The sequence below is a fragment of the Kitasatospora sp. NPDC058063 genome (genome assembly GCF_042885395.1).
GTDB classification, from domain to species: Bacteria; Actinomycetota; Actinomycetes; order Streptomycetales; family Streptomycetaceae; genus Kitasatospora; species Kitasatospora lactacystinica.
In genome coordinates this window covers 187,914-237,180 of sequence record NZ_JBHVSD010000014.1, presented here as the reverse complement: position 1 = coordinate 237,180, position 49,267 = coordinate 187,914, and the positions used below count along the sequence as shown (strand labels likewise).

The 49,267-nt window shown below is 71.4% G+C and carries 52 protein-coding genes and 2 pseudogenes (1 of these 54 running past the window's edge); 24 read left to right on the top strand and 30 right to left on the bottom strand.

Going from position 1 to position 49,267, the window contains the following annotated elements; translation table 11 throughout:
* Window positions 1-188 precede the first annotated feature (188 nt).
* Window positions 189-1,736 carry an MFS transporter gene (locus ACFVUY_RS24830; protein ID WP_387733366.1) on the bottom strand — a complete coding sequence of 516 codons (1,548 nt, stop codon included), beginning with the start codon at window positions 1,734-1,736 and terminating at the stop codon, window positions 189-191.
* 205 nt (window positions 1,737-1,941) lie between these two features.
* On the opposite strand from ACFVUY_RS24830, the gene ACFVUY_RS24825 reads away from it, so the two are divergent.
* The gene (locus ACFVUY_RS24825) at window positions 1,942-2,934 is read left to right on the top strand and encodes an Lrp/AsnC family transcriptional regulator (protein ID WP_387733340.1); all 993 of its coding nucleotides are present in this window, start codon (window positions 1,942-1,944) and stop codon (window positions 2,932-2,934) included.
* A 548-nt stretch (window positions 2,935-3,482) separates the two neighbouring features.
* Window positions 3,483-4,037, top strand: a complete 555-nt coding sequence (locus ACFVUY_RS24820) for a hypothetical protein (protein WP_387733337.1) — start codon at window positions 3,483-3,485, stop codon at window positions 4,035-4,037.
* A 162-nt stretch (window positions 4,038-4,199) separates the two neighbouring features.
* On the opposite strand, the gene ACFVUY_RS24815 is transcribed toward ACFVUY_RS24820, so the two are convergent.
* From ACFVUY_RS24815 to ACFVUY_RS24780, 8 genes and pseudogenes are all read right to left on the bottom strand, one after another.
* Window positions 4,200-4,322, bottom strand: a complete 123-nt coding sequence (locus ACFVUY_RS24815; protein WP_387733335.1) for a hypothetical protein — start codon at window positions 4,320-4,322, stop codon at window positions 4,200-4,202.
* Window positions 4,323-4,905: 583 nt separating this feature from the next.
* Window positions 4,906-6,051, bottom strand: a complete 1,146-nt coding sequence (gene tgmC, locus ACFVUY_RS24810; protein ID WP_387733364.1) for an ATP-grasp peptide maturase system methyltransferase — start codon at window positions 6,049-6,051, stop codon at window positions 4,906-4,908.
* A complete protein-coding gene (locus tag ACFVUY_RS24805; RefSeq protein ID WP_387733372.1) occupies window positions 6,048-6,662 on the bottom strand; it encodes a hypothetical protein in 615 nt (204 codons plus the stop codon). The genes tgmC and ACFVUY_RS24805 overlap by 4 nt, the downstream gene beginning before the upstream one ends.
* Window positions 6,663-6,798: 136 nt before the next feature.
* A pseudogene (locus ACFVUY_RS24800) lies at window positions 6,799-7,020 on the bottom strand (hypothetical protein); the annotation flags it as partial.
* A gap of 3 nt (window positions 7,021-7,023) precedes the next feature.
* Window positions 7,024-7,305 (bottom strand): putative ATP-grasp-modified RiPP, encoded by a 282-nt coding sequence (gene tgmA / locus ACFVUY_RS24795; protein WP_387687420.1) that lies wholly within the window; start codon window positions 7,303-7,305, stop codon window positions 7,024-7,026.
* 481 nt (window positions 7,306-7,786) lie between these two features.
* Entirely contained in the window at window positions 7,787-8,362 is a 576-nt protein-coding gene (locus ACFVUY_RS24790) for a hypothetical protein (RefSeq protein WP_387733332.1), read from the bottom strand.
* Window positions 8,363-8,931: 569 nt separating this feature from the next.
* Window positions 8,932-9,462 carry a hypothetical protein gene (locus ACFVUY_RS24785; RefSeq protein ID WP_387733329.1) on the bottom strand — a complete coding sequence of 177 codons (531 nt, stop codon included), beginning with the start codon at window positions 9,460-9,462 and terminating at the stop codon, window positions 8,932-8,934.
* A 189-nt stretch (window positions 9,463-9,651) separates the two neighbouring features.
* On the bottom strand, window positions 9,652-10,338 hold the full coding sequence (locus ACFVUY_RS24780; RefSeq protein ID WP_387733327.1) for a helix-turn-helix domain-containing protein: 687 nt from the start codon (window positions 10,336-10,338) through the stop codon (window positions 9,652-9,654).
* Window positions 10,339-10,401: 63 nt separating this feature from the next.
* Between ACFVUY_RS24780 and ACFVUY_RS24775 the strand changes: the two genes are divergently transcribed.
* A complete protein-coding gene (locus ACFVUY_RS24775) occupies window positions 10,402-11,205 on the top strand; it encodes an NAD(P)H-binding protein (RefSeq protein WP_387733324.1) in 804 nt (267 codons plus the stop codon).
* Window positions 11,206-11,342: 137 nt separating this feature from the next.
* Here the strand turns inward: ACFVUY_RS24775 and ACFVUY_RS24770 are convergent, their stop codons facing one another.
* The gene (locus ACFVUY_RS24770; RefSeq protein WP_387733362.1) at window positions 11,343-11,666 is read right to left on the bottom strand and encodes a transposase; all 324 of its coding nucleotides are present in this window, start codon (window positions 11,664-11,666) and stop codon (window positions 11,343-11,345) included.
* Between ACFVUY_RS24770 and ACFVUY_RS24765 the strand changes: the two genes are divergently transcribed.
* Window positions 11,584-12,414 (top strand): hypothetical protein, encoded by an 831-nt coding sequence (locus ACFVUY_RS24765; protein ID WP_387733321.1) that lies wholly within the window; start codon window positions 11,584-11,586, stop codon window positions 12,412-12,414. The genes ACFVUY_RS24770 and ACFVUY_RS24765 overlap by 83 nt on opposite strands.
* 231 nt (window positions 12,415-12,645) lie before the next feature.
* On the opposite strand, the gene ACFVUY_RS24760 is transcribed toward ACFVUY_RS24765, so the two are convergent.
* Both ACFVUY_RS24760 and ACFVUY_RS24755 read right to left on the bottom strand, forming a co-directional pair.
* On the bottom strand, window positions 12,646-13,623 hold the full coding sequence (locus ACFVUY_RS24760) for a hypothetical protein (RefSeq protein ID WP_387733319.1): 978 nt from the start codon (window positions 13,621-13,623) through the stop codon (window positions 12,646-12,648).
* Between the two features lie 504 nt (window positions 13,624-14,127).
* Window positions 14,128-14,622, bottom strand: a complete 495-nt coding sequence (locus ACFVUY_RS24755) for an Imm1 family immunity protein (RefSeq protein ID WP_387733317.1) — start codon at window positions 14,620-14,622, stop codon at window positions 14,128-14,130.
* Window positions 14,623-15,268: 646 nt separating this feature from the next.
* Between ACFVUY_RS24755 and ACFVUY_RS24750 the strand changes: the two genes are divergently transcribed.
* Both ACFVUY_RS24750 and ACFVUY_RS24745 read left to right on the top strand, forming a co-directional pair.
* On the top strand, window positions 15,269-17,413 hold the full coding sequence (locus ACFVUY_RS24750; protein WP_387733314.1) for an NPCBM/NEW2 domain-containing protein: 2,145 nt from the start codon (window positions 15,269-15,271) through the stop codon (window positions 17,411-17,413).
* 97 nt (window positions 17,414-17,510) lie between these two features.
* Window positions 17,511-17,639 carry a hypothetical protein gene (locus tag ACFVUY_RS24745; RefSeq protein WP_387733312.1) on the top strand — a complete coding sequence of 43 codons (129 nt, stop codon included), beginning with the start codon at window positions 17,511-17,513 and terminating at the stop codon, window positions 17,637-17,639.
* 303 nt (window positions 17,640-17,942) lie between these two features.
* On the opposite strand, the gene ACFVUY_RS24740 is transcribed toward ACFVUY_RS24745, so the two are convergent.
* Entirely contained in the window at window positions 17,943-19,421 is a 1,479-nt protein-coding gene (locus ACFVUY_RS24740) for an RICIN domain-containing protein (protein WP_387733310.1), read from the bottom strand.
* A gap of 891 nt (window positions 19,422-20,312) precedes the next feature.
* Here ACFVUY_RS24740 and ACFVUY_RS24735 point away from each other — a divergent pair.
* Both ACFVUY_RS24735 and ACFVUY_RS24730 read left to right on the top strand, forming a co-directional pair.
* A complete protein-coding gene (locus ACFVUY_RS24735) occupies window positions 20,313-21,374 on the top strand; it encodes a DUF2776 family protein (RefSeq protein WP_387733308.1) in 1,062 nt (353 codons plus the stop codon).
* 606 nt (window positions 21,375-21,980) lie between these two features.
* The gene (locus ACFVUY_RS24730) at window positions 21,981-22,199 is read left to right on the top strand and encodes a helix-turn-helix domain-containing protein (protein ID WP_387733305.1); all 219 of its coding nucleotides are present in this window, start codon (window positions 21,981-21,983) and stop codon (window positions 22,197-22,199) included.
* A gap of 53 nt (window positions 22,200-22,252) precedes the next feature.
* Here the strand turns inward: ACFVUY_RS24730 and ACFVUY_RS24725 are convergent, their stop codons facing one another.
* Window positions 22,253-23,167 carry a transposase family protein gene (locus ACFVUY_RS24725; protein ID WP_387733359.1) on the bottom strand — a complete coding sequence of 305 codons (915 nt, stop codon included), beginning with the start codon at window positions 23,165-23,167 and terminating at the stop codon, window positions 22,253-22,255.
* Here ACFVUY_RS24725 and ACFVUY_RS24720 point away from each other — a divergent pair.
* Both ACFVUY_RS24720 and ACFVUY_RS24715 read left to right on the top strand, forming a co-directional pair.
* Window positions 23,166-23,528: a hypothetical protein gene (locus ACFVUY_RS24720; protein WP_387733303.1), complete on the top strand. Its 363-nt coding sequence runs from the start codon at window positions 23,166-23,168 to the stop codon at window positions 23,526-23,528. The two genes, ACFVUY_RS24725 and ACFVUY_RS24720, sit on opposite strands and share 2 nt — an antisense overlap.
* 448 nt (window positions 23,529-23,976) lie before the next feature.
* Complete coding sequence (locus ACFVUY_RS24715) at window positions 23,977-24,174, top strand: hypothetical protein (RefSeq protein ID WP_387733301.1); 198 nt, start codon at window positions 23,977-23,979, stop codon at window positions 24,172-24,174.
* A 240-nt stretch (window positions 24,175-24,414) separates the two neighbouring features.
* Here ACFVUY_RS24715 and ACFVUY_RS24710 read toward each other — a convergent pair whose 3' ends face one another.
* From ACFVUY_RS24710 to ACFVUY_RS24695, 4 genes are all read right to left on the bottom strand, one after another.
* The gene (locus ACFVUY_RS24710; protein ID WP_387695772.1) at window positions 24,415-25,389 is read right to left on the bottom strand and encodes a hypothetical protein; all 975 of its coding nucleotides are present in this window, start codon (window positions 25,387-25,389) and stop codon (window positions 24,415-24,417) included.
* Window positions 25,386-26,729, bottom strand: a complete 1,344-nt coding sequence (locus tag ACFVUY_RS24705) for an MFS transporter (RefSeq protein ID WP_387733356.1) — start codon at window positions 26,727-26,729, stop codon at window positions 25,386-25,388. The genes ACFVUY_RS24710 and ACFVUY_RS24705 overlap by 4 nt, the downstream gene beginning before the upstream one ends.
* A gap of 2 nt (window positions 26,730-26,731) precedes the next feature.
* Window positions 26,732-28,108: a discoidin domain-containing protein gene (locus tag ACFVUY_RS24700; RefSeq protein ID WP_387733299.1), complete on the bottom strand. Its 1,377-nt coding sequence runs from the start codon at window positions 28,106-28,108 to the stop codon at window positions 26,732-26,734.
* 619 nt (window positions 28,109-28,727) lie between these two features.
* Entirely contained in the window at window positions 28,728-29,933 is a 1,206-nt protein-coding gene (locus ACFVUY_RS24695) for a serine hydrolase domain-containing protein (protein ID WP_387733297.1), read from the bottom strand.
* Window positions 29,934-30,188: 255 nt separating this feature from the next.
* Between ACFVUY_RS24695 and ACFVUY_RS24690 the strand changes: the two genes are divergently transcribed.
* The 4 genes from ACFVUY_RS24690 to ACFVUY_RS24675 all read left to right on the top strand — a co-directional run bounded on the left by ACFVUY_RS24690 (window position 30,189) and on the right by ACFVUY_RS24675 (window position 33,683).
* The gene (locus tag ACFVUY_RS24690) at window positions 30,189-30,908 is read left to right on the top strand and encodes a MarR family transcriptional regulator (protein WP_387733294.1); all 720 of its coding nucleotides are present in this window, start codon (window positions 30,189-30,191) and stop codon (window positions 30,906-30,908) included.
* 144 nt (window positions 30,909-31,052) lie between these two features.
* The gene (locus ACFVUY_RS24685; protein WP_387695767.1) at window positions 31,053-32,315 is read left to right on the top strand and encodes an alpha/beta hydrolase; all 1,263 of its coding nucleotides are present in this window, start codon (window positions 31,053-31,055) and stop codon (window positions 32,313-32,315) included.
* Window positions 32,316-32,592: 277 nt separating this feature from the next.
* Window positions 32,593-33,237, top strand: a complete 645-nt coding sequence (locus ACFVUY_RS24680; protein WP_387733292.1) for a hypothetical protein — start codon at window positions 32,593-32,595, stop codon at window positions 33,235-33,237.
* The gene (locus ACFVUY_RS24675; RefSeq protein WP_387733289.1) at window positions 33,234-33,683 is read left to right on the top strand and encodes a hypothetical protein; all 450 of its coding nucleotides are present in this window, start codon (window positions 33,234-33,236) and stop codon (window positions 33,681-33,683) included. Before ACFVUY_RS24680 ends, ACFVUY_RS24675 begins: the two co-directional genes overlap by 4 nt.
* 371 nt (window positions 33,684-34,054) lie before the next feature.
* Here ACFVUY_RS24675 and ACFVUY_RS24670 read toward each other — a convergent pair whose 3' ends face one another.
* A complete protein-coding gene (locus ACFVUY_RS24670) occupies window positions 34,055-34,477 on the bottom strand; it encodes a DUF3995 domain-containing protein (RefSeq protein ID WP_387733354.1) in 423 nt (140 codons plus the stop codon).
* Here ACFVUY_RS24670 and ACFVUY_RS24665 point away from each other — a divergent pair.
* Both ACFVUY_RS24665 and ACFVUY_RS24660 read left to right on the top strand, forming a co-directional pair.
* Window positions 34,430-34,690 (top strand): NPCBM/NEW2 domain-containing protein, encoded by a 261-nt coding sequence (locus tag ACFVUY_RS24665; RefSeq protein ID WP_387733352.1) that lies wholly within the window; start codon window positions 34,430-34,432, stop codon window positions 34,688-34,690. The two genes, ACFVUY_RS24670 and ACFVUY_RS24665, sit on opposite strands and share 48 nt — an antisense overlap.
* Before the next feature lie 439 nt (window positions 34,691-35,129).
* On the top strand, window positions 35,130-35,330 hold the full coding sequence (locus ACFVUY_RS24660) for a hypothetical protein (RefSeq protein ID WP_387733369.1): 201 nt from the start codon (window positions 35,130-35,132) through the stop codon (window positions 35,328-35,330).
* 49 nt (window positions 35,331-35,379) lie between these two features.
* Here the strand turns inward: ACFVUY_RS24660 and ACFVUY_RS24655 are convergent.
* The 4 genes and pseudogenes from ACFVUY_RS24655 to ACFVUY_RS24640 form a co-directional block, all read right to left on the bottom strand.
* Window positions 35,380-35,463: pseudogene (locus ACFVUY_RS24655) on the bottom strand (hypothetical protein); the annotation flags it as partial.
* Entirely contained in the window at window positions 35,457-35,789 is a 333-nt protein-coding gene (locus ACFVUY_RS24650) for a hypothetical protein (RefSeq protein ID WP_387733286.1), read from the bottom strand. The gene ACFVUY_RS24650 and the pseudogene ACFVUY_RS24655, both read right to left, overlap by 7 nt.
* Complete coding sequence (locus ACFVUY_RS24645) at window positions 35,786-36,058, bottom strand: GTP cyclohydrolase I (protein ID WP_387733284.1); 273 nt, start codon at window positions 36,056-36,058, stop codon at window positions 35,786-35,788. The genes ACFVUY_RS24650 and ACFVUY_RS24645 overlap by 4 nt, the downstream gene beginning before the upstream one ends.
* Before the next feature lie 527 nt (window positions 36,059-36,585).
* Complete coding sequence (locus tag ACFVUY_RS24640; RefSeq protein WP_387694742.1) at window positions 36,586-36,951, bottom strand: hypothetical protein; 366 nt, start codon at window positions 36,949-36,951, stop codon at window positions 36,586-36,588.
* 141 nt (window positions 36,952-37,092) lie between these two features.
* Between ACFVUY_RS24640 and ACFVUY_RS24635 the strand changes: the two genes are divergently transcribed.
* Genes ACFVUY_RS24635 through ACFVUY_RS24625 form a run of 3 tightly spaced genes read left to right on the top strand, consistent with a single transcriptional unit; the run spans window position 37,093 to window position 38,857 of the window.
* The gene (locus tag ACFVUY_RS24635; RefSeq protein WP_387694741.1) at window positions 37,093-37,452 is read left to right on the top strand and encodes a hypothetical protein; all 360 of its coding nucleotides are present in this window, start codon (window positions 37,093-37,095) and stop codon (window positions 37,450-37,452) included.
* Window positions 37,449-38,471, top strand: a complete 1,023-nt coding sequence (locus ACFVUY_RS24630; RefSeq protein WP_387733282.1) for a hypothetical protein — start codon at window positions 37,449-37,451, stop codon at window positions 38,469-38,471. Before ACFVUY_RS24635 ends, ACFVUY_RS24630 begins: the two co-directional genes overlap by 4 nt.
* The gene (locus ACFVUY_RS24625) at window positions 38,468-38,857 is read left to right on the top strand and encodes a roadblock/LC7 domain-containing protein (protein ID WP_371521909.1); all 390 of its coding nucleotides are present in this window, start codon (window positions 38,468-38,470) and stop codon (window positions 38,855-38,857) included. The genes ACFVUY_RS24630 and ACFVUY_RS24625 overlap by 4 nt, the downstream gene beginning before the upstream one ends.
* A 100-nt stretch (window positions 38,858-38,957) precedes the next feature.
* On the opposite strand, the gene ACFVUY_RS24620 is transcribed toward ACFVUY_RS24625, so the two are convergent.
* A complete protein-coding gene (locus ACFVUY_RS24620) occupies window positions 38,958-39,254 on the bottom strand; it encodes a transposase (protein WP_387733280.1) in 297 nt (98 codons plus the stop codon).
* Between the two features lie 175 nt (window positions 39,255-39,429).
* On the opposite strand from ACFVUY_RS24620, the gene ACFVUY_RS24615 reads away from it, so the two are divergent.
* The 4 genes from ACFVUY_RS24615 to ACFVUY_RS24600 all read left to right on the top strand — a co-directional run bounded on the left by ACFVUY_RS24615 (window position 39,430) and on the right by ACFVUY_RS24600 (window position 42,926).
* The gene (locus ACFVUY_RS24615; RefSeq protein ID WP_387733278.1) at window positions 39,430-40,299 is read left to right on the top strand and encodes a nuclease; all 870 of its coding nucleotides are present in this window, start codon (window positions 39,430-39,432) and stop codon (window positions 40,297-40,299) included.
* A gap of 17 nt (window positions 40,300-40,316) precedes the next feature.
* Window positions 40,317-40,724 carry a sugar dehydrogenase complex small subunit gene (locus ACFVUY_RS24610; RefSeq protein WP_387733275.1) on the top strand — a complete coding sequence of 136 codons (408 nt, stop codon included), beginning with the start codon at window positions 40,317-40,319 and terminating at the stop codon, window positions 40,722-40,724.
* A gap of 20 nt (window positions 40,725-40,744) precedes the next feature.
* Window positions 40,745-42,439 carry a GMC oxidoreductase gene (locus ACFVUY_RS24605; RefSeq protein WP_387733273.1) on the top strand — a complete coding sequence of 565 codons (1,695 nt, stop codon included), beginning with the start codon at window positions 40,745-40,747 and terminating at the stop codon, window positions 42,437-42,439.
* A 271-nt stretch (window positions 42,440-42,710) separates the two neighbouring features.
* Entirely contained in the window at window positions 42,711-42,926 is a 216-nt protein-coding gene (locus tag ACFVUY_RS24600; protein WP_387733270.1) for a transposase, read from the top strand.
* A 60-nt stretch (window positions 42,927-42,986) separates the two neighbouring features.
* Here the strand turns inward: ACFVUY_RS24600 and ACFVUY_RS24595 are convergent, their stop codons facing one another.
* The 6 genes from ACFVUY_RS24595 to ACFVUY_RS24570 form a co-directional block, all read right to left on the bottom strand.
* Complete coding sequence (locus ACFVUY_RS24595) at window positions 42,987-43,715, bottom strand: HAD family hydrolase (protein ID WP_387733268.1); 729 nt, start codon at window positions 43,713-43,715, stop codon at window positions 42,987-42,989.
* 92 nt (window positions 43,716-43,807) lie between these two features.
* Entirely contained in the window at window positions 43,808-44,359 is a 552-nt protein-coding gene (locus tag ACFVUY_RS24590) for a hypothetical protein (protein ID WP_387733266.1), read from the bottom strand.
* Between the two features lie 298 nt (window positions 44,360-44,657).
* Window positions 44,658-45,302 carry a hypothetical protein gene (locus tag ACFVUY_RS24585; RefSeq protein ID WP_387733263.1) on the bottom strand — a complete coding sequence of 215 codons (645 nt, stop codon included), beginning with the start codon at window positions 45,300-45,302 and terminating at the stop codon, window positions 44,658-44,660.
* A 217-nt stretch (window positions 45,303-45,519) separates the two neighbouring features.
* Window positions 45,520-46,317, bottom strand: coding sequence for a hypothetical protein (locus ACFVUY_RS24580; RefSeq protein WP_387733261.1), 798 nt, complete (start codon window positions 46,315-46,317; stop codon window positions 45,520-45,522).
* A 417-nt stretch (window positions 46,318-46,734) separates the two neighbouring features.
* Window positions 46,735-47,418: a response regulator gene (locus tag ACFVUY_RS24575; RefSeq protein WP_387733258.1), complete on the bottom strand. Its 684-nt coding sequence runs from the start codon at window positions 47,416-47,418 to the stop codon at window positions 46,735-46,737.
* Window positions 47,415-48,626 (bottom strand): sensor histidine kinase, encoded by a 1,212-nt coding sequence (locus tag ACFVUY_RS24570; protein WP_387733256.1) that lies wholly within the window; start codon window positions 48,624-48,626, stop codon window positions 47,415-47,417. Before ACFVUY_RS24570 ends, ACFVUY_RS24575 begins: the two co-directional genes overlap by 4 nt.
* Before the next feature lie 141 nt (window positions 48,627-48,767).
* On the opposite strand from ACFVUY_RS24570, the gene ACFVUY_RS24565 reads away from it, so the two are divergent.
* A protein-coding gene (locus tag ACFVUY_RS24565) for an ABC transporter ATP-binding protein (RefSeq protein ID WP_387694730.1) crosses the window boundary here: on the top strand, window positions 48,768-49,267 show its 5' portion. 247 nt of this gene lie beyond the right edge of the window; 500 of the gene's 747 nt are visible here — the first part of the coding sequence; it begins with the start codon at window positions 48,768-48,770; the stop codon falls past the right edge of the window.

Genomic DNA, 49,267 nt, shown 5'->3' with positions numbered 1-49,267 from the left:
GGTCGGCTCCGGCGCGTTCATGAAGAACCTGGACGACGCCCGCGAACTCGCCCGCACCATGGTCGGCCTGGGCACCACCGACGTGGTGCAGGCCGTCGCCCATATGCACAACCTCGCCCGAACCGGATGAAACCAGCAGGTCGGGCCGCACAGGTGACCTGCCCGCACCCGGGCTTCCGCAACAAGCTTCAGGCGGACGCGCTGCCCACAGGGACGGGAACGGCGGTGGTCTGCGGAGCCGGGGCCCCGGCGCCAGGACGGCCGGTGGGCACGGCCGGCCGCAGGAGGACGGCGCAGGCGACGGCCGCCAGCAGGGCGAGCGAGGCCGACACGACCAGGCAGAGCTGGAGGCCGTCGAGGAAGGAGCCGCTGAGTGCGCTCAGGGCCGGCTTGGTGGCAGGGCCCAGGTCGAGCCCGGCCACGGCGCCGAGGCCCTGCTCCCGGGCGACGGTGAGGACGTGGCCGCCGGTCTCCGCCGGCACGCCGGCGTCGGCGAGCCGGCCGGGCAGGGCGTCGAGGGCGCGGGTGGTCAGCAGGGCGCCGAGCACGGCGGGGCCGAGGGCACCGCCGAGCTGGCGGAAGGCGTTGTTCCCGGCGGCGGCCATGCCGGCAAGGTGGTGCGGTACGGAGGAGACCGCGGAGGCCGTCATCGGGGTGAGGACGGCGCCGATGCCGATGCCGAGCAGGACCAGGCGCCAGGCGAGCGACCCGTACGAGGTGCCCGCGTCGACGCCGAGCAGCGACAGCAGCGAGCCCGCCATCAGCACCAGGCCGGTGGTGATCATGACCCGAGCGGACACCCGGTGCATCAGCCGTCCGACGGGGACGCCCACGACCAGGGACGTCCCGGACACCAGAACCATCCGCAGCCCGGCCTCCCACGTGCTCAGATGCTGCACCAGACCGAAGTACAGGCTCAGGACGAAGAAGAAGCCGATCAGCCCCAGGAAGCTGATCATGGCGACCAGCGACGTGGCGGCGAAGGCGGGGCTGCGGAACAGGGCCAGGTCGAGCATCGGGCTGCTGCTGCGACGCTCCACGACGACGAACGCGACCGCGCTCACGGCGCCGATCACCAGGGCCGCCACCACGGAGGGCGTACCGAAGCCGTCGGCGCCGCCCTCGATCACGCCGTAGACGACGGCGGTGACCGTGACGGCTGCGCTGATCTGCCCCGGCCAGTCGAGCCGCCGGCCGTGCGGCGCCCGGGAGTCCGGCAGCAGGAAGGCCGCGACGACCAGCACGACCAGCGACACCGGGATGGGCAGGAGGAAGATCCAACGCACCTCGACGTGCTGCTGCAGCAGCCCGGCGATCAGCGGTCCCAGGGCCAGCGAGGCCAGCATGGACATCGCCCACAGGCCGATGAACCTCCCGCGCTCCCGGTGGTCGGGGACGGCGTGGCTGATCAGGGCCAGCGTGGTGGGCAGCAGGGCCGCCGCACCCAGCCCGGAGGCCGCCTGCCCGACCCACAGCCACTGCACCGAGTCCGCGGCCAGTGAGACGACTGCGCCCAGTGCGCAGAACGCCATGCCCGCCTGGAACACCCGCTTGCGGCCGTGGACGTCGCCCCACACCCCGGTGGTCAGGATCAGCGCGGCCATCGGCAGCACGAACGCGTCCGAGACCCAGGACAGTTGGGAGGTCGAGGCGCCCAACGCCCGCTGGAGCGCCGGCAGACTCACCGACACGGTGGTCACGGGAAGATAGGCGACGAAGACGCCCAGACAGGCCATGACGAGCGTGACGCCTCGTCCGGCCACGGGGCGCTGCACCGTTGCGGAGTTCACGGGGTGGTTCCTTCGACTGCGGGATGCCGCGAGGGCACCGGTTGCTGGGGGCACAGGAAAGCTTCGGCCCCACGGGCGAGGAATCCCCAAGCGATCCCGGCCGACGTACCAGAACCTCTATTCCGGTCCACCCGTGTGTCACGATTCCTCTGTGCCTGACGACCTGGACCGCAAAATCATCCACGGGCTCTACTGCTCCCCCCGGGCCTCGTTCCGCCGCCTCGGTGAGGTCGTGGGGGTGTCCGAACAGACCGTGGCCCGCCGCTACAACGCGCTGCGGCGCGGCGGGATCCTGCGCGTCGTCGGGCTGAGGAGCCCGTCAGCCCACGGGCATGCGGAGTGGGTCGCGCGGCTGCGCTGCCGCCCGGAAGCCGTGGGGCCCGTCGCCGACTCCCTCGCCCGCAGGCCCGAGGTCGGCTACGCCAGCATCGCCTCCGGTGGGTCGGAGATCATCTGCACCATCCGCTCGGCCGTCGGCACCGGGCGCGACGACGTCCTGCTGCGGCAGCTCCCGCGCGCCGCCTCGGTCCTCGACATGAGCGTCGACCTCCTCCTCCACACGTTCGGCGCCCCGGACGCGGTCGGCTGGGCCGGCGGGGAACGCTTCCTGACCGACGAACAGGTGCGACGGCTGGCGGCGGAGCGCCCTGCGGCCGCCGGGCCGCCGCTCGCCCCGGCCGACGAGGACCTCCCGCTCTTCGAGGCCCTGGCGGAGGACGGCCGCGTCTCCCACACCCGCCTCGCGGAGATCACCGGCTGGTCCACACCCCGAGTCGCCCGCCGCCTGGAGGCCCTGGAGGCCTCCGGCTCCCTCGCCTACGGCATCGACATCCTGCCCGAACGCCTCGGCTACGAGCTCAACGCCGTCCTCTGGCTCCAGGTCGACCTGCCCGGACTCGACCGGATCGGCGAGGAGCTCGGCCGGCACGACGAATGCGCCTTCGTCGCGGCGACCAGCGGCCGGCACAACCTCATGGCCGTCGTCATCTGCCGGGACACCCCGGACTTCTACCGCTACCTCAGCAGCCGCCTGGCCCGCATCGAGGGCATCAGGGGCTACGAGATCAGCATTCGCGTTCGCCGCCTCAAGCAGTCCGTGTCCCTGATCCACCACGGACGGCTGATCCACCCCCCGCTGGGCTGACGCGAGCGCACCACCGAACGGGCCTGAATGCCCAGCCCGATCAGCACATTCTCGTACTGCTTGAGGCGTGCACGGTCATTGACATGCGGCATTGAAGATCCTCGCCGGCGACAGCCCGGACTGCGCCGCGAAATGAGCCGGTCATGTCGTCCGCTGGTACGGCGAATCGCGAGGAGGTTGGGCATCCCACCCGCCGACTCAAAGGCACACTTCGTCCTGGCGAACGGCCGGCCGTGGACCACCTCCGGGCCCGACACGACGACAGGGGCACCCGCTGCGATCAGCGCTTCGCCACGCCGATGTTCCGAACTCCATTGGCGTGCGGTTCGGAGGCCCGGCGGCGGCCTCATCGAGGGCCGTCGCCGATGGGGCCGCCGGTCACCCGGATCGAGCGGTTCACCGAACTGCCTGAGCACCCCCGGCCCGGCGTGCGGCGGCTGGCGCACGCCCCCTTGAGCTGTGGGTCGTACCGGTTGTCGCGAAGCCTTGACAGTGCGTCACAGGCTGAGAACCCTGGTGCTGTACTCCAGGGACGCGAGGGACACGGCATGCCATGGTTTGAGGAGAGCGGGCGCCACCAGGGTTTCCCGGCGGCGGTGTTGGCGGACGGCAGCGAGCCGGCGCCGTTGCCGGACGGGCGCACCACCTGGTGGCTCTACAACGGTGCGGACGGTCCTCGGGCCGTCGCGGTGCGCAGTGGTTGCAGCTGCGGCTGGCGGGGTGAGCGCATGCACCTGCTGGACTTCGGTGACGACTCGGCAACCGAGGCGGTGGGCGAGGCCACCGGGCCGTTCGCGGACTGGGAGTGGCACGTCGACCTGGTCGAGGGTCTGGTGCCGCGCGAGGTCGAGGAGCTGGTCGCCGCGCTGGTGGACCAGATCTGCGACCTGACGGAGAGCCGACCGTACGCCGCCGCCCGTGCGGCCGCCCGGTTCGAACGCGCCGCCGGTTCGACCGCGCTGCTGGCCGGCCGCAAGGCCCGCAGCAATCTGATGACCTGGGAGTACATCGGGCGTGCCTTCGGCTGCGGGCCGGAGGAGGCGCTGGAGCGGTTCGGCGAGACGCTGAACGACATCGACCGGGGAGACGAGGACGAGCTCTGAGGTGTCAGCGCCCTGGTGGGGTTGGTGCGCCTGGTGCATTCTTGGCCGGTCGTCAGGCTGCTGGCGAGGGCGACTTCGGGTCGCGTGGGGAGCAGCGCGGGGGACAGCCCGCTCGCGACGTACGGCGGACACCGACCCAGCGGTCAACATCGCCGATCACGATCACCGCCACTCCCAGGCCCCGAAGCAGCGCCGCACTTCGGAGAACGGTCCGTCCACCCGCAGCGCGACGGTGACATCCACGGCCCGCGCGTGGCCGACTGCGTCGTCGACGTCAACGCGCACACGGCGGGCACCTGGCCCCAACAGGCTGGTCGTGAACCGGCTCTGGCCCATGGGGTCCCCGATAGCGAGCCGCCCATCAGGAAGCAGGAGCGGCCCGTCAAACACGGCGGCGAACCCAATGGCCGAACCGTCGACGTTTTCGGCTTCGGCGAGGAGGATCCGGACTCTGACCAGAGCGGTCTGTGGCTGTACTCGGACCAGCAGATGGGTCCCGCAGGCTGCGACAGCCCGACCGCCGAGTTGCAGCGATGCGGAGATCCACTCCGAGGATCCCAGCGCGATGACCGGGTGGTAGGCCGAACACCAAGAGGGCGACCAGCGCGCTCGCGAACACGGAGACGTTGAATACCGGAAGCATCGCGTGGGCGGAGCGGACCTCGGTCCGCAGCACAGTCGAGATCCGCCGTCCGGACGCCACCGCGTCGAGTGCGCCCTGCGCTTTATTGGTGAGCTTGCGCGCGGCCGGCCCTCCGGGCGCCGTGGTCGCCAACCGCCACCGGTGTCCCGGCGCTGTCGCACCGAGGCTGCTTCCGTTCCCGACACGTCACTCTCCTCCGGCACGGGCTCCGCGTAGGCAGCACGCTCACACCGGCAGGCGCCAGCCGGGTCCGTCCTCGTCGCCGAGCCAGACCCGTTGTCCGTCGCCGGTGACGGTGATGCCGAAGTGGTCCTGGTGCGGTGCGCCGGCCGCCTGCCAGGTCTCGATGGCGTCCTCGACCTGGTCCCACAGGCGCAGCGGGCCGCGTTGGGTGACGGTCCATCCGCCGTGGCCGTCGCGTTGGGTCCGGGCGTGGGAGCCGGTGGCGTGGTCGATGAGGATCTGCTGGTCGCCGGCGCCGACGCGTTCGGCGGAGGGGGCGGCGAGTTGGGCGACCCAGGTGCCGGTCCAGGTGGTGATGGTGCCGGGGTCGATGCGGGTGGGGCGTTCGTCGCCGGGAAGGAGGGTGGGGTTCTGGCGCGGGGGGCGGTCGTGGGGGCGGGCGATCATGAAGCTCGTCCAGCCGGGCAGGAAGCGGCCGGTCGCCTCGCCGGGTTCGGTGACGGTCAGCAGGGCGAGGCCGTAGCCGAACTGCCAGCCGGAGAAGGTGACGAGGATCTTTCCGCCGGGCCTGACCTGGTGCAGCCAGGGGTAGGGCAGGGTGCGCACCGCGCAGGTCGCGATCAATCGGTCGTACGGTGCGGCGGGCTTGTGGCCGGCGAGGCCGTCGCCGACGACCAGGCGCGGGGCGTAGCCGGCGGTCTTGAGGGAGGTGGCGGCGCGTTCGGCGATGTCCGGGTCGACTTCGACGCTGGTGATGTTCTCCTGGCCGAGGCGGTGGGCGCCGAGCGCGGTGGAGTAGCCGGTGCCGGTGCCGATTTCCAGGATGCGGTGGCCGTCGTGGACGTCGAGTTGTTGCCACATGCGCAGGACCAGGGAGGGCAGGGTGGACGAGGAGGAGGGGGATCCGGCGACCGGTTGGTCGGTGTCGGCGGGGTGGATGCGGCCGTCGAGCTGGGTGATGAGGGTCTGGTTGGTGTAGACGGCCTCCAGCCGGCCGTCGCCGTCTTCTCGGACCGGTTCCCAGGAGGTGGGGAAGGAGCCGGGGACTTCGCGAAAGTAGTCGCCGACGAAGGCCTCGCGCGGTACGGCTGCCGCGGCGGCACGCCAGTGCGGGTCGGTGAGGCCCTCGTCGGCGGCGAGCTGCCGGACGAGGGCTGCGCGCAGGTCCGCGGCGGCGGTGGTGGTCATGCGGCGGGGCCTTTCTGGAGCTGGTCGGCGATCGCCGTGGCGATGGCGTCGGTGGTCGGGGGCGGGAAGAACGCCCACTGCCCGTTGCTGTTGCATTCGAGGAACCACCAGCGGCCGGAAGCGTCGACGGCGAAGTCGAAGGCGCCGTAGACGAGCCGGAAGTGCTCCAGGTAGCGGGCCACGGACCGGCGTACGGACGTGGGCACGTCGATCGGGGTGTGGGTGAGCAGGTCCTGGCGGCGACGCCAGTCCAGGTCCGGGCTGTCGATCCGGACGGCGAAGAGCTCGCGGCCCACCGCGGTCAGCCGCACGTCGTGGTCCTTGGCCAGGCGGGCCTGGAACAGGTGTGGGCAGGCGGCGACGGCGTCGTTGATCTCCTCCGGGGCGACCTCGGCGACCCAGGCCTGTACCGGCCGGCCGTCCTCGTCCGTGCAGGGGGAGTTCCACAGCGGCTTGTAGACCGCGCCGTCCGGCTGCTCGGCGCAAAAGGCGCGCGCCTGCTCGGGGTCGGTGGTGACGATCGTGTCGGGGACGGCGAAGCCGGCCGCGAGCGCGGCGTCGAGCTGGGCGGGCTTGTGCTCGGCGGCCCGGATCCGCCAGGGGTGGTTCACGTAGTGGGCGCCGGGCAGTGCGGCGAGGACGCCCCCGGCGCCCCACTGGGGCCTGGGCGCGGGCGAACTCGGCGTCCTGCCCGTCCATGCCGGCCGGCGCGCTCCAGCCGGAGGGGCGCCGGTACCAGACCGCGCGGACCCGGTCGAGGTCGAGGGTGCGGCTGGCGGTGGTGAGGATGCCGCGCCGGCCGGCCGCGGTGTAGCGGGCGGTCAGTGCGGCGCCCTGGTGGAGGTCGGCCCCGGGGTCCGCGCGTACGACCGGTACCTGCCGCTCGGCCAGGATCCGCAGCACGATGTCGGCCGTCGGATCGTAGGCGCAGGTCAGCACCAGGACCGCCGTCCGCCGGTCACCCGTCATGGTTCAGCTCTGGTCCTGGTCGTTGGAGGTCACGGTGTCGACGTCGGTCGGCTGGGCCTGGCCGCCGCTCTGCCCGTCTCCGCCACCGCCGCCGGTGCTCGTCGGGCCGGTCTGGTCGGTGCTGGTCCCGTGCTTGCCAAGTTCGACGGTGCGGCCCTGCTCGTCGTGGAAGACCGCGACCTGGGTGTCCGGGTCGATGACCGGAGTCAGGGCGGGCCAGGGCGGCGTGTCGGCGAACGGGCGCATTCGGGTGGCACCCCACGGGGCGGTGACGGCGTTCGGCATCCTGATCTCTCCCACACCTGATACGTGACGCTGGCGATGCGAGTGGTGACTATCAGTCATCATGCCGGTCGGCGGGACCTGCTGGGAGGAGTTTCGCCGAACTGCCCGTCGGCGAGGACCTGAGCCCGGCACTGCTGCATGCGGCGCTGCAGATGGACCTCGACCACCCCCACTTCCGGCGATCCGCCCCCCGCGAGTTCCAGACCGAGGACCGGGAGATCCTCAGCGAGGCGGTCGAGGGGCTGACCTTCGAAGACGACTGAGATCAGGTTCCGGACGAAGGCATGAGGGTTGCCGTTCCCCCGCAGCATCAACCGCGGGGGAACGGCAGCTCCAGCGGCTCGTGTTTTCGCCGCGGACGGGAGCCGGTGATGCTCGCTGTGGTCGATCCGCGAGGTCACGTCGGCCTGCATGACGAGCCGGACACCCGGATGCCCGACCGGCTGACCCCCAAGGGGGGCCGGCTCGTCATCTTTGCAGGTCAGGCGCCGATGGCTCCCTTGTACCCGTCGGCCTGTGCGGGCGTCAGGAACTTGGACACGCGGATCAGCGCGGTGCCGCGGACATAGTCGTACTCCACCGCCGCGGGGAGGGACTTGACGATGCCCTGGATGTACTGCGCGCGTGCCTTGGCGTCGGCCTCGGTGGCGAACACCTCCACCGCGCCGCCGCGGGCCACCGAGTCGGCGTCCTCGCCCTCGACGTCGGCCTCCTTGACGCGCGAGTCCGTGAACGTGACCTTCGAGGTGTACTGGCCGGGCCTGCCGAGCAGGTGATTCGGGTCGTCCTCCGCCGTCACGGACCGGCCGAACTTCGCGGTCTGCACGGTCATGGCGACCATGGCGAAAGTCGCCGATGCGCTACCCGCCACCGAGCCCGGCGCCATGTTCGTCGCGACAGCGGGAGAGGTGGCAGGAGTGTCCTTGACGAGCGTGGCGCTGCCCGTCGCGGTCGGGGCGCTGACCGGTGGCTTTTCGCCACCGGACCCAGAGCTGGAACATGCGACGACGGTGGCTGTCAGGCCGACGGCAAGCAGGACGAGGGCGGTGCGGCGCATGGGGTTCCTCTGAGAACGTGGTGCAGGTGATGGGGGTGACCGTACCGATACGCACCGCTCGGCGCAGGCGATGTGACGGTTCCGTGACCGGCCTGGGGTCTCCCCCGCGTCGGCCCGGACAGCCTGACGTCTCCGACCGTGAGCGGTTGAGCCTTCCAGCACCGAACACCTCGAACAGCCCCTCGGAGCGGCGGCAACGCGGAAGCATTCGAATCGACTGCAACTGGTGGGCCTCATCGGCCTGCGCCCACGCCAGGCCTGATGCCACCGCTCCGCTGGGCTACCGATACCGCGGACCGCACCCGCGGCCGTCTACCCCGGGACCATGCCCTCGCCGAGGCCATGGAACCAGTGGGAGCATCGCCGCGGAACCCGCCACGCCACCCCTGGGAGCTCGACGACGGTGCCCGCCCCACAAGCGAGAACTCGGCCCGGACACCGCCATGGGGTCCGGGCCGAGTCGTTTGACCCAAGTCGGCATGATCAGAAGAGAGGGCAGGGACGTCTCCGCTCCCAAGCTGCTGACCAGCAGGAACGGAGAAGCCAAGTCGGAGTGTCGGAGGGCGTGATCACCGTGCTGAGGAGAGGGCGGACGAGCGCGCCTCTTCCAATTCGGCCACGAGCTGCTCGATCCGCTGGTTGGGCGTGTTCCCCGACCCGTGGCCCGCCAGCATCGGGAACTGGTCGATCTTGCCCGAGATCAGGAGCAGTTCCGGGACGGTCGAGGAGAACAGGGTTCCCGAAACGACGGCGGGCCTCACCTCCTGGATCTCGGCCCAGGTGTAGGAGCGCGAGTTGAGCAGGCCGGAGTACTTCAGGCCGGTGTCTCCGAAGGCGACGCCGTACATCGGGGCACGGATCGTCAGCATCACACCCGGAACACCCGTGAGGCAGATCGGGATGAGGTCGTCGACCCTCGTTGTACTGGCCACTCCGGCGACGGCAATCAGCAAACACACGAGCCCGATCGTGAGGTAGGCCAGTGCCCACGGATTACGCCTCTTACGCATTTTCCATTCCACATTTCTGGCGCGCCGGGGCGCCGCTCGGGATACGGACGGCGCCCCGACAGGTTGGTTCAGTGGATCGGAGTCCACCATTGGGTCAATCTAGAAGCTGAACGGCTTGAAGACGATCCCCAACCTCACGGGACAGGACATCAGGAGGTCGCGCAGGCAGGCGCGATGGGGCTCCCCGGGAGATGGAGAGGCACAGGGCCTGGGGATCACGGGGGTTGCGACGGTCTGTGATCGCCGGGAACCCTGCTCCTCTGTGCGGTGTCCTGGAACTCAGCCAGTGCACGAAATCGCGGCGGGGCGCCGGCCAGCGGTGAACGCGGCCGGTGGGACACCCATGAAGTGGCGGAACTCGGCGGTCATGTGGGACTGGTCATAGTAGCCGGCCGTCGCGGCGATGTCCGCCCATCGGCCCGCGTCGGCCGCGAGCACGGTGCGGACGCGGTCGATGCGTGCGAAGTGCTTGGGGGACAGGCCGGTGGCGTCGGTGAACAGGGCATGCAGACGGCGCTCACTGATGTGCAGCCGGGCCGCGGTCGCGGAGACGGTGGTGTCGGCCAGTAGACGCGCCGCCTCCTCGAGCCGCTCCGACGGTTCCGGGCGGTGGGCCATTGCTTCTTCGAGAGCGGCGAGCGGGTCGGCGGCGAGCTGGTCGATGTCCAGGCCCGGTAGTTCGCCAAGCGGCAGGACACCGTCGGCGAGGCCGTTCAGCGAACGTCCGAGCAGGGCTTGGGCACGACCCGGCCGCATACGGACCCGCACGCACGAGCGGCCGGGCACGGCGACGTGGTAGGCGGCCCGGGTGCGGGGGCCCATGACGATCAGTTCGCGCTTGTCCGTGCGCACGAGAAGTGTGGTGGCGTGGTCGGGGACATCGACCGCTGCCGAACCGGTCGCCGTGGCGACATCGATCCCGGCCACCCACCGCAGAAGGGCGGGCGGCACGACGAGAGAACTCACGCGGCCCACGATAGTGCCGAAACTTCCTATCAGGAGCTGTGCGGGCGCTGTCATCGTCGGGACATGATCCTTGTTACCGGTGCCACCGGCACCATCGGTAGTCACGTCGTCCGTCTGCTCACCGAGCGGGGCGTGCCGTTCCGGGCGATGTCCCGCCGCGAGCGGCCCGGCGGGGTGCGGGCCGACTTCGACGACCCGGCGTCGCTGGCGCGCGCAGTGGCCGACGTCGACACGGTCTTCCTCGTAACCGTGCCCCCAATACCCACCGCGGACCACGACATCGCCCTGGTCACGGCCGCGCGGGCGGCAGGCGTCCGTAAGATCGTCAAGCTCTCCGCCATCGGCAGCGGCGAGTGGTTCGACGGGGCGACGGTCGGCGCGTGGCACGTCGCCGCGGAGGAGGCGATCGAGGCCAGCGGGCTCGTGTGGACGATGCTGCGCCCGCCGAGCTTCGCCTCGAACCTCTTGTGGCACCGGACCCTGATCCAGGCCGGAGAACCGATCCCGAACCTGACCGGCGACTCCCGGCAGGCCGTCGTCGACCCGAGGGACGTGGCCGCGGTCGCCGTCGCCGCCATGACCGGCGATGCGCACGACGGGCAGCGGTACGACCTGACCGGGCCGGAGCTGCTGACGTCCGCGGACCAGGCGGCGATCCTGGAGGGCGTGCTGGAACGGCCGGTCAGGGTCACCGACACGAACGCGCTCGACCGGTTGCCGGCCGAGATGGTCACCGGCATCGGCTGGGCACGCGCCGGCGGTGCGGCCTACGTCACCGACCACGTGCCGCGGGTGCTCGGCCGGCCGGCGGGCACGTTCGAGCAGTGGGCGCGCGACCATCGGGAGGCATTCGAGGCAATGCCGTAGCCGACGGCCGCCAGGGCTCCGGTAGCTCAAGGGACACACTCCTCAAGAAGGATCGCCAGGTCCAAGCCGGCCGAGCAGGGCCTGCCCTTCTCGACGTTCGAGAGCGGCGACGAACGAGTACGGCCGGCCCGGGACCATCAGGTGTCGGTCCCGGGCCGGCCGAAGGCGTGGCAGAACGGCCTGTCCGCGCTGCTCTCGGCGTCCGGCCGCAGCCGGTTGCTCACGTCCACGGCCAGGACGAGCCGGTCGTCGGCGGCCTTCGGCCGGGGCAGCGCGGCCGGCGTCTGCCGCAACCGGTCGGCGTCGAAGCGGCCGCGTTGCCGCGTTGCCGCGTGAAATCGGTGGTGGCGGGCTTCTTGTGTCGGCCATCCTGGGCACGTGGCTGACCGCGCGAACTTTGTCGTCGTCCGCGAGAACGGCGAGTACGAGCTGTATCTCTCCCGGTTCGGCGCGGTGGGGATCGACCTCGACCTGCTGGCCGGACCGACGGAAACGCTCTCGATGGTCCGGCGGCTGAGAGTCGACGACTGGTGGCTGGACGACGTGCACTGCCAGGGTGCGGCGCTGATCGACCTCGGTCGCAGGGTACTGCTGGTGTTCGCCCGGGAGGGGCCGAGTGCCGTGATGCGCCACAGGGCTGCGGCCCTGGAGCTGTTGCGAGAGGCCTGGGCGGGTTGGGATGTGCGGTGGTCGTACGACGGTCCCGCGGAGTTGCGGAGCTACCTGGGGCTGGATCCTGAGCTCGTACGCGACCGCGACCACGGTGTTCTCGTCGGAGAGTTACTGGAACCGGATCCGGAGGACCTGGCCGACCCCGAACCGATGGTCGCGGTGGTGACGGTCGGGTCGGACCGCTGCTATGTGGTGGCGAACGTTGCCGACCATCCGATCCGGGAGGGGATTTCGCTTCTCGACCGGCTGGACGGCGGTCCTGAGCAGGCCGTGTGTCGTATGCCGACGGAAGCCGGGGTCCATGTCGATCCGGTTCGGCGCCGGGTGGGCTGGTGGGTGCTCGGGGCGTCGGCCGAGGCCTACGAGATGCCGCAGCGATGGCCGGGCTGGACGGTGGAGTTCTGGCAGGACCGCTGGGAGGAACACGTCCGACGGTCCGGCGGCCGGTTCCGGCCGCCGCCGGTCGACCGCGACCGCGCGCTGGCAGAGATCCGGGCGGCTGTCGCACATCGCGGGGAGCCCCGTACGCGTCCGTAGGCGGGCTGCGTCGAGCGCAATCCCCGCGGGCGCGGGGCCGACAGGAGAACAGGACGGCGATCGCCGACGCACGGTTGATCAAGCGCCCGTAGGTCGGGGCCGGAACTGCCGGGTTCGGCCGGGTTCGGCGGTACGGCGGGCGGCTGCCCGTGCCCGGGGGACCTGGTAGCCGGGTCGCCGCCGGTGCCGGTCGCCCCGATCGGGGCAGGCACCGGCACCGGCGGCTTGGCGTCAGCCCTCGGCGCCCATGTCGACCCAGTTGGTGACGTTGGCGATGGCTCCCTCCTTGACCGGGGCGTGGTGGTCGCTGGTGAGGACGCCGATGCGCTGGCCGTTCAGGACCAGGGCGACGGCGTTGCCGTTCCCCGCCACGTCGAACCAGTTGGTGAAGTTGGCGACGCCGCCCTCCTTGACCGCGGCGTGGTGGTCACGGGTGATGACCCCGATGCGCTGGCCGTTCAGGACCAGGGCGAGAGCGTTGCCGTTCGCCGCGACGTCGACCCACTGGGAGAGGTCGGCGACGGCGCCCTCCTTGACCCAGGCGTGCCCGTCGGTCGTGATGACGCCGATGCGCTGGCCGTTCAGGACCAGGGAGGTGGCGTTGCCGTCGCTGCCCATGTCGGCCCAGTTGGAGAAGTCGGCGACGGCACCCTCCTTGACCCAGGCGTGGTGCTCGCTGGTGAGGACGCCGATGCGGTTGCCGGACAGGGCCAGCGAGAGGGCGTTGCCGTTCACGGCCACGTCGACGTATCCGGCGGAGAGGCTGCCCTCCTTGACCCAGGCGTGGTGGTCGCTGGTGACGACGCCGATGCGGTTGCCGTCCAGGACGATCGAGAGCGCGTTGCCGCCCTCGTCGACCCATCCGGCGAACAGGCTGCCCTCCTTGACGTAGGCGCGGCCGTCCCTGGCGATGACGCCGACGCGGTTGCCGGACAGGGCCAGCGCGGTCGCGCCTTCGTACTGCTGGACCCATCCGCGGGAGTCGACGGTGCCGTCCTTGACGAACACCCGGCCGTCGGTGGTCAGGACGCCGATGCGGCTGCCGTCGACGGCGAGGCCGGCGATCGTTCCGGGCGCCGGGGCCGGGCCGGCGATGCGGGTGCTCTCCACGGCCGCCGCCTGGCCGACGGCCGGTGCCGCGGTCACTGCTGACGCCGCGACGGCCAGGACGGCCAGGGCACGGCGCACGGTCTGGGTGGCGTTACGCATGATCTTTCCCCTCTTCTTCTGGAAGGACGTACTGGCGCGGGACGTCTCCCGGGAGGCCGGCTGGTGCGTCGAAGGGCGGCCCGCCGCCCTGGGCGCGGGTGACAGTCGGGGCGGCGGGCCGAGGCTCTGCCGCACGTCGGAGCATCGGAGCAGCAAGGGCATGGAATTTCATGTACATGACATAAAGCACAACGGGCCGGTCCCGTGGGACGGGTTAGGCCGGATGTGAAGTAACTATGCAGAGCATCCGTCAGATCTGCAAGGCCGGGCTTCCGTGGACACAACCCCCGCCGCCCGGTCGACCGGGAAGTCCTGTGCCTTCGCGCCCCAAAAGTCCCAACCTCCTTCTGGCTATGGGCTGTTCGGGCACGGGACCTCCCGGGAGACTCGAATACCGGAGGTCCACCGGACACGGGCCGACTGGCGCCGTGCGGGTTTCTCGTGGGTCCGGAGGAAGAGACGGCACCTCCCTCCGCATTCGGAGGGGGCCACCACAGCCGGGCGCTATGCGCCGAAGGTCTCAGGCTGCCACTCGATACAGGTGGGACGCTGTCCACCCGAGGCGAGGAACTCCTTCACCGCCTGGCGGACGAGCGGTATCGGGATCTCCGAGTGGTCGGCGAACTGGGTCATGTTCCACACGAAGTGGTACGTGGGCCTGGTCCGGGTCTCAGGCGCTCCTACCGAGGTGAAGTTCCCCTTCTGGTCCATGTACGACACGAGCCCCAGACCGAGGCTCCTGTCCGCACCGACCACGAGCTGGTGGTCGGGGAATCCCGACGGATGCGATTCCCGGTCCTGCGAGTACACCTCGGCCAGGGTGCAGCAGTCGTCCTCCCCGTCCAGGAGGTCATCGACGAGCGCATCGACGCCCTCCAGGGTGGTGATGACGACCGGCGCCGGCGTGACGCGGGGCTGAGAGCGGCGCGGGAACGGACGAGGCGGGCCGGCCCCCGAACGGGAGCAGCGCAGGAGCGGGAGCCGCCTTCGGCGGTGCACGTACTTCCTCACCCACTCGCGCGGCGAAGCCCTCAACGCCGAGCGGATGCTGGGCTCCGAGAAAGCCCTTCCACCAGGTCGGCGACTGCGGCTTCGGCTTCGCCGGTCACCACAGCCCGCCCAACCGGCGCCTCGCGACGGCCTCGTGGGCCGCGAGCGCTGCCGACGACACCGCCGACCAGGGCCACATCCTGCCCTTGCTGCAGTTCTACGGCCCGTTCGGGGCGAAGCTGCCGGACCTCGTGAAGCCGGACGCATCGAACCGATCGCCGTGTGACGGGGCCTTCGCCCTGGTGAGCGTGGTCGCCGAGGGACGAGCGGACCTCGTCCTGCGGCGACCACGTCGCATTGCGGGGCCAACCGTACAGTCAGTGTTCAATTATGATTGAATATGGGGTTTTTGAAGCAGCCATGAGCAGATCCTTGCCTCCGGGGTCTTGACGCCCGCCTGGACGGCAGGCTTTCCTGTGACCCGAACGTTCGATTGCGATGGCTTCTGTTTGTATGTGTTGATACTCGCCCCCTGGGCGGGAAGCACCTCCGACCTGCCGTCAGAAGCCGGTCGACCGGCGGCACTTCACTCCGCCCCACTCTCGGGCCCCCGGCGACCTCGAAATCTCCCGTCCCGTCACAGTGGAGCTCCCCCATGCCCCTTGCCGCACCACACAGGCTTCGACGATCCCTGACCGCGGCGACGACCGCGCTCACCCTCCTCGCCGGCGGAGGCGCGCTCGCCGTCATGGCGGCCGTCGGTCTCGACGTCGCCACCGCGCCCCCGGCGGCCGCGGTGGAGAACACCCTGGCCCGCACCCCGCAGATGGGCTTCAACAACTGGAACTCCACCCACTGCCGGGCCGAGTTCGACGAGTCGATGGTCAAGGGCATCGCCGACCTCTTCGTCTCCCAGGGCCTCAAGGACGCCGGCTACACCTACGTCAATCTGGACGACTGCTGGGCGCTGCCGGCCCGTGACGCTGTCGGCAACCTGGTGCCCGATCCGGTGCGCTTCCCGAACGGCATCAAGGCGGTCGCCGACTACGTCCACTCCAAGGGCCTGAAGTTCGGCCTGTACTCCAGCGCTGGCACCTCGACCTGCGACGTGCCGGGCTTCCCCGGCGGCCTCGGTCACGAGCAGCAGGACGCGAACCAGTGGGCCTCCTGGGGCGTCGACTACCTCAAGTACGACAACTGCAACAACCTGGGCCTGGACGCCAAGCAGCGCTACACGGCGATGGGTGAGGCCCTGAAGGCCACCGGCCGCCCGATCCTGTACAGCATCTGCGAGTGGGGCAGCAACCAGCCCTGGACCTGGGCCGAACCGCTCGGCAACTCCTGGCGCACCACCGGCGACATCTCCGACTCCTGGTCCAGCATGATCGCCATCGCGCACGCCAATCAGGCGCTCGCGCCGTACGCCGGGCCCGGGCACTGGAACGACCCGGACATGCTGGAGGTCGGGAACGGCGGCATGACCGACACCGAGTACCGCACCCACTTCAGCCTCTGGGCCGAGATGTCCGCCCCGCTGCTGATCGGCAGCGACCTGCGCACCGCGAGCCCGGCCACCCTCGCGATCCTGAAGAACACCGACGTCATCGCCGTCGACCAGGACCCGCTCGGCGCCCAGGGAACCGTCATCGCCGACTCCGACGGCCTGGTCGTCATGAGCAAGCCGCTGGCCGACGGAAGCCGCGCGATCACACTGACCAACGAGACCACCACGCCGCGGACCGTCAGCACCACCGCGGCGGCCGCCGGCATCGGCGGCGCGCACTCGTACGCCGTCAAGGACCTCTGGTCAAAGGAGACCACCACCTCCCGCGGTGCGATCAGCGCCTCGGTGCCCTCCCACGGCACCGTGATGTACCGGGTCACCCCGAAGACCCCGACCCCGCTGCCCACCGGCCTCCTCCGACTCGGCGACCTGGCCTGGACCTCGGCCGGCAACGGCTGGGGCCCGGTCGAGCGCGACCACAGCAACGGCGAGGCCGCCGCCGGCGACGGACACCCCCTCACCATCGGCGGCACCACCTACGCCAAGGGCCTCGGCGTGCACGCCGCCTCCGACATTCGATACCACCTCGGCGGCACCTGCCGGAACCTCACCGTGGACGTCGGAGTCGACGACGAGTCCGGCACCAACGGCTCGGCGGTCTTCCGGATCTACCGCGACCGGACCCTGGTCGCCGACAGCGGCGTCCGCCGCGGCACCGACGGGCCGCTGCGCCTGAGCGCGGACCTGACCGGCGGCGGCGACCTGCGCCTGCTGGTCACCGACGCCGGCGACGGCGACACCTTCGACCACGCCGACTGGGCGGACCCCCGCATCGCCTGCGGCACGGGCCCGAGCACCGGCGCCCACGCCCTCAGCGACCTGGCCTGGTCCAGCGCCAGCAACGGCTGGGGCCCGGTCGAGCGCGACCAGAGCAACGGCGAGACGGCCGCCGGCGACGGACACCCCCTCACCATCGGCACCACCACCTACGCCAAGGGCCTCGGCGTGCACGCCCCCTCCGCCGTCAGCTACTACCTCGGCGGCACCTGCACCAACCTGAGCACCGACGTGGGCGTCGACGCCGAGTCGGGAATCCGCGGCTCCGTGGTGTTCCGGATCCTCGCGGACGGCGTCACGGTCGCCGACAGCGGGACGCTGACCGGCACGAAGGCAGCCGTGCACCTCAGTGCCCCGCTCACCGGCGCCAACGAGCTCACCCTCCAGGTCACCGACGCCGGCGACGGCAACACCTCCGACCACGCCGACTGGGCGGCTCCCGTGCTCACCTGCACCTGAGCCGACCCGCCACCAGGCGCATGACGGGCCGCCGCCGCTCCCCGAGGAACGGCGACGGCCCGTCACGCTTCTTCCGTGCGTCGACCGGAGGCAAAAGTTGAGAGTTCAGCCACAGTCGGAGGCAGCCGTACACGGAGAAACCATGGAGCGGTCCGTCATCGACAACACCAAGAAGTCCCGGTTCGAGATCCAGGACGACGGCGAACTCGCCGGCTTCGCCGAGTAGCACCGCTCCGGCAACGAGATCGCCTTCATCCACACCTCGCTGGACTCGGACTCGACCGGCGCTGACCCCATTGCGGTCGCACGCAAGGCTGGCTGGTGCGAAGAGTTGCGGCCACAGGCTTCTTGGATCGCTCGTTGGCGTAGACGCTCTCCGAGTTACCACGGGGCCCTGTTTCCGCGTTCCCGCCGCTCGTGGCCACCCCCTCGGGAGTCCCCCCCCGGGGGGGGTGACACGCTTCGTGATCGGTATGGCGATGGCTTCCCGTACGAGCGGGCTGCGCGTCCTTCGGGCTGTACGGGAAGGTCAGGACACCTTCCAGATCTGGTTGCTGCCGCCGTTGCTGCTCCACAGTGCGAGTGCGGTGCCCTGGGCGGTGGAGTTGTTGGGGACGTCGACGACCAGGCCGGCAGCGAGGTTCTTGAGGGTGAAGGAGTTGTTGGCGGGCGAGGCGTAGTCGCCGACCGCGTTGACTGTCCACTGTTGGGTGGTGGTGCCGGGGGTGCAGGTCTGCTGGACGAGTTGGGTGCCGGGGGTGGTGGCGCCGCCGGCGGTGTCCAGGCACTTTCCGCTGAGGGCGTTGGCGACGGTGTAGGTGTTGCCGGAGACCTGCTGGAGGGTCCACTTCTGGTTGGTGCCGCCGCTGGTGGGCCACTGGATGACGGGGGCGCCGTCGGCGGTGGAGCTGTTGCTGTCGTCCATCAGCAGGGAGCTGTTGGCGCTGGCGAGGGTGCGGGGGCCGGTGGCGGGCAGGGAGGCTTTGGCGGTCCAGGTGCCGGAGGTGGTGTTCAGCGACCAGGAGTTGAACCAGCCGACGTTGGCGGTGGCGCCGGCGAGGGTCAGAGGGAGCCAGACGAGGGGCGAGTTGCCGAGGTCGTCGGTGTTCCAGCGGTCGGCGGCGAAGACGTAGCTGGTGCCCGCGGTGCCGGTGACGGGGATGACGTTGGCGGTCTGCGAGTTGTAGGTCCGGGTGCCGGCGGGGGCGAAGGTGCTGAAGGCGGACCACGGCCCGGCGAGCGAGGTGGCCGTCGCGTACACGTTGTCGTTGGTGCCCCAGCCGGTCAGGTTCGAGCCGAACAGGTAGTACCGGCCGTGGGCCTTCACCAGGGCCGGGGATTCGTAGTCGCCGACCAGTGCCACTGAGGAGGTGACGGACAGGTAGTCGTCGGACAGCCTGTCGATGCGCAGGCCGTTGGCCCGGTCCTCGGTGAGCAGGTAGGCGGAGCCGTCGGTCTCCTGGAAGAGGCCGATGTCGCGGCTCTGGAAGCCGAGCGGCCGGAAGCTGCCCTTGTAGGTGTAGGGGCCGCACGGGGTACTGCTGGTCGCGACGCCGACCTTGGCCTCGGAGTAGGAGGGGTCGTCGATGTGCAGGTACATCACGTAGGTCGCGGTCGCGGCATTGTAGATGACCTTCGGGCGCTCGACGATCCGGTTCGGCCCGAGGTCACCGCCCGTCTGCAGGCTCAGCGCCTGACTCCGGTAGGTCCAGTGCTGCAGGTCGGTGCTGCTGTAGCAGGGGATGTCCTTGAAGCTGGTGTCGGCGGCGGTCTCGCCGGTCTTGTCCTCGCCGAAGCCGTACCAGGTGTCGCCGGTCTTGACGATGCCCAGGCCGTGCAGCTGGAGCTGGTTGCCGTTCTGGTCCCTCCAGGCTGCGGCCGGCGTGAACGAGCCGGGCGGCGCGGCGTGGGCCGTGAAGGTGGGGGTGGCAGCCAGGGCCAGCGCGGTCACGACGCCGACGGCACGCCGCAGGGCTCTGTTCGCGGTGCTGGGGGCGGTGGTGGTCATGGCTGCCTTTCACAATGTGCGGGAGGTGCGAGGGCGGGGTGGGGCGCTGCCGCCAGTCCGGTTGGCGGCGCTTCGCTGAGGCCGCAGCATGGCACCGAATCAAACATTTATCAACGTAAAGCAACAAAATCGCTCGGGCAGGACCAGCGGCAACCGCGAGGGTGCGCGACCCGGGGGCTGACCAACTGCCGGCCGCCGAGGAGAACCCGGCCGTCACCGAGCCGCTGGACACCGTCCCGGCCGGCACCGCCCGGGTCGAGAACCTGGTCCAGCGCGGCCCGTGCACACCCATCCGGCACCCACTCGGAGCCCGGGACGGGCGGGCGTTCCGACGGACGGAGCAGTGGACGGCGGGCCCGGACGTCATCACAGGGTCAATCACTTCGTTCTGCACTGGCAGAACGAACAGGACGCCGCACGGCGAAGAGACAGCCGGCCCCGAGGCACAGCACCGCCAGGACGACGGGACCGGGAGCGCCGACCAGAACGAGGACGGGCCGGGCCCGGACCGCGCGGACAGGCAGTCAACGTCGAGGCGCACCGGCCGCACAGGAATGAACGTCCTCATGTCAGCCACGATCCTGGTGTGCTAGGCACAATCAGCGGGTCATGACAGCAGATTGGTCACCCCGTAGCAGCGGAAATCCACGGCCCTCTTCAAGAAGAAGCCGAGCTCAGCGGCTCCTTCCCCTCGATGAGCACGCTGCTGACCATCCGACTGACACCACCCACTCACAAGGCCACCGCCGGGGTCCCGGACGGCGGGTGTCGCCGTGAGCCGATCGGACGAAATCCGTGGACACCCGCCGCCGGGGTCCCGGCCGGAGACCCGGCGGGCTGAACACTGACTGCCGCGCGGAACCGGCGAGCGCGAGGGAACGAGGAGACCTGGTGAACCACGGAATGAGCGTGCTGCTCCGGGCGATTCCGCTGCTCATGGGCGCGGTGTCGGCCGCGCTCGGCGGCTACGTCCTCGCGCACTCCACCGGGCCGAGCGCCCGGGTCGCGGGCCTGACGCTGGTCTTCCTGGCCGCCGTCTGTCTCTGCCTGTTCGCCGTCGCGGCGACCGTCGTGCGGCAACTGATCGGCCGTTTCGGCGCGTTGGACCGGATCGGCTACCCGGCGTTCGGCTTCGCGGTGGCCGGGGCCGCCGTCGGCTACGGGCTGGGCCTGCTGGCGGAGAGCCACCGGCCGGTGGCCGACTTCGTGGCCGGCAGCGTGGTCCTCGGCATCGGCCTGGTCTGCGTGTGCGTCTCGTCGGTGGCCGCGGTCGCCACCCGCTTCACGCTGATCGGGCAGAACGCCGTCCTGCCGGGGGGTTCCCCGCCGCGCTCGCCCGCGCGGTTCGGCCGGTCCGCGGCCTGGGCGCTGGTGGCGGTCCCGGTCCTTGCGGCCGCCGCCGCCTGGACGTGGGCGATCGTCATGCTGGCCAACGGGGGCGGCGGGGACTCGGACGGGCGCTTCACGGCCGGGCACGTGGTGGTCGACCAGGCGATCGTCTGCACCGCCCTGATCGGGCTGGTGATCACCCTGCTGCGGCAGATCCGGAACACGTACACCCGGCGGGAGCGGGTCTGGTGGCTCGTCCCGGCCGCCGTGCTCGGCGCCATGGACATCACCGGGGGCCTGGTCGTCGTCGCCCTGGACCCCCGGCCCGGTCAACTGGCCACCGGGTACGTGCAGATCGGGCTGGGTCTGCTGTGCTGGACAGTGCTGAGCGCGGTGCTGCTGCTCGCCCTCGGCTGGCGCCGTGCCGCGCCGCCGGCCGGCCGCGCCCCGCTGGTCCCGGTCGGCACCACACTGCTGTGCCTGTTCATGTCGGCGTTCCTGTTCGAGTCGGCCGACCCGGACGTGACGGTCGCGGCCCGGGTCCTGGTCGGCCTCGGCGCCGTCTGCTTCTCGCTGTTCGCCGTGGTCTCCGTCCTGGAGGCCGGCGTCGCCGACCGGAACTGACCGGCCGCCCGGACACTCATCGGGCGTGGGACCGCGGGGCTGTCCCCGGCCGCCGACCACGTCCTGCAGCACCTGGTGGCCCCCGACGAGGCGCCGACGGCGTGCCCGGGCCGCGGGCCGGCCCCACCACGGGGTTGAGACTGGTAGGCGCGCATGTTGAGGTGTCGCGTATCCACCCATAAAGTCAGCGCTGCAACCACGATGAGTGATGGTCTCAGCGAGCAGCAACAGCCAGTTGGTCGGCAACCTTCCCGGCTGCGTGGCGAGAGTCTGCAGCCGGGAAGGTGATGACTACTCCGAGAGCAGCTTGATCAGCCGCTCGGTGATGGCGCGGGAAACGCCGGTGAAGGCTCCACGGACGGCCTGCCCGATGAGCTGCAGGGCAATGCTGGTCCTGGCCTCAGTGGCTGGCGGGCGCGTAGCGTTGGGCATCTGGGTCCCCTCTCGAAGGCTGGATCCTGAGTGGCCCGTCGGTGTTGGTTGGACGCCTTTCCGGCGGGCCGCTTCGATGTCAGCACGCTGGGTAGCGGACTGTTCAAGCCCGGAACCAAGCGCGATCAAGTGGGACTTCCCGGGATTTGGCCCGACGTTCGTTGAGAGGAAGCATTGGCCGAGCTGCGAGTCTTGCTGGCCGACAGGCTGGCCCAGGTTCGACAGACCAAGACGCAGCTTGCGGCGCGCTCTGGTCTGGGGCGAACCACCGTACATGAGGCATTCGCCCGAGGCAGGCCGGCGCCATCTGCGGCGACGGTTGCCGCGCTCGCCCGGGCGCTATCCCTCGATGCAGCCCACCTCCTTGAGTTGCATCGGCAAGCTGTCGGTTAACGACCTGGTGCGTGATAGCGGCGGCGACGTGACGGCCTGAGCGGGGCCGTTGGTCAGACGGCGGCGGTGCGGTCGGAGACGAGGCCGGCGACGGCGAGGTAGGTTGCCGGGAGGGTGTCGCGGCGGTGGGTCCAGCGGGCCAGGCCCTTCCAGCGCTTGTGGTCGGCGAGGGCGTGCTCAACGGGAATGCGCTGAGACGAGTGCTCATGGCGAGCCTGTTCTCGAGCCTCGTGGACTTCAGGCGCGGCAATCTTGTTCGGCTTCTTGGGCGGTGTGACGGCCTTGCCGGGATGGTCCCTTCGGAGGCCCAAGTAGCCGTCGTCGAGAAGCACTTGGACTTTGGGGAACTGGCGGAAGAGATCGTCGATGCCTTCGCCCCTTATCGCGGTGGTGTCGTGCATGCGTCCGGGGCGGAGGTTCCCGGCCCAAAGGGTGCGGCCCTTCGCGTCGGCGACGACGGTGGCCTTCATCGTGTTCTGCTTCTTCTTGCCGGAAACGTAGGCCCGACGCCCACCGCGGTGCGGGGTCGGGCGGCGGACCTGGACCTCGGTGGCGTCCAGTCGCAGCACGACGCCCTCGGCCTGCGCGTAGGCGAAGACGTCCGCGAGAGTCCGCAGCCGCATCCCGGGCCGGTCGGGCACCGCGAAGCCGCGGGCGGCGAGCAGGCCCCTGATCTCGCCGACAGCCCGGCTGATCGTGGAGCGGTCGACACCGAACAGCAGGGCCAGGACGGCATGGGGCAGGTCGTGGCGCAGGTGGATGAGCGTAGCGGTCACCCGGTCGACGAACACGAGCCGGTGCCTGGCACCCGCTCCGGCGGCCCGTCGACGCACTCCACCACGGGCGACATGCCGCCGTCCCTCAACCTCGGCCTGCCAGGGAGACGCGAGCTCGGCGATGAGCTCCGCCAGGTGCCGGCGCGAGATTCCGGTCAGCACCCGGTGGCCGAGGACCGCACGGTTCACCATGATCATCATGTCGTCAGATCATGCCGCCTACAACACTGCTGGTCACATCGCCGCCGCTATCACGCACCAGGTCGTAAGTCCATTGGTGTTCGCCTCAGTTCAGGTGAACCTTCCTGAACATCGGCGTCGTGACTCGAACGCGATCTTCGAGCCTTCGGGAATGGCGGTTGCCTTGTCAGCGCGTGTGGTCTCCGAGCGCGTGTCGGTTCCAAGTTCCGCCGGCTTCAGTGACGAGCCGGGTGGCGGCCTCGACGGCGGGCGGATCGGTCAGCGCCGGGCGTCTTTGGGAGCCAGCAGGCTTGTCACCTCGGAGATGGCCTCCGCCGAGGGCTTGAATGCTGCCTCGCCTGAACGAGCTTGAGCAGGACCTCCTCGACGCCAGCCGCCGCAGCCGCCGGCCCGTCGTCGACCTCGGCCTTCCCCGGCCCCGACCGTCCCTGCCACCGGAGTACTCACTTCCATGAAGCCTGCCATACGAGTCAGCTCTCGTGCGTCCATCCCCCGCTGGAGGCCCGTCCGCCAGCGGCGGGGAGCGGCTGATGTCTCACGGAATCGGCTACGGCTTGGTCAACCGCCGGTGCCACCAGGGGCAGCTCGGCGAGTCCCACCAAGGGCTAGTGGCGGCGATCGCGCTCGGCGCGGTGCGCTGGTCGCGGCGCTCCAGGCGGTGCGGGAGGAGGTGAGGGAGCGGATCCCGAAAGAATTCCGGGTCCACCTGCAACCTCCACGCCCCCCGCACGTCTGATGAGTGAGCGGCCGGAAGCCGGAACCGGCCGCGCATCACTCGGTCACCAAAAGGGGGAATTCGCATGCGCAAGAACAGCCGTGTCCTGAACCGGGCCCGTCGCCTCGCCCCGACGGTCGCGCTCACCGCGGCGCTGGTCGCGGGCGGCGCCGCGACGGCCGCCCCGGCCTTCGCCGACACCGGCTCCCACTCCGTCTCCGGCGTCGGCGTATTCGGCAATGAGGTCGTGTCGGGCAAGGGGGCGCCCACCGCGAACCGGTGAGCAACCCGGGACGGACCGCCGGTCGGCGCCGGTGCCGTGGCCTTCGCCCCGGCCCGGCCCGGCGCCGTCCCCGGCCGACCGCCCTTCCGTTCACGGCCCGTCCGGCGCTCCGGACGGGCCGTGAACGTTCGGCGCCGCCCAAAGAACGGGCAGGGCGAGGTGGTCGCGCAGGGTGGGGCCGGCGGGGGCGGCGCGGCCCACCGTCCCGGGCGGGTGCGGCAGGCGGCGGGCCGGCGGGCGTCAGGCCGGCGGAGGCGGGACGGTGACCGGGGAGGAGGCACCGGGGAGGAGAAGGCGGGGCGTGCCGGTGCCGTCGGCGGGGGTGGCCCAGACGTCGGGGGCCTGGCCCGCCCGGGCCGGGAGGGCGTAGGCGAGGGTGGCGTCGTCGAGCCAGGCTGCCTGGTCGTCGACACTGCGGGTCTCGGCCAGCGGGTGTTCGTGGAGGTCGGCCAGATCGAGGACGTGGAGGCGCCAGGGCGCGGCGGGATCGGCGGAGACCTTCTTCTTGAAGGCGATCCGGGTGCCGTCCGGGGAGAGCGAGGGGCATTCCACGTTCTCCCGCAGGGTGCGGGCCGACCAGGCCTTGAGGTCGCCCTCGACGAGGTGGGTACGGCCGGCGGTGGAGACGGTGGCGTAGAAGCGGTTGTCGTCGGCGGCGAAGTTGACGCCCCAGTAGTTGACGTCGGCGGCGTGGTAGCGGGTGCCGCCGATCGTCAGCGGGATCTCCTCGACGGACTTGATCAGGTAGCCGGTGCGCAGGTCGAGGATCGAGGTGCGGGTGGAGAAGCGGTCCGCCGCGTAGGAGTCGCCGACGGCGAAGGTGGTCCAGGAGAGCACCTGGCCGGAGGGCGAGACCCGGGCCCGGTTGGGGATCCCGGGGACGATCACCGACCGGAGCTCGGTGAACCGCCGGTCGTAGACCACGGCCTGGGTCCGAGCGGGGGTGCCCGGCAGGGCGCGCAGGCACAGGGCGCGGTCCCCCGCGGCGTAGAAGCGGGCGCAGGACGGGCCGCCGGGCTCGCCGCCCGGGCTGCGGGCGACGCGGCCGGTGGCGGTGTCGCGGTAGTAGAGACCGGGCTGGTCGAGCGTGAACGAGACGTCCGCGGCGACGGGTTGCGGTCCGCCGTCCCGTTGGCGGGCGTGCACCACGTAGCCGAGGGAGCCGCCCAGGAGGACGAGGGCGGCGAGGACCAGCAGGAGCGTTCGCGACTTCATCGGCGCGCCTTCCTTCCCGGGAGGATCCGCCAGGCGGCGGTGAGTGCGGCGGCCAGGGCGAGGGCGGCCGCGACGAGGGCCGGGCTCGGCCCCCACCACGTCCAGGCCGCGCCGAACCCGGCCGCGCCGACCAGACGGGCCAGGGCCTGTCCGGTCTGCAGGACGGCGAGGCCGCTCGCCCGGCCGGCGGCCGGGAGCGCGGGCGCGGCCAGCGCCATCAGCACGCCGTCGGTGGCGGCGTAGAAGACGCCGAGGAGGACCAGGACCAGCACGGCGGTCGGCAGGCCCGACGGGACCAGGAGCGTCAGGTAGGCGGCGAGCAGCGCGCCGTGGCCGAGCAGGAACGGGATCCGCCGTCCGGCGCGGTCCGCGATCCGCCCGGCGGGGACGGCCAGCAGCAGGTAGCAGGCCGCCGCGCCGAGCGGCAGCAGGGGGAAGAGCGCGGCCGACAGGTCGAGGCCGCGCTGGAGGAGGAGGTAGAGGAAGGAGTCGCCGACGGTCGCGGCGCCCAGCAGCGCGGCGGCCGCGACCACCCGGCGGAAGGCGGGGTCGGCAGTCGACCGGGCCGCCGTGCCGGCCGGGCCGGGTGCGGCGTTCGGCCCCGCGGCCGGGGCAGCGGGGCCGTCAGCGGTCGGGGCAGCGGACGGGAGCGCGGACGGGAGCGCGGACGGGACCGGGCGGGTCGATGCGGCCCGCGGCGGCGGTGCCGACGGGTCGGCCGGGACGAAGAGGCCCAGCACCACGACACCGAGCAGGCCGGTGGCGAAGCTGACCACGAACACCGCGTCGTACGCGTCCGCGGTCGCCCACAGCACCACGAAGGCGACCAGCGGGCCGAGCAGCGCCCCGGTCGTGTCCATCGCCCGGTGCACGCCGAACGCCCGGCCGAGGGTCTCCGGCGGTGCGCTGAGCGTGATCATCGCGTCCCGGGGTGCGGTGCGCACGCCCTTGCCGAGCCGATCCGCGGCCATCGCGGCGGCGATCCCGCCGGCGGCCCCGCCGGCCATCAGCAGGCCCAGCCGGGAGAGCGCCGACAGCAGGTAGCCCGCCCCCGCGACGGTCCGGTGCCGGCCGGCGCCGCGATCGGCGAGCCGCCCGCCGAGGAGCCGGACCAGTGCCGTGGCTCCGTTGAACAGTCCGTCGAGGAAGCCGAACTGGAGGGGTGAGAGGCCGAGGCCCAGGACCAGGTAGAGCGGCAGCACGGCGGTGACCATCTCCGAGGAGACGTCCGTGACCAGGCTGACCGCGCCGAGCGCGACGACCGTGCCCGGGACGCGCCGCCCCACCCCGGCGGGGCGGGGCGGCGCGTCCGGACGACGGCCCGTGGTGGCCAGGTACATCATCAGTGGCAGCTGTAGGTCGGGCTGGTGTCCTTGGCCTTGCCGTCCGTCCCGACGAAGCTCCAGCCGTACCCGGAGTCGGTGAAGTCCAGCTTCAGCACGCCGTAGTCGCCGCTGATCCGCTTCTGGCTGTTCGGCTGGACCTGCTCGATCGGGTACGGCTCGGCGCCGCCCATCCCGCCGACGATCTCGACGATCCCGTCGGCGGTGGCCTTCCCGTCCGGGTCCTGCGGGGCGAACCGCTCGTAGTGGTGGTCGTGCCCGTTGAGCACCAGGTCCGCCCGGGCGTCGTAGAGGATCCGCCACACCGGCCGGGAGACCGGGTCGTTGCCGTGCCCGCCGGAGGAGTACAGCGGGTGGTGCCAGTAGGCGGCGACGCACTTGCGGGTGTTGGCCGCGAGGTCGGCCTTGAGCCAGTCGATCTGGGCGCTCTGGTCGAAGGCGTTGGAGTCGAGGGCGACGAAGTGCCAGTTCCCCTCGTCGAAGCTGTACCAGCTCTTGCCCTGCGGGTAGGCGATGCTGCCGAAGTACGCCTTGTACCCGGAGAGCGAGCCGGCCGGGTCGTACGTCTCGTGGTTGCCGGGGACGGGGTGGGTCTTCGCCTTGAACGCGCCCCAGCTCTTGTCGTAGTAGGCGCGGAAGTCCGACAACCGGGCGTCGTCGTACTGGTTGTCACCCATCGTCAGATAGAACTTCGGGTCGATCCTCTGGGCGAGGGCGGCGGTCTTCGGGTGCGCGCAGGCGCTGTCCGAGGCGGTGCACTGCGCCGCGATGTCACCGGCCGCGACGACGGTGAACGCCCCGCCCGGGGCGGTCCCGGTCGGCGACGGCGTGGCGGTCGGCGACGGCGTGGCGGTCGGCGAGGGCGTGGTGTCCGTGATCCCGTAGACCTCCATCTCGACCAGCGAGTACCCGTAGGACGTGCCGCGGGCCGTGCCGTACATCCGGACGTACCGGCCCTTGCCGGTCAGCCCGGTCCAGTCGTCCGTGCCGCCGTTGCCGGCCTTCTCCTCGGCGACGGTGGTCCAGGTCGCCCCGTCCGCCGACATCTCCAGCCGGTACGCCTTCGCGTACGCGGCCTCCCAGGAGAGCTTGATCCGCGAGACGGTGGCGTTCGCCCCGAGGTCGACCCGCAGCCACTGCGGGTCCTTCCCCTCCGCGCTCGCCCACCGGGTACCGGTGTTCCCGTCGAACGCCTTGCCAGCCGCGTAGGACGAGCCCTCCGTGGACGAGGCCGTGGCGGCCTTGCCCCGCGAGAGCAGCGGATCGGCCGCCGCTCCCGCCCGCCCGGACCAGCCGAGCAACAGTCCGCCGACCAGCACGAGCACCGCGGCGAACACTCCGATGTGAACAGGCCTTACCGAGACTTGGGGACGCATCCCTGAACTCCCTGACCTAGAACGACGGCGAGAGCTGGACTCCGGCGGGGCCCGCACGCGATCCCCGCCGGTCGAGCGGTGGTTCCCTCACCACCGCGGCGGCCGGGTCAGAGCTCTCGCTGAGCGCGTCACGCCCCGATCGAGGGGGCGCCGCGCCAAGCCGCCGCCGAGAGCCTAGTGAAAAGTAAAGTTTCCTGACAATAGTCCGGGCGTGCCGAAATCCCGTGCGGATCGACGGGCACCGGCCTACGGGCGCCCTGGAGCGGCGACCCGAGGGTCCCGTCCGTGGGGGGTGGCGCCAGGTGCCGAGGCAGAGCCGGCCCGGGATCTGCACTCCCGTGGCCCGCACACCGCGCACCAGGCGCCACGGCTCACGGACGGCCGTGACCTTCTGCACTGCCGGGAGCGGTACCCGCACGGCTGTGGGAGCAGGCGGGCAAGGACGGTTCGGGACGGCGTGGGAGCGGCGCGGTGGGCATGACCGGGATTGAGCAGCGCCAGTGTGGAGGGGCCTGGCGGTTGGCCGGTGCGACCGGAACAGCACCGGTGACGACCAGCGCCACCGGCGGGTACCCGGCACGGTGTGGCCGAGCCAGGTGCGCCGCAGCCGGCCGACGGGTCAGGAGCCCGGGCAGAACTCCGCCTTCAGCTCGGCGGTGAACAGGTCGATCGGCCCGCTGCCGCCGTTCAGCCAGTCCCCGTTGACGTTGGTGGAGAGCAGGTGGCGGCCGTCCCGGCTGCCGTAGGTGTAGGTCCACGAGCCGTTGATGGCGCCGCCCATGCCCCAGACGGTGGTGCAGGGCAGGTTGACGGAGCTGACGCCCAGGCCGTAGGCGGTGTCCTTGATCCACTTGTCCGCCGGCGTCCGGACCATCGTGAACATGTCCTGCTGCTGGGCCGGCGGCAGCAGTCGTCCGCCGAGCAGGGCGGCGAAGAAGGTGTTGAGGTCGCGGGTGGTGGAGATCATGTCGCCGGACGCCCAGCCCCAGGACGGGCTCAGCTCGGTCACGTCGTAGTCCGGAGTTTTCGGGTCGGTGTACCCGAGGTGGGAGTACTCCTGCCCGTGCGGCCCGTGGATGGTGACGTCGTCGGAGGCAGGTTCGTAAGTGCTGGTGAGGCCGAGCGGGGCGGTGATGCGCTGCCGGATCTGCTGGGCCAGGGTGCCGTCGGAGGCCCGTTCGACGATCATCCCGGCGAGGACGTAGTTGGTGTCGGAGTACGTCCAGTCGGTGCCGGGGGCGAAGTCGGGCTGGTGGGCGCGGGCGATGCCGACGAGCCGCTCGGGCGTGAAGTCGTCGAAGCGGTGCTGCAGGAAGGGCTCGTGCCAGAACTCCTTCCCGATCTCGTCGTCCGTGGCGAAGTTGGGGACCCCGCTGGTGTGGTTGAGCAGCTGTCGGACGGTGATCCGGTCGGGCTGGTAGCCGGGGGCGTCGAGGACGCCGGGCAGCCAGTGCTCCACGCTGTCGTCCAGGCTCAGCCGGCCCTCGGCGGCGAGCTGGAGCACGACGGTGGAGACGAAGGTCTTGGTGGTGCTGCCGATCCGGAACCGGTCCTGCTCCTGGCGGGGCCGCCCGGTGGTGATGTCGGCGACGCCCGCCTCGCCGAACCAGCGGTGGTGCCCGTCCCGCACCTCGGCGACGGCGCCGGGAAGTCCACCGGTCCTCACGCCCTGGTCGAGCACAGCCTGCACGCCCGGGCGGCGGTCCCGCTGCCCGGCCTGCCCGGCGGCCTGGTCGGCGAACACCGGCGCGGCGCTGGTGACGGTGGCGGCGAGCACGGCCCCGGTGAGCAGGGCGGTGACGGCGGCGCGGGTGGTGGTCCTCATGGTGTGTTCCCCCTCGGCGGTGCTTCCCGTTGGCGGACAGAACGCTCCCGCGAATTCACGACACCGTCAACATCAACTCCCTGGCTACTTCCGCATCATCGCAGTTCAGTTGGCAAACTTCCTTGCAATGGGGCTGCTTGTGAATGCAACATCTCTGCGCTTCCATTGCAACAACGCGGGCATCGGGCGGATACTCTCCTGACCATCGCCAGGAACCCGCGCAGGGAACCCGAGAGGACGAGGGGACGAGGACGGATGCCCGGAGGTCGACTGACCCAGCAGGACCGCCGCCGGATCGCCACCGGCCTGGCCGAGGGACTCGGCTACGGCGAGATCGCCCGCGGCCTCGGCCGGCCGACCTCGACCGTCACCCGCGAGATCGCCCGCAACGGCGGCCCGTCCGGCTATCAGGCCGAGCGCGCCCAGCGCGCGACCGCCCGGCGCTCCCGCCGCAGCCGTACCGCGCCCGCCCCACGCCCGACCGCCCCGGACCCCGGCGGCGCCGACCGGAATCCGGCCGCCGTCGGCGAATTCGTCGACCAGCTGGCCGAGTTGCTGGTGCACATCGGCATGCCCCGGATGGTGGCCCGGGTGCTCGGCTGCCTCTACGTCACCGACGAGGGCAGCCTGACCTCCGGCGACCTGGTGCGGCGGCTGCAGGTCAGCCCGGCCGCCGTCTCCAAGGCGATCGGCTACCTGGAGGGGCAGGCGTTGGTCCGCCGGGAGCGCGACGACCGGCAGCGCCGCGAGCGGTACGTCATCGACGGCGACATCTGGTACCGCGCGTTGCTGGCCAGCGCCGAACGCAACGCGATGCTCGCCGGAGTCACCCGCCACGGCGCCGAGTTGCTCGGACCCGCCACCCCCGCGGGCGCCCGGATGGACGACGCGTCCGCGCTGCTGGATCGGATCGGCCAGGACATCGTGCGGTCCGTCCGGCAGTGGTACGAGGAGCGCGGCCCGGTCCCGTCCTGATCACTCGACGACCCGAGCCCCTCCCGGCCGCCGATCAGGCCGCCCCCCGGCCCCCGGCCCCGACTCCCAGTCGACGGTCAGCCCGCTCCCAGCCGCCTGTCAGGCTCTCAGCACCCTCTCATCCGCCGCGCCTAGCCTCCGCGCATGAACGTCTCCCTGCTCGACGGCTGGTTCCCCTGGACGGTCCAGGCGGCCGCCCTCGCCCTGTTCCTGACCGCGGTGGGCCGACGGGACCGGACCTGGCAGCGCACGTGGGGTCCGATTGCGCTCGGCACGGCGCTGGCGATCACCGCGGTCGTCGCCGCCGCCGTGCTCTCCCTGTCCGGGATCACCGATCCGATCCCGTTCGGGGTGTGGCTGTGGAGCGGGGTGGCGATCGGGGCGTTCTCGGTGCTCGGCTTCGGCTGGCGCAGCGCCCGGTGGTGGCGGCGGGTGCTGGTGCTGCCGGCCGCGCTGCTGGCCCTGTTCTGCGCCGCGAACAGCGTGAACATGGCCACCGGCTACTACCCGACGGTCGACGACGCGATCGGCGAGCTCGGCGGCCGGCCGCTGCCGGACCAGATCACCGTGGCGGACCTCGCCAAGATCCACGGCAAGACCAGGACCGGACGCATCGTCCAGGTCGACATCCCGGACACCGCGAGCGGCTTCACCCACCGCCAGGAGCTGGTCTACCTGCCGCCCGCCTGGTTCCGCAGCCAGTCCCGGCCCAGACTGCCGGTGCTGGAGATGATCGGCGGCGAGTTCGCCGCGCCCGACAACTGGATCCGCTCCGGCAACGCCGTGAAGACCGCCGACACCTTCGCCGCCCAGCACAACGGCTTCGCCCCGATCCTGGTCTTCGTGGACGCCACCGGCGGCTTCCGGGTGGACACCGAGTGCGTGGACGGCCCCCACGGGAACGCGGAGAGCCACCTGCTCAAGGACGTCCCGCCGTACATCGAGAAGACCTTCAACGCGGCCACCGATCCGCACAAGTGGGGCGTGGCGGGCTGGTCCATGGGCGGCACCTGCGCCGTCGACCTGGTCGTCGAGCACCCCGACCGCTTCACCCACTTCGGAGACTTCTCCGGCGACAAGGGCCCGTACATCGGCGACAAGGACCACACCATCCAGGAGCTGTACGGCGGCGACGCGGCGGCCTGGGCCGCCCACGACCCGCTGACCGTGCTCGGCGCCCACCACGGCAAGTACCAGGGCGTCTCCGGATACTTCGGCCAGGGCGACGAGGAGCACGGCCAGATCGAGTCCGCCAAGGCCCTGGAGGCGGCCGCCAAGAAGGACGGCATCCGCACCACCGACGCGGTCGGCTCCGGCAAGCACTCCTGGCAGACCGGCGCCGCCACCTTCACCCAGGCCCTCCCCTGGCTCGCCGCCCAGCTCGGCGTCCCGGGCAGCCACGTCTAGAGGATCACTGAGAGCCCTTCGGGTTCCGGCCTCACCCGGTCCGGGATGAGGCCGGACTGCCGTGTGTGCAGGGGGGCCGGGCTGGTGGAGTAGCCAGGCCTCGGTCCGGACAGCTCGTCCGCGAGCAGAAGGGCCCGCGGCCCGCCGAGCCCTTCCCCCTCGACCGTCCCTGGGCCGGCCTGTCGACCCGGATCACCGACTGGGAGGAGACGGAGGAGAGGATGATGCTCCTTTCCGGCCGACCGCGCCGGTGACGGGATGCCACGTGGGGGTTGGAATGGACACAGGGGCAGAAGATCGCGAGCGCTGGGTGCTGGACCCGCTGGTGAGCGTGGGCCCTCTGCGGTTCGGCATGTCCCCGGAGCAGCTCCAGGAGACGCTGGGCGAGGACACTACGGGAGGCGTCCGCAGTGGTGGCCTGCTGGTGTGGCGCCGGTACTCCCGGCTCGGGGTGAGCACGATCCACGGGCCGAAGGAGGAACTGGTGGCTGTGGGGGTCGACGCGAACCGGGGGCCGCTGGTGGTGCTGGAGGACGTGGTGCTGGTTGCCCGGGCACCCTCCCAGGCCCGTGCGGACATCAGCCGCCTCGCGCTCCGGCACGGGGCGAAGGTGCTGCTGAACGCGGAAGGGGAGCCGGATGTACCGGCCTGGGGCGTCTCGATCGGCGTGACCCAGCAGTGGGTGCCGGACGCCGAAGGGTTCCCACAGCGCGGGAACGCCATGCTCACCGACCTCCTGGTCGCCGGGCCCCAGTTGGCCGACGACCCGCACAGCAAGCGGAACCTCGCCGGCTGGCGCAGCACCTCCCGCCGCCCCGCCCCGCCCCGGCCCCAGGGCCGTGGACGCTGGTGGCCGAGCGGGACCGGCCGCGCTGGGAGTGCCTGCCACTGGAGGGGGTCGGCCCTCTGCGGTTCGGGATGACGCCGGAGCAGGTGTCGGCCTCCCTGAGCAGGGAGGTTCCGGCCGAGCACCGCACCTACCACCCCTTCCCCGCCGGCACCCCCTGGGAGACCCAGGGCGACCCCACGGAGGAACGCCTGACTGAAGAGCGCTTCGAGGGCGCCGGAGTGCGCACGCACTACCGGGGCTGGGAAGAGGGCAACGGCCCGCTCCTCGCCGCTGTCACCGTCCTCGGACGGACTGGGCCTCAGGTCCTCTTCGGCGGCATTCCGCTGATCGGCCGACAGGTCACGGCCGTCGAAGCGGACATCACCCACTACATCACGGACAACGACCTTGGCCTGCGTTTCGCCTGTCGCGGGGACCTGGAGGTCGACGGGCTCGGCGTGTGGGTCCGTTCTGCGCGCGTCGGAGACACCACCGTCAGCGAAGCCCGGATCGGTGCCGAGCAGTGGGAGGAGGAGTGAGCCCCGGCAGAACTCACACCCGAAACCGGCCCACGCTCAGCCGACCACGGGAGAGGCGACCCCGAGCTTCGGAGAGATCCGGGACAGGGTGGTGCCGATCGCTACGGCGCCAGACGGGCTCGACGGTGCCGGGCGACGTGCTGGCCACCGACAACCGGGTCCCACTGGCCAGAGCCGCCTGAGAGGGATCCGACGACGCCGAACCGGTCACGAAGGGCCGCCTACCAGGGAACGGTCCGTCAGGACCGGCCGTCCCGGCGGCGTCGCCGAAGTGCTCACCGACACGGCGAACGGTGGCTCGGCATACGGTGCGGGCGGAGGGATGCGTGGGTGGGGCCTGGGAGATGTTCGCTCAACGCGCGGCGGACTCCTCAGCGTTTCGTGGCGGACGAACCCCGCCACGCCACCGCGGCCGCCCCGGCGCCCAGGGCCGTGCACAGCGGCGAGTAGTACCGCAGGTTCTGCCGCCGGAACCGCTCCGTACGCTCGCTGACCCGCCCGAACACCACCGGCCCCGCCACACCGCGCGCCAACAGCACTCCGGCCACCGCCAGGACCCCGGCCCGCCGCACCGCCGGCGGCCCGACCCGCGGCAGCACCCGCGCCTCCGCTCCCACCACGTACGACGCCGCCCCCAGCAGCCCCGCCACCGCCAGGCACGCCCCGGCCGGCGGCCGCCGAGCTGCGACGTCGACCTGGCACGCTGTGCGAAGGGCAGGCGTCCGCGCTCGGTCCTGAGCACCGACGTGGGCGTCGACGCCGAGTCGGGAATCCGCGGCTCCGTGGTGTTCCAGATCCTCGCGGACGGCGTCAAGGTCGCCGACAGCGGGACGCTGACCGGCACGAAGGCAGCCGTACGAGGAGGAACCATGGAGCAGTCCGTCACCGACAACACCGAGAAGTCCCGGCTTCGAGATCCAGGACGACGGCGAACTCGCCGGGCACCGATGCTGCTGCTCGGCCGTGGGCATCACAGGTGGGGGCACCGGGCAGGCGGCCGACGATAGGCAGAGCTGTGAATGCCTCGGCGTAGTCGGCACCGCTGCGCCTTCCCCACAGTCGCCCGGCCTGTTCGGCCATGGGGCCGAAGTGGTCGTCGATCGGCTGGGACTGGTGCGTGCGCAGGGCGCGCATCTTGGTGTCGAAGGTGTCGGTGACGTCGACCAGGGCGGTGGGGGCACCGGGGCGCCGAGCAGAGCGGCGCGGCTGCGCGCCACCACGTCTTCCACCGGCACGGGCAGCGCCGCGTCGGCTGCAAGTGCTGCGATCACCCCGCGCACGGGCAGGCCCGCCAGCCGGCGGTAGCGCTCGGTGGGGACGGCGATTCCGTGCGGTGCGAGCGCGGCTTCCAGAGCCATGCGGCGGGCGGCGGTGTTGTCGGCCACGGTGCCGTCCCAGTCCACGATCACCGCCTCAACGCCGACCAGGTGCTGCTCGGAGTCCGGCATGGGTGACCGTCCTACGGTGGAGGACTTGACCGTCGGGGCCAAGGACGGCAACTTCGGCGGGCGGGGGCGGAGCGTCCCAGGGCCACAGCAGTACGCCGAGACCGGGAAGGCGGACCGGCCGGCTGCCGGGCCGGACGGTGACCGGACCCGGGAGATCGCCGGGGAGCAGTACGCCCACCAGGCGTCAGGGCGTTGGTGACGCAGGGGATGCCGAGTTCGCGGGTGATGATCGCGGTGTGGGAGAGCTCGCCGCCCGTGGTGGCCACGACGGCGGCCGGACCGGTGAGCAGCGCCGGAACCGCTTCGGGGCCGAGCGCCTTGCAGATCAGCACGCTGGCGGCGATATCGGCGCCAGCGGATAGGACGGCGGGCCTGGTGGCGGTGCCCCGGGGGCAGCCGCGATTCCGTGCAGCACCTGCTCGTCGGCGAGTTTCGCCTGGGTGGCGGTGGTGATGTCAGTGAGCGGTGCGGTGAGCGGGCGGGCCTGGACGAGGTGGAGCCTGTCGTCGAAGTCGATCGCCCACTCGATGTCGACGCGTTCCGGTCTGAGGGCCTCGGCGGCCCGGGCAGCGGCAACCAGGAGCCGCTCACGCCTCTCGGTGCTCCCGGCGGCGGCGAGGCGGGCGGCCACCCCCTCCAGGGTCACCCAGCCGCTCACCGGGCACCACCCGCCGGCGTCGCGGTGCGGTACAGCCGCTCCTCCAGGCCGGGGTCGGCGTTCAGGGCGGGCGGCAGCAGGTACTCCGTGGCGGTGCACGAGCCGTGGGCGCGCACCCCGCGCCCGGTCATGCACTGGTGCGCGCCGACCGCCCACACGCCCACCGCCGTGCTGCCCGTCAACCGGGCGACCTCCTCGGCGACCTGGGCGCCGGGGCGCACCTGCAGCTGCAGCTGCAGGGCGTGGGCGTACTCCTGGACGATCGTCACCCGCACCCTCCGCCGGGGCCTGCGACACATCCGGCTCCAGTCACCCCTCATCGAGGGATGTCCGGCCGACACCGGCCTGTCACTCGCTCCACCGACTCCGCCCTGAGAATCTCAGCAACTGAACGGCGTTGGCACTGGACGTCGGCGGTACCCATCGGGCTCCCCGCTTCCCCTGCCGTCCGGCGCGGCGGCTCGGCGGCGCGCCTTCGTGCAGCGCGCGGCTTGGTCGAGCCGATTCCGCGGCACCGCCGAAACACCGGCGCTCCGGCGGTTCGACCACGGTATTCCGGCGCTCCGTCGCCGGCCGGAACAGCCGGGGCGAATATGACGCCCAGTCATCGGGAAGTCACGCATTTCCGTGGCCGGCGCACACCCGCGATATCCGGGGCCCGATTCCGACGGACGGATCTCCGTAGTCGATTCGTCACGCCCCGCATTCGCTCCGCCCGGAATTCCACGCACGACACGTGGTCCGCGCGGGACTTCCGGACGGGGTACGGAAACCTGGGTCGCCGACCCGGCCTCGACTAGAGGTCGAGAGCGGCCTCGATGCGCTTGAGACCGTGCCGGGCGAGCGCAAGGTTGGCGCGCGAGCGGTCCACTGCCAGGTAGAGGAAGAGCGAGCCGTGACTGCGGGTCAGCGGGCGGATCAGGTGGTACTGGGTACCGAGGGTGATCAGGATGTCCTCGATGACATCGTCGATCGACAGCGCGGCCAGGGCGCGTATCTTCGCGCGAACGACCTCGGTGTTGGCGGCGGCCGCAATCTCCAGGTCGAGCTGCTGCCCCCCGCCGAGGAACCCGAGTGACATACCGCTCTCGTAGTCGGCCACGGCCACTCCGATGGCCCCCTCGATGGCCATCGCGTCCTTGAGTGCGTCGTCAATGTTCATGCGCTGTTCGTCCTTTACGTGACTTCCGGGCAGAACTCCCGTGTGCGGGAACAAAGTAGCAAGAAGCCACCGGTTGTGGTCGCCTCGTGAAAATGATGGAATAAAGTACGCTGCCGGGGTTCAGAACGTGAAGGGGTACTGGTGCGCGCACTCGAAGCTTCCCTCGCCGATGTGCTCGGCTCCCCCGGAGTGGTCGGTGCCGCGCTCGTCGACGCCGTCACAGGTCTCAGCTACCAGTCCGCCGGGGACCACCGGCTGCTCGGGACCGGGGCCGAACTCGCCGAGCTGACCAACCTGATCGGCGAGCGGCTGTACGAGGCAGGGGCGGAGAGCGAGTTGGAGAGCCTGGTGGTCACCAGCACCCGCCATCACCAGATCGTCCAGGTGGTGTCCCGGAAGGGCGACCCCCTGCTGCTGGCCACCGTGCTGGACCGGGAACGGACCAACCTGGCGCTGGCCGTCCGCCAGACCGCCGACCGCGCGCAGGACTTGCTGGCATGACCGACCCGTCCCACGACACGGCGCCGCCCGCCGTGCCCGCAGCTCCCACGACGCCGGCCCCGCCCACCGCCCGCAACGTGCCCGCGCTGCTGCTCGCGCTGCGCCGGACGGAGTTCACCGGCTCGGTCACCGTCTCCAGCGCACCGGGCGGCACGATCCACCTGGAGCAGGGTCTGGTCGCCGCGATCGAGACCCCCGGGGCCCCGACCGCCGAGACCCTGCTGCTGAAGTCCCGGCGCGTCGGCGAGGAGGAGTGGGCGTCCGCCGAGACGGCCGCGTCCGCCGGCCGGCCGGCCGGCGCTGCCCCGACCTGGGGCGGCGACCTCGGCGCGGCCCTGGTGACTCAGGGGTCGATCGGCGCCGCCGAGCTCGAAGCCGTCTGCGCCGCCGCCGCCTTCGACGGGGCCTTCGCCCTGGCACTGAGCCCGCCCGGCAGCTGGGAGACGGCCGAGGCGGCGCCGCCTGCCAGGATCGCGCTGCGCCCGGGCATCGAGCCGGAGCGGCTCTTCGAGGAGACCGCCCGGCGGACGGCCCTGCTGACCCGCCTCTGGGGACCGCCCGGCGAACTGGCCCGCATCCGGATCCGTCCTGCCGCCCGGGCCGAATCCGGCGCGCTGCGGATCCCGGTCCGCCAGCGGGAGATCCTGGCCGCCGCCACCGGCCGCCGCACCGCGCGCGACCTCGGCTTCGCCCTGGGACGCGGTGTGTTCGCGGTGCTCCTCGACGTCGTACGGATGGACGCCCGGCACCTGCTCCACCGGGAACCGGCGCGCCCGGCTCCCCTGGCACCGAGCGTGGCCCCGCGCATGCCGACGAGCGAACCGCCGCCGACCGACACCGGGCCGCTGCCGCGCCGCGTCCGCAGCGGACGCGGCGCGGGTGGTCCGGGCGGCCCCGGCGGCCTGCCCGCCCGATCCGAGGGAGCGGCGGCCGCTTCCGACGGTCCACCGAACACACACCGCGCCGAGCACACCGCGCGCACCGAGACGACCGAGCAGAGCGAGAAGAGCGCACCATGAGCAGCCAGACACCGACCGCCGTGCTGGTCGACGAGTTGAAGTCCCTCCGCGACCGGGTCATGGGCATCTCGGAGAGTGTCATCTCCACCACCGACGGCCTGTTGGTGGCCGCCGACACGGCCACCGTCCACCCCGAGTCGGCCGCCGCCCTCTCGGCCGCCATGCTCGGCCTCGGCCGGCGCACCGCGGCCGAGGTCGGCGTGGGCGGCCTGCGCGACGTGGTCACCCGCTGCAACAGCGGCTACGTCGTGGTGCTGGCGATCGGGGAGCAGGCGCTGCTGATGATCCTGGGAGACGAGGGCCTCGACGTCGCCGGCCTGCACCGCGAGTCGCCCGCCACGGTCCGCCGCCTGAGCGAGCTGCTCGGGATGGTCCCCGCGGTCTAGGCCCAACGCCGTTCGGTTACTGAGGTTCTCAGGGCGGAGTCGGTGGAGCGAGTGACAGGCCGGTGCCGCCCAGGCATCCCTCGATGAGGGGTGACTGGAGCTAAATGTGTCGCAGGCCCCAGCGGAGGGTGCGGGTGAGGTGGTCAACGTCGGTGAAGGCGGTGTTCGCCATCGAGCCGCGTCGCAGAAGTGACCAGAGGCCTTCGACGGGGTTGAGGTCGGGTCCGTACGAGGGCAGCTGGAAGACCGTCAGCCAGCCGTGCCCGGCCGGGTACTGCTTCATGACTGCGGCCGGGTGCGTGTTCCGGTTGTCCCGCACCAGGACGACCGGGCCGGCGAGTTGGATGTGCGCGCGAACGGCGAGGTCGCGGTAGTCAGTCCGGGCGAAACTCTTCATGCCCGGCCGGTTGAACCTGCCGTCCACCGGTCGGCGCACGGCAGGGGCGGGGCTACCGGCAGCGGGTCCGGTTCGGGCGCGCCGGCCGCCTGCCAACTCGCCGACGGCACACTTCCGTGGTTTGCCGACGAATCACCTCACAATGGGTCGCGACTCGACTACGAGAGGCGACATCATGCCGATGATCCTCATCAAGGGCAGCTACCTGATCAAGGGCTTCGAACCGGACGGCGACACCATCCGCTTCCTCCCCGACGACCCCACCCTCTGGTCCAAGGTCCCCGGCGGGGTCAAGGTGAAGGACGGCGGCGCCAGCTTGCGGCTGGACGGGATCGACGCCCTGGAGACGCACTACCAGGGCGTCGGCCCCGAGTTCGCCCACCAGCCGCTCGACCTCGGCGCCCACGCCGCCCGGGATGTCCTGCTGGCCTGGCTGGGCTTCACCGACGTCCAGCGGGGAGGGGACGAGAAGGTCACCTCCGCCACCCCGGAGACCGTCTCCGGGTACATCCTCGCCAGCGGCGCCGACAAATTCGGCCGCTGCGTCGCATTCGTCGGCAGGGGCACGCCGGACCCGGACACCGCGAGCGGAACGTCGGTCATGGTCACCGTCCCGATGGTGCACCAGACCGCCAACCACGAACTGCTGTCCCGTGGCCTGGTCTACCCGACGTTCTTCTCGAACCTGCCGGAGGAACTGCGCCTCGACATGGCCGCCACCGCCCGACAGGCACGGGCCACGAAGGCGCCCGACAGCGTCTGGGTCAACGACGTCACCCACACCGGCGCCGTGATCGAGGACCTGGGCAGCCTCACCGACCAGCTGGTCATCCTGCCGAAGCTGTTCCGCAGCCTGGCCGACTACCTGCGGCTCTTCGGCCCCTCCCTCGACGGCTTCCACGCCTTCCTGGCCGGCAAGGACGACGAGTACTTCTTCTCCGACCCGAGGTTCACGACCGGGGGCCTGCAGCACGTCGTCGACGTCATCGGCAACACCGTCAAGCTGCGCCCCGCCATCGAGGACATCGTCTTCCTCGAGAAGTGAACGGGAGGACGCCCACCATGCCACCCACTGCCGACTTCCGCGGCCTCTCCGAGCACCTCACCGGTGCGGCCCCGCTCGACGCCCGGCTCTCCGACGCCTTCCAGCAACGCGTCCTCGCCGCCTACCCCGCCGATCTCCCCCGCCTGCTCACCGCCTGGACCACCGCGACGGGCGCGCCGGACCCGGGCAAGGCCCTCCAGGACGACCTGGACGCCGACGCCGCGCTCGCGCTCACCGCGCGCGCCGTGATCACGGTCTGGTACACCGGGCTGTTCCCCCACCCGGACGGGACGCCGGATCCCCCCGGCACCTCCGCGCAGTGGCGCTCCGGCCTGATCTGGAGCGTGATCGAGGCCCACCCGGGCTCCGCCGCACCGCAGCCGCCCCAGCCCAGCGGGTACGGCTACTGGACCCAGCACCCCTGAGCGAGCGAGGAACCGACCCCATGGACTTCGATTTCGACCTGGTCGTGGTGGGCGCGGGCGTCGCCGGGGCGCTCACCGCCTGCACCGTGAAGGCCGCGAAACCCGGCGCCCGCGTCCTGATCCTGGACGCCGGGAACAACGGCCTCGACGCGACGCAGCGGGCCGCGTTCGTCGAGGCCTACCAGCTCTCCCCCGGCAAGGGCGTCCCGACGCCGTACGCCGATCTGCTGAACAACAAGGACGGCTTCGCCCCCTCCCAGGACGGTGTCGGCGATCCGGTCGTGATGAACCAGTACTACGACCAGAGCGGAACCACCGACCTGTTCAAGAGCGGCTTCCAGCGCATGACCGGCGGCAGCACCTGGGCCTGGCGCGGCAACACCCCCCGCTGGCTCGCCAACGACTTCCGGCTGAACACCGTCTACGGTCGCGGAGTGGACTGGCCCTTCGACTACGACGAGTTGGAGCCCTACCTCGTCCGGGCCGAACAGGAGTTGGGCGTCTCGGGCGACGACGCCGAGTGGGCGTCCCTGACCCGGCGCAGCGCCGACTTCCCGATGCCGGCCATCGCCCCGAGCTACGGGGACCTGGTGGTCCGCGAGGCGCTGGCCGGCATGCCGCCGATCGACAACGTCGAGGCGGTCCCGATCACGACCCCGCAGGCCCGCAACTCCCGGGAGTACCAGGGGCGCAGCTCCTGCCAGGGCAACTCCAGCTGCCTGCCGATCTGCCCGTCCGGGGCCAAGTACGACGCCGGGCACCACGTCGGCAAGGCGGTCGCGCTCGGCGTCGACCTCAAACCCGCGTGCGTGGTGACCAAGGTGGTTCCCCAGCAGGACGGCTCCTCCACCGTCGTGTTCAAGGACTGGACCACCGCCGACCTCGCCGAGCAGAGCGTCACCACCCGGCAGCTGGTGCTGGCCCTCAACGCGGTCGAGATCCCCAGGCTCTGGCTGATCTCGGGCCTGCGGAACACCAGCGACCAGGTCGGCCGCAACCTGATGGACCACCCCACCGACGAGGTGGTGGGGCTGCTCGCCGAGCCGGTCTTCCCGTTCCGCGGTCCGCAGAGCACGCTAGGCATCGAGAACTTCCGGGACGGCCCGTTCCGCAAGGACACCGGGGGCTTCCGGATGACGATCGGCAACGACGGCTGGGGCCGTACCCAGTCACCGGAGGCCGCGCTCGACGCCCTCATGTGGGACAAGGCCGCCCGGAAGATCCTGCTGACCGGCGCGGAGCTCCAGGAGGCCGTCAACCACCGGGTCACCCGGATGCTGCGGTTCAGCTACTCCACGGAGCAGCTGCCCAACCCGGACAACCGGGTCACGCTCTCCGACAAGCTCGACGTCCTCGGCCTGCCCCGCCCGAAGATCGCCTATCGGGTCGACGCCTACTCCAAGGCCGCGCTCACCTACGGCCACAGCGTCGCCCACCGGATCTGGCAGTACCTCGAAGGCACCGTCGGCGCCACGGAGATCGCCCCCGCCGCCCCGGCCGGGACGTACAAAGGCTCCGGCCACCTGATGGGCACCATGCGGATGGGGACCGCCGCGGCGGACTCCGTGGTCGACCCGTCCGGTCAGTCCCACGACCACCCGGGCGTCTGGGTCGTCGGCTCCGCCGTGTTCCCCACCGGTGGCACCTCCAACCCCACCCTCCAGCTGGCCGCCGTCACCCTGCGCACCGCCGACGCCCTCGCGGCCGCCCTGTAGGACGGTGGGGCTGCCGAACGACCGGGGCGCGGCACCTCCGAGGGTGCCGCGCCCCGGTCGTTCTGTGCTCGAACCGCCACGGCTGGCGCCCGGGCCGGAGCGGGCGCAGATGTACCGGGCCCATTCGCCGGTCACCTTGTGGAAACCGCGGTAACGGCCGTAGACCAGCCCGCTCCCCTGTCAGCGCTCACTGCGGCCTCTGAGCTGATCGCCCCGACGCTGGCTGACGCGCCGACCACACCTTCGCCGGTCGGCTGGGCGAAAGCAGCGATTGGGGCTCGCTCTGGAGATCGTCAAGCGCGGCGACGACGCCCCGGGGTTCGTGGTGCTGCCCAGACGCTGGGTGGTGGAACGCACGCTGAGCTGGCTGATGCGCTCGCGGCGCCTGGTGCGCGACTACGAGTCGCTGCCCGCCGTGCATGAGCAGATGGTGCTGTGGTCGATGACGATGCTCATGAGCCGCCGGCCGGCCCGGCGGCGAGCGTGAACCGTCCCGGGGTGGGTTCGGGCCTTCACCCGTGAAGGCCCGGACCCGCGCTCGAGGGTGTCATACAGCACGGTCCGGTTCGCGGAACGGTTGTGGATCCGCAGCACGCGATGCCCACGTGGCGTCCCGGCTCCCCCCGGACACATACGCGCCGAATACAGAGGTGTCGAGATCCTTGAGGGACTCCAGTACCAGAGTGGCAATCGCAAAGCGAGGATCGCAGCGATCAGCGGCCTCGGGCACGGCGACGACCGTCATCCGGGCTGACACGCCGGCGAGGACGCCGTTGAGCGAGTCCTCGATCACAACGCATTCGTCGGGTGACGCGCCGAGGGCGGCGGCTGCGCGGAGATAAGCGCCCGAGTGGGGCTTGCCGTGTTCGTCGTCCTCGGCCGAAAACACGGCATCGAAAGATCGGTCAAGGCCGGTGCTCGCGAGCGCATGCCGAATCACCGACTCCGGCGAGGATGACACGACGGCCATCGCCCTCGATGCACGCGCGCACGCCGCGACGGCGTGTTCGGCACCGGGTTTCAGCGCCACTGCCTCCAGCCCACGGCACACGGCGGCCACGATCTGCTGCTCGACGTCGTCGGGGTCGGCTTGAATGGTGGCCCGATCGAACCAGTAGGCCACCATGTCCCTTTGCCGCAGCCCGCGCGTCGCCGCCTGCATCTCCGCTGTGAGGTGCAGGCCGAGCGGACCGAACACCTCACGCTTTGCCGCGTCCCAGATCGGCTCGGAGTCGATCAGAAGGCCGTCCAGGTCGAACAGGACAATCGGTTGCATCGCTTGCTCTTTCGTTGGCGATCCCGCGAGGACGAGACCGATTCGCTGCCCCGCCGTGCATGAGCAGATGGTGCTGTGGTCGATGACGATACTCATGAGCCGCCGGCCGGCCCGGCGGCGAGCGTGAACCGTCCCGGGGTGGGCTCGTCGGCCCAGCCCCGGTCGGCCGACCGCTTCATCCTCGACCGAACTCCTTCCACACGTGCCGGAACCGGCTCCAGTCCGAGTACCGCAGTGATCTCCTGACAGGACATCACCGGCTTCCCGCCGGATGCTTGTTCGGTGAGCGTGGCGTGGATGCGCCGGCAGTGGGGAGCGAGCGCGTCCGTGGAAAGCGCGGGACGCCACACCGGGACGATCGAGCCCGATCGCGCGGCCCTCGGTAGGGGAACCTCGGCGGGCGCGTTCGTCGCGGGCTCCGACCCGGAAGGCTCACCGGATCCCGGGCCGGCTTCACCTGCCTGTGCGGGTCGCGGCCCGGACAGAACCTCGCCAACGCGCTGCCGGGCGATCAGCCGCTCGTGCCAGTCCGTCTCCGCTTCGGCGAGCTCAGCGAGTACCCGGTCCGCGACCTCCCGAAGCTCCTCCACGCGCTCACGCGCGGCCAGCTCCCGCTCCTCCAGGAGACCCACCGCCGACGCCATCCCGGCACCTCCACCAACGAGACAACCCAACGGCCCGAGCATGCCTCACCATGCTGGCATCATGCCTGAACTGCGGAAACCCGCCGATCAAGTTCGGTACGACAATGGCTTCTCAGGTCAGGCATCCGATCGACGAGCTCTCGCACGCGCCCGCGTCGTTGCGCAAGACCTGACTGTCGGCCACGCACCCGTGGTGCTTCTCGGGGCGTTGCGCACCCCGCAGCGCCCCCGCGGCGCTGGGTCCGTCCGGTGGACATGGGGCCGGCAGGACACGGCACCCGTGCGTGGGGTCGGCTGGTCAGCTGAGGTCGAACTGCCAGTACGCGGTGTCGCGGTACCCGGGCGACTTCGGGGCGACCTCCACCGTGACCGGCCCGCCCTCCCTGTCGGGCTTCACCCGTACCGGCACGGTGCGCTTCTGCTCCGTGCCGAGGGGCGGCGTGAGGGCGGTGACGGACGCGGCCCCGTCGAGGAAGGTCATGCCGGGGGCAGGGACGGGAGCGTGGCCGGCGCCGGGGGCGGCGGTGGGGGACGGGACGCCGGAGTCGAGGGCTTTCCCCGGGCGGACGACGACGGGGGCGGAGGCACCGGTCGTGCCGAGGCCGGTGTCGGGGGACGTCCCGCCCGGGCGCAGTTCCCTGCCGGTGCCGTTGTCGTAGGTGATCGTGAAGCTGTAGCTGTTGTCGGGTTCCCGGTGGGGCGGGCTCACGGTGATCCTCAGGCCGTCGTCGTAGCGGGCGGTCCCGCCGGCGCCCAAGGGCTCGACCACGGTTCCGGGACCTTTGACATACCCGTGCTGGGTCAGGGAGTCCTCAAACTCGGCCAGCACCATGGCTCCCACGACGACCAGGGCGGTGAGGAGCGCCACCGCGATCCCGCAACCGGTGGCCCAGCGCGGGTCGACGGAGGGCCGGGGGTGGGCGGGAGCCGCGTTCGTGTCCATGCTGATCACCGTAGGAAACGGCCGGTCGGAAGCGCATGGGCGAGCGTACTCAAGAGCCGCCTGAGTAGTGCCGAGGCGCCGCCGGCGGGGCGTCCATGCACTGTCTGAGCAATCCCCGCGAGCGCGGGGCCGACGTGAGGGCGACCGAGTCGGGGGTCCGGGTGGTCGAGCAAAGCGCTCGCGTCTCGGGTCCGAGAGGGCGCGAGGCGGCATGTCATCAGGCCGCCCAAGGCAGTCGCAGTGCCTCGATCTCAGGGTCGTTCAGCAGCGCTTCGACGAGAGCCGGGGGCCCGACGACCTTGGTGCCCCACAGGTCGTAGTCGGTGCACAGGACCCATGAGCGGTCCTCCGCCCAGAGGTTGGACGGGCTGAAGTCGGCCTCGGGATTCTCGTAGAGAATCCCGGCATCGCCGAGGCGGCCGGCCCTCACATGGAGGTTGTCGAAGTCGGCGGCCCTCAGCATCAGCGGGTTGTAGTAGGCCAGACAGGGAGTGTCCGGACCCGCGGGGCTGTGCTTGGTGAGGACGGCGATCAGCCGGTTCCAGGTCTCACGGTCCAGGCTCCCCTCAGTGGGCGGGACGATACCGAGCGGCCAGCTCCCCTTCTTCTTGGCCGAGGGGAAACAGCGGTGGGACGGCAGCTGCCCCTCAGGTACGACGGGATCGCCGGTGCGCCGGGCGAGTTCCGTCCAGCGCAGCCGCCGCCAGCCGCGGCCGGGGTACTCGGCCCGGCCCAGCCCGCCTCCCGTGGCGATGCCCACTTCGAGGTCGATGCCCGCCAAGGTGACGGGCTGGATGCTCCCCTCCGCCAGACGCGCCTGGCGGTACTCGTGGTACGACACCTGGGCCGGCCCCTGCTCGTGCTCGTACATGGCGTTGAGCACCCAGACGGCATCGGGCATCGCGGGTGGCATGAACCCGGTCACACCATCGCCGCACAGCTCCAGCAACCAGTCGGTCGCATCGGACGGCGCGAGCGGCCACAGGCCTGACAGCAGGTTCGATTCCTCGGTCATGCGTTCATGATCCCAGTCGCGGCCACGGCCCCAAGGGGCCGGCACCATGCAGCCGCCCCGCTGTGCGGGCACGTTCCCGTGCACCTGGCCGGGTAGCCCGGGAGGTGTGCCCCGACACCAGTGTCCGTGACAGTCCTGGGTTCAGCATTGATCCCCGGACCGCACTCTCCGGGACGGGCGGCCGCATTGAGCTTGCGCCATCCTGAACGGGCTGGTCAGGGTGCTGGTATGACGGTGTTCGTGAGTGCTCCTGCTGTTGGTGGCGGGTGTCCCGTGGCTGGATCGTCTGTCAGCGGCTCGTTCCCGCGGCCCGGGTGACCTTCTTCAGGCCTCGCGCCGGCGCCGCAGGAGGCCCGGCTGGGCGGCCGGTCGGTGCTGCTGAGCCTGCCCCTACCGTCTGCCCCTACCGTCTGGCCCCTACCGTCTGCGTGGCACGAGTCCGGTTTCGAAGGCGATGATCGCCAGCTGGACGCGGTCCCGAGCCTCGAGCTTGGCGAACAGACGCGCGACATGGGTCTTCGCGGTCGCCGCGCTGATCACCAGTCGCTCGGCTATCTCAGGGTTCGACAGTCCCTGTCCGACCAGTGCCAGCACCTCGCGCTCCCGGTCGGTGATCCCCGCGAGGGGACTCGGGTCCGCGGCGGGCCCGGCGTCCGGTTCGGGGGCCGCGGGGCCGGACGTTCCGGCGAAGTCCGCGATCAGCCGTCGGGTCACGCTCGGCGCGATCAGCGCGTCGCCCGCGGCCACCACGCGGATCGCTTCCAGGATCGCGTCCAGGGCCATGCTCTTGAGCAGGAATCCGCTGGCCCCGGCGCGCAGTGCGCCGTAGACGTACTCGTCGTCGTCGAAGGTCGTCAGCACCAGGACCTTGGGCGGGTCCGGCTCGGCGGTGGCCTGTCGGGTCGCCTCGATCCCGTCCATGCCCGGCATCCGGATGTCCATCACCACGACGTCCGGCCGCAGTTCACGCACCAGGCGCACCGCCTCGCCGCCGTCGCCGGCCTGGCCGACCACCTCCAGGTCGTCGGTGTCGCCGATCAGGATCCCGAGCCCGACCAGCATCAGTGGCTGGTCGTCGACCAGCAGCACCCGCACGCTCATGCCGGGAGCCTCGCCGTCACCAGGAATCCGCCCTCCGGACGCCGGCCGGCGCTGAACTGGCCGGACAGCAATGTCACCCGCTCGCGCATGCCGAGCAGGCCGAAGCCGCTGCCGCCGGCTCCCGCCGCGAACTTCGGACGGCCCGGACCGCCGGGGCCGTCGTCCCCGTCGTCCACCACCTCGATCCTCACTTCTGTCGGCTCGTAACCGATCGCGACCCGGCAGGTCCGCGCCCCGGAATGCCGCACCACGTTCGTCACCGACTCCTGGATGATCCGGAACGCCGACAGTTCGATCTCCGGCGGCAGTGGACGCCGCTCGCCCCGCCAGGTCACATGGACCCGCACCCCGGCGCCGGCCGTGCGTTCGGCGAGCTGCGGGACGTCGGCCAGGCTGCCGGCCGGCGCCAGCGGAGCGGCCTGCGGCATGGCGTCGTCGGGCTCGGCGCGGCGGAGCGCCCCGAGCATGCGCTGCAGCTCCAGCAGCGTCTCCCGGCTGGTGGTCTCGATGCCGGTCAGCGCCTGCCGCGTCTGCTCGGGCTTGGTCTCCACGACCCGCGCCGCCGCTCCCGACAGCACCGTGATGATCCCGATGCTGTGCGCGACGCTGTCGTGCAGCTCGCGGGCGATCCGCAGCCGCTCGGCCATGACGGCGCGGGCCTCGGTCTGCTCGTGCAGGGCTTCGAGGTATTCACGGCGTTTGCGGTACACCCCTCCGAAGACCCACGCGACCGCGAACCACAACGCGAACTGCCCGGCCCACTGGGACGCGTCGCCGACGGTCTGCTCGCGGCCGTGGAGGTCGTTGAAGAACGCGGCCGCGACGGCCGCGACGGAGCCGACGGCGGCAACCTTCGGCCGCCGGACGGCGAGGTACCAGCCCAAGCCGACGAGCAGGACGAACACGATCGAGGGCCGCGCGCCGAAGGCGTCGCCGAGGACCGCTTCACCCAGGACCGCCGCGAAGACCGCCGCTGGCAGACGGCGCACCAGCAGAACCGGCAGGGCGAGCACGATGCAGAGACCGAGCATCTGGAAGGGCTCGATGTCGGGGAACCGGAACAGGCCGTCGTAGTGCGCCCAATCAGTGGGCAGCATCGTCAAGGCGAGAGTCAGCGCGTACAAGCAGGCGGTGGCCAGCACCACGGCCTGTGACATCAGCCAGGTCACGCGTTTCGATGTCGACAGACGCTGGAGAAGCTGTTCCATACGAAGATCGTATTCAGTGGCGTCGGCTCTGCGCGTCGCCCCGGGGATGTACGCCGGATACGCCCCCGAGCCGATGGCTTGGAAGAGGTGACATCCGCCGGCCGACGCGGTGGATCGTGGTCCGTTCCTAGGTTCGTGGTCATGACGAATGCACCGATGATCGATCTTCGCGGCACGACGAAGAAGTACGACGACGGCCCGCCCGCACTGGCCGGCGTCACCCTGTCCGTGGCGGCTGGTGAGTGCGTGGCGATCCTCGGCCATTCCGGCAGTGGCAAGTCCACGCTGCTGAACCTGATCGCGGGTCTGGACAAGCCTTCCAGCGGCACCGTGACCGTCGACGGCATCCGCGTCGACCAGCTCGGCGAGGCCGGTTCGGCGAAGTACCGCCGGGCCTCCATCGGCATGGTCTTCCAGTTCTTCAACCTGCTGGACGACCTGACCGTGTTGGACAACGTCATGGTTCCGGCGCAGCTGGCCGGGATGGGCAAGGGCGAGGCGAAGCGGCGGGCCGTCGAGCTGCTCGACTCGCTGGGCATCGACCGGCACGCCAAGGCCTATCCGCAGCGGCTGTCCGGCGGGGAACGGCAGCGGGTGGCGGTGGCCAGGGCCCTGATGAACGAGCCGGCGCTGCTGCTGGC

Bases quoted from the DNA above. Each gene is read 5' to 3' on its own strand.
- ACFVUY_RS24700 (WP_387733299.1), bottom strand. From the start codon at position 28,108: ATGCGTCCCCAAGTCTCGGTAAGGCCTGTTCACATCGGAGTGTTCGCC.
- ACFVUY_RS24830 (WP_387733366.1), bottom strand. From the start codon at position 1,736: ATGGCCTGTCTGGGCGTCTTCGTCGCCTATCTTCCCGTGACCACCGTG.
- ACFVUY_RS24720 (WP_387733303.1), top strand. From the start codon at position 23,166: ATGATCATCATGTCGTCAGATCATGCCGCCTACAACACTGCTGGTCAC.
- ACFVUY_RS24625 (WP_371521909.1), top strand. From the start codon at position 38,468: ATGAGCAGCCAGACACCGACCGCCGTGCTGGTCGACGAGTTGAAGTCC.
- ACFVUY_RS24630 (WP_387733282.1), top strand. From the start codon at position 37,449: ATGACCGACCCGTCCCACGACACGGCGCCGCCCGCCGTGCCCGCAGCT.
- ACFVUY_RS24675 (WP_387733289.1), top strand. From the start codon at position 33,234: ATGACGCCGGAGCAGGTGTCGGCCTCCCTGAGCAGGGAGGTTCCGGCC.
- ACFVUY_RS24570 (WP_387733256.1), bottom strand. From the start codon at position 48,626: ATGGAACAGCTTCTCCAGCGTCTGTCGACATCGAAACGCGTGACCTGG.
- ACFVUY_RS24580 (WP_387733261.1), bottom strand. From the start codon at position 46,317: ATGACCGAGGAATCGAACCTGCTGTCAGGCCTGTGGCCGCTCGCGCCG.
- ACFVUY_RS24615 (WP_387733278.1), top strand. From the start codon at position 39,430: ATGCCGATGATCCTCATCAAGGGCAGCTACCTGATCAAGGGCTTCGAA.
- ACFVUY_RS24785 (WP_387733329.1), bottom strand. From the start codon at position 9,462: ATGGTGGACTCCGATCCACTGAACCAACCTGTCGGGGCGCCGTCCGTA.
- ACFVUY_RS24575 (WP_387733258.1), bottom strand. From the start codon at position 47,418: ATGAGCGTGCGGGTGCTGCTGGTCGACGACCAGCCACTGATGCTGGTC.
- tgmC (WP_387733364.1), bottom strand. From the start codon at position 6,051: ATGACCACCACCGCCGCCGCGGACCTGCGCGCAGCCCTCGTCCGGCAG.
- ACFVUY_RS24710 (WP_387695772.1), bottom strand. From the start codon at position 25,389: ATGAAGTCGCGAACGCTCCTGCTGGTCCTCGCCGCCCTCGTCCTCCTG.
- ACFVUY_RS24685 (WP_387695767.1), top strand. From the start codon at position 31,053: ATGAACGTCTCCCTGCTCGACGGCTGGTTCCCCTGGACGGTCCAGGCG.
- ACFVUY_RS24820 (WP_387733337.1), top strand. From the start codon at position 3,483: ATGCCATGGTTTGAGGAGAGCGGGCGCCACCAGGGTTTCCCGGCGGCG.
- ACFVUY_RS24725 (WP_387733359.1), bottom strand. From the start codon at position 23,167: ATGGTGAACCGTGCGGTCCTCGGCCACCGGGTGCTGACCGGAATCTCG.
- ACFVUY_RS24695 (WP_387733297.1), bottom strand. From the start codon at position 29,933: ATGAGGACCACCACCCGCGCCGCCGTCACCGCCCTGCTCACCGGGGCC.
- ACFVUY_RS24750 (WP_387733314.1), top strand. From the start codon at position 15,269: ATGCCCCTTGCCGCACCACACAGGCTTCGACGATCCCTGACCGCGGCG.
- ACFVUY_RS24715 (WP_387733301.1), top strand. From the start codon at position 23,977: ATGCGCAAGAACAGCCGTGTCCTGAACCGGGCCCGTCGCCTCGCCCCG.
- ACFVUY_RS24775 (WP_387733324.1), top strand. From the start codon at position 10,402: ATGATCCTTGTTACCGGTGCCACCGGCACCATCGGTAGTCACGTCGTC.
- ACFVUY_RS24590 (WP_387733266.1), bottom strand. From the start codon at position 44,359: ATGGCGTCGGCGGTGGGTCTCCTGGAGGAGCGGGAGCTGGCCGCGCGT.
- ACFVUY_RS24620 (WP_387733280.1), bottom strand. From the start codon at position 39,254: ATGAAGAGTTTCGCCCGGACTGACTACCGCGACCTCGCCGTTCGCGCG.
- ACFVUY_RS24705 (WP_387733356.1), bottom strand. From the start codon at position 26,729: ATGTACCTGGCCACCACGGGCCGTCGTCCGGACGCGCCGCCCCGCCCC.
- ACFVUY_RS24605 (WP_387733273.1), top strand. From the start codon at position 40,745: ATGGACTTCGATTTCGACCTGGTCGTGGTGGGCGCGGGCGTCGCCGGG.
- ACFVUY_RS24660 (WP_387733369.1), top strand. From the start codon at position 35,130: ATGGGTGACCGTCCTACGGTGGAGGACTTGACCGTCGGGGCCAAGGAC.
- ACFVUY_RS24740 (WP_387733310.1), bottom strand. From the start codon at position 19,421: ATGACCACCACCGCCCCCAGCACCGCGAACAGAGCCCTGCGGCGTGCC.
- ACFVUY_RS24610 (WP_387733275.1), top strand. From the start codon at position 40,317: ATGCCACCCACTGCCGACTTCCGCGGCCTCTCCGAGCACCTCACCGGT.
- ACFVUY_RS24760 (WP_387733319.1), bottom strand. From the start codon at position 13,623: ATGCGTAACGCCACCCAGACCGTGCGCCGTGCCCTGGCCGTCCTGGCC.
- ACFVUY_RS24595 (WP_387733268.1), bottom strand. From the start codon at position 43,715: ATGCAACCGATTGTCCTGTTCGACCTGGACGGCCTTCTGATCGACTCC.
- tgmA (WP_387687420.1), bottom strand. From the start codon at position 7,305: ATGCCGAACGCCGTCACCGCCCCGTGGGGTGCCACCCGAATGCGCCCG.
- ACFVUY_RS24690 (WP_387733294.1), top strand. From the start codon at position 30,189: ATGCCCGGAGGTCGACTGACCCAGCAGGACCGCCGCCGGATCGCCACC.
- ACFVUY_RS24640 (WP_387694742.1), bottom strand. From the start codon at position 36,951: ATGAACATTGACGACGCACTCAAGGACGCGATGGCCATCGAGGGGGCC.
- ACFVUY_RS24790 (WP_387733332.1), bottom strand. From the start codon at position 8,362: ATGCGCCGCACCGCCCTCGTCCTGCTTGCCGTCGGCCTGACAGCCACC.
- ACFVUY_RS24585 (WP_387733263.1), bottom strand. From the start codon at position 45,302: ATGGACACGAACGCGGCTCCCGCCCACCCCCGGCCCTCCGTCGACCCG.
- ACFVUY_RS24680 (WP_387733292.1), top strand. From the start codon at position 32,593: ATGGACACAGGGGCAGAAGATCGCGAGCGCTGGGTGCTGGACCCGCTG.